Origin of the sequence: Streptomyces sp. VTCC 41912 (assembly GCF_045799175.1) — a bacterium.
GTDB lineage: Bacteria > Actinomycetota > Actinomycetes > Streptomycetales > Streptomycetaceae > Streptomyces > Streptomyces albulus_C.
This window is the reverse complement of record NZ_JBJMAB010000002.1, coordinates 1-57671: the sequence shown is the minus strand read 5'-3', so window position 1 is coordinate 57671 and position 57671 is coordinate 1. Positions and strand designations below refer to the sequence as shown.

Below are 57671 nucleotides of genomic sequence, written 5' to 3'. Positions count from 1 at the left end.
GGCGCTACGCCAGGCCGCGGCGGGCGACCGCCGGCGGCCGGTGGCCGGCGATCGAGGCCACCATGTCCAGCACCTGGCGGGTCTCGGCGACCTCGTGGACGCGGTAGACCTGGGCACCGAGCCAGGCGGAGACCGCGGTGGTCGCCAGGGTGCCCAGCACCCGCTCCTTGACCGGCTTGTCGAGCGTCTCGCCGACGAAGTCCTTGTTGGACAGCGAGACCAGCACCGGCCAGCCGGTCTCCGTCATCTCGCCGAGCCGCCGGGTCGCCTCCAGGCTGTGCCGGGTGTTCTTCCCGAAGTCGTGCCCCGGGTCGATCAGGATGCCGTCCCGGCGCACGCCCAACGCCGCGGCCCGCTCGGCCAGTCCGAGCGTGACCCGCAGGACGTCGGCCATCACGTCGTCGTACGCCACCCGGTGCGGCCGGGTGCGCGGCTCGGCGCCGCCCGCGTGGGTGCACACCAGGCCCACGTCGAACCGCGCGGCGACCTCCGCGAGGCGCGGATCGACGCCGCCCCAGGCGTCGTTGAGCAGGTCCGCACCGGCCTCGCAGACCGCCTCGGCGACCTCGTGCCGCCAGGTGTCCACGCTGATCACCACGTCGGGGTGGCGGCGCCGCACCTCGGCCACGAACCCCACCGTGCGGCGGGCCTCCTCGGCGGCGTCCACCTCCTCGCCCGGACCGGCCTTGACGCCACCGATGTCGATGATCGCGGCCCCGTCGGCGATCGCCTGCTCCACGCGGTGCAGGGCGGGTTCGTCGCGGAACGTCGCGCCCTGGTCGTAGAAGGAGTCCGGCGTCCGGTTGACGATCGCCATGATCACCGGTTCATGCGCTCCGAACTCGCGTTTTCCCAGCCGCAGCATTCCCTTGACTCCCTCTCCGTGGTCCGGGGGCGACCCTAACTGTCAGACCCGCATGGCACGATCGGTGCAGGCACTTGAAGTCCGGGGAGATGGTCGTGTTCTGGTTCATGCTGATCGCGATGGTCGTGGTGGTGGCCGCGGTCACGCTGGTCGTCGTCGGCGGAGGTGACGCCGGCGGAGAGGGCGGCGGGCTGCGCGACGCCGAGCCCGCGGCGCTCCACGACCCGTTGCCCCAGGACCGCCCGCTGGCCCGGGCCGACGTGGAGGCCGTCCGGCTGCCGGTGGCCGTCCGCGGATACCGCATGGACGACGTCGACGACGTGCTGGACCGCCTCGGCGCCGAGCTGGCCGAGCGGGACGCCCGGATCGCCGAGCTGGAGGCGGCCCTGGCCGGTGCCAACGCCTCGGCGATGGGCGGCGCCGGACTGGTGGCGGACCTTCCGCCCGCGTCCGGACCGGCCGGGGAGCCCGGACGCCCGGAGGCGACCGAGCACGAGGACGGCGAGGCGCCGTCGGGAGAAGGGGAGGACCGGGCGTGACCGGAGTGGTGACGGCCCCCGACGGGGTCCCGCGCTGCCCGTGGGGCATGGAGTCGGAGCGGATGGCGGACTACCGCGCCTACCACGACACCGAATGGGGCCGGCCGGTCCACGGCGACGACGCGCTCTTCGAGCGGATGAGCCTGGAGGCGTTCCAGTCCGGGCTGTCCTGGATCACCATCCTGCGCCGCCGCGAGGGCTTCCGCGCCGCGTTCGCGGACTTCCGGATCGCCGAGGTGGCGCGGTTCACCGACGAGGACGCCGGGCGGCTGCTCGCCGACCCGGGCATCATCCGCAACCGCGCCAAGATCACGGCGACGATCGCCAACGCCAAGGTCGCCGCCGCGCTGGCCCCCGGCGAGCTCGACGCCCTGATCTGGTCCTACGCGCCGAGCCGGGCCGGCCGCCCGGTGCCGCGCAGCACCGGCGACGTGCAGCCGGTCACCGAGGAGTCCACCGCCCTCGCCAAGGACCTCAAGAAGCGCGGCTTCCGGTTCGTCGGCCCCACCACCGCGTACGCCATGATGCAGGCGTGCGGCCTGGTCAACGACCACCTCGCGGAGTGCCACGTGCGCGCGGCGGTGGACGCGGCGGCCCGCTGACGTCCTGGTTGTCGCCAGGAGGTGCCGCAGCCGGGCCCGCCGCCCGTCAAAAGCGCCGGGTCCGGCGCCGCCGTCCGCCGGGTCACCGTCCTTCGAAGACCGGCTTCTCCTTGTTGACGAACGCGGCCACGGCGCGGTGGTGGTCGCCCGAGGCCCCGGCCCGGACCTGGAGCTCGTCCTCCTTTTCGAGGGTCTCGACGAGCCCGTGCCCGGCGCCGAAGGCCAGCGACTCCTTGATCGCGGCGTAGGCAGCGGTCGGGCCCTCGGCCAGCCGGCGGGCCACCGCGGCGGCCGCGTCGGCGAGTTCGTCGGCCGGGACGACCTGGTTGGCGATGCCCAGGTCGTGGGCCTCCTGGGCGCCGATCGAGCGCGGGAAGAGCAGCAGGTCGGCGGCCCGGCCGTGGCCGATCAGCCGCGGCAGCGTCCAGGACACCCCGGAGTCCGCGGTCAGTGCGACGCCCGCGAACGAGGTGTTGAAGGAGGCGGTGTCGGCGACCACCCGGTAGTCGGCGGCCAGCGCGAAGCCCGCGCCGGCACCCGCGGCGACCCCGTTGACGCCGGCCACCACCGGCTTGGGCATCCCGGCCAGCGCCGTGACGATGGGGTTGTAGTGCTCCCGCACGGTGTTCATGGTGCGCCCGGCGCCGGTCTCCCGGTCCTCGGCCAGCAGGGCGATGTGTTCCTTGAGGTCCTGCCCGACGCAGAAGGCGCGCCCGGTGGCGGTGAGCAGCACGGCGCGCACGGCGGGGTCGGCGGCGGCCTCCTTCAGGACGTCCCGGAGCGCGACCTTCGCCTGCGTGTTCATCGCGTTCATCGCGTCGGGGCGGTTGAGCGTGATCGTCGCGAGTCCGTCGGTCACGTCGTAGAGCACGGTGTCGGCCATAGTGGAGTCCCCTCCGTCGCGGCTCTGGGCTGCCCGGCAGCGGCAGTCAGCGCTCAGGATGCCGGAGATCATCCGCCGTCGACATGTGACGTACGTCAAACAATGTGGGGGTGCCGGGTGGCGGAGAGTGGCGAAGTATCGCAGCCCGCTCCCCGAATTGGGTGGGTTTGCGGGAGCGCGTTGCCAAAGGGATGCCCCCTGATGTTGGTCATCGGGTCGTTCGATGCGGGATAATGGCCTGGAAGCAATGTGTTCGACGCCGGTGACACGCGCCTATCAAGGCCGCCGGCTGAGATGAGCTGGTTTCAGGAAGGGGAACGAGCATGGCGGCCATGAAGCCGCGGACGGGCGACGGCCCGCTCGAGGTGACCAAGGAGGGGCGGGGCATCGTCATGCGCGTTCCGCTCGAAGGCGGCGGTCGACTCGTCGTCGAGCTGACCCCCGACGAGGCCAAGGCCCTGGGTGAGGCCCTGGAGAAGGTCACCGTCTGACGAGGGCGGAGAATCCGCTGCGGTTTTCGGGGAATTCCACCCCGCTACCTCCAGCCGAATACCCCGGCCCCGGCACGCGGCACGCCACCACACGGCGCGCCGCGTGCCGGGGTCGTTTCGTACCCCTGCGCGCTCGTCCGGGCCGGGCCCGCGGCGGCCGGGTCAGGCGCGCTTGACGGCGCAGAGCAGCCCGTCGCCGACCGGCAGCAGGGCCGGCGCCAGCGAACGGCTCTCCCGGATGGCCCGCAGCAGCTCGCGGAGCCGCAGCACCTCGTCGGGCTGCTCCGCGGAGTCCACCGTCCGGCCGTCCGCGAAGACGCCCTGGAAGCAGACCAGGCCGCCGGGGCGCAGCAGCCGCAACGATTCAGCGAGGTACTCCAGGTACTCCAGGAGGTCGCCGTCGCAGAAGACGAGGTCGTAGCCGCCGTCCGCCAGGCGCGGCAGCACGTCCAGGGCGCGGCCCGGGATGAAGCGGGCGCGGTTGCCGGCGAAGCCCGCGGCGCGGAACGCCTGCTTGGCGAAGGCCTGCCGTTCGGGTTCGAGGTCCACGGTGGTCAGCACGCCGTCCGGGCGCATGCCGTGCAGGAGGTAGATGCCCGACACCCCCGTGCCGGTGCCGATCTCGGCGACGGCCTTGGCGTCCGCGGTGGCGGCGAGCAGCCGCAGCGCCGCGCCGGTGCCGGCGGTCACCGTGCGCACGCCGACCTCGCGGGCGCGGTCGCGGCACCAGAGCAGGGCGGTGTGGGCGGCGTCGTCGATGGTCCCGGCGCCGTACGCCTCGGCGAATGCCAAGCTCGTCTGCCGGTTGCCGGTAATGGCCCTCTCCTGTCCCCGTAGTTGACGCAACCGTGACTGTATCCGCTGCACGCGGGAACCCGCAGATGGGACCGGGCGTTAGAAGGGGGCAGGGGGGAGAGACGGGGGGACGCACCGGTGGATACCGCGCAAGAGGCCGGGCGGGAGCCGCGGCGAGACGAGAAGCCACACCAAATGCTGGTCAAAACTGCTTATCCGGAGCTAACGGGCGAGGTGGATATGGTAGGGGCTCTACTGGACACCACCAGAGCCACCAGGGGAGGTGCGGCTGCGGCGGGTGACCGAGGAGTGCGCAGGCGCTTGCGAAGGTCGTTCGCCGGGCCGAAATCCGTGACCAACACCGCTGACCGTTTCCGCCCTCTCGGCCCCAAGGCCAGGGGAGGGGCTCCCGTCGCCGACGCGCCCACCGCGACCTTCGCCGCAGACGCCGACGTGCAGGCGTGGACTCCGCCCACCTGGGAGGAGATCGTCAGCACGCACAGTGCCCGGGTCTACCGTCTCGCCTACCGCCTCACCGGCAATCAGCACGACGCCGAGGACCTGACGCAGGAGGTGTTCGTCCGCGTCTTCCGCTCGCTGTCGACGTACACCCCCGGCACCTTCGAGGGCTGGCTGCACCGCATCACGACCAACCTCTTCCTGGACATGGTCCGCCGCCGTCAGCGCATCCGCTTCGACGCGCTCGGCGACGACGCCGCCGAGAAGCTGCCCAGCCGGGAGCCGGCGCCGCAGCAGCAGTTCGACGACACCCACTTCGACGCGGACGTGCAGCACGCGCTGGACACCCTCGCGCCGGAGTTCCGGGCCGCCGTGGTGCTCTGCGACATCGAGGGCCTGTCGTACGAGGAGATCGCCGCGACGCTCGGCGTCAAGCTCGGCACGGTCCGCAGCCGGATCCACCGGGGCCGCTCGCACCTGCGCAAGGCGCTCAAGCACCGCTCGCCCGAGGCCCGGGCCGAGGAGCGGCAGGAGCGGCGCAGCCTGGCCGTGGTGCCCAGTAGGGAGGTCGGAATCGCGTGAGCGGCAGTGGCGGTCCGTCCCCCGCCGAGCACCATCTCGGCGACCGCCTCGCGGCCCTGGTCGACGGTGAACTGGGGCACGACGCACGGGAGCGGGTGCTGGCGCACCTCGCGACGTGCGGGAGGTGCAAGGCGGAGGCCGACGCGCAGCGTCGGCTGAAGAACGTGTTCGCGCAGGCGCTGTCCCCCGGGCCCTCCGAGGGACTGCTCGCGCGGCTCCAACAACTGCCCGGCGGCGATTCCGACGGCCCCGGCAGTCGGCTCGGCAGCGGCACCTTCGCTCGCGGTGCGTTCGCCGGCGGCGACGGTGCGTTCGGCTACGTCCCGTCGGAGAACCACCTCGGCGGCGCCATGGCGGCCGTTCCCACCCCGCCGCGGACGCGTGGCTTCCGGGTGCCGGAGTCGGAGCGCGGCGCCCCGCAGCGGCGCCGGTTCGCGTTCGCGGCGGCCGGCGCGGTCTCGTTGGCGGCGTTCGCGCTCGGCGGCGCCCTGCCGCTGGAGGCGGCCGTCGACGCGCCCGGGCCCCGCGCCGAGGGCAGCGGCACCGCCGTCACCCCGCTGGGCGCCAATCCGGCGGCCGGTTCCCTGGAGTTCTCGCGCGGCCAGGGCTTCTGGGCCACGCACGAGCCCCGCCCCGACGTCTGGCCCTCCGCCAGCAACCCGACGGGTGCCCCCGCGCCCAGCCCCATGTCGCTGCTGGGGCCGGACGAGGGCCGGTCGTCCGACGCGGTGCCGGCGTTCAACCCGGCACCCGGCCGGTTCGGCCTCTCGCCGCTGATAGCCGCCACCGGCCCGGCGGCGGAGTTCCGCTTCGCCCCGCTCGCCGCCACCAGCGGCAACGCCCCGGTCCGGCACACCCCGCCCCCGTTGCCGCCGCTGGAGCCCATGCGGCCGCTGCTCGGCTCGGCGGCCCCCACCGGTCAGCCCGTCACCGGCCAGCACTGACCGGGCTCTGCGCGCTCCCGCCCGGAACTGGTTGAATCCCTTCTCGGGCGGCGCGCTCCTGCCCGGGGCGCGTACCGCACGGGCCTGTCGTCGGACAGGCCCCAGGTGGCGGTGGTCCGCGCAGGGCCGCGGGCGAATTGTTGGGGAGAGCATGGACGACGCGAAGGCCGCCGGGCCCAAGCTGAAGTGGTGGCACCGCCCGGAGCAGGCTCCGGGGCCGGGACAGTCCGCCCGGCAGGCCGGGGAGGCGGCACCCGCCGCGTCGCCCGTCGACGGCACCGACCACGCCTCCGAGGCGGAGACGTCGGGCGACTGGATCGTCCGGCCGCCGCAGCCCCCGGCCGGGCCGGCGGAGTCTGCGGCCGCTCCTGCCCCGCCCGCCGGGCCCCCCGGGGCAGCCGCGGTCGATCGACCCGCCGTTGCCGCCGACCCCGTCGACGCCCCCCAAGCGGCCGGTGGCGGACGGGAGTTGGCCGGGACGTCGGCCGAGATACCCGGTGAGGGCACCGCCCCGGAGGCCGCGACAACGACCGCACCGGCGGGGCCCGCCCCCACAGCACCGGGCGCTACCGGGCACCCCACCGAGGACGCGCCTACCGCCCCGGCCCCCGTGGAGCGCCCCGCGGCGACCGTGACGCTCGGCCAGGTGCCCACCGGCGCCCGGGCGGATCAGCAGCCGGGGCCGGACGTCGAGCCCGCGGCCGGCACCACCCCGCCCGACCCGCGGACCGAGCCGGCGGCCGCTCCCCCCGCCGCGCCCCGACAGCAGCCGCTGCACCCCGAGGACCCCTACGGCACGCCTCCCTACGGCGGCCCCGGTCCCTGGGCGCCGGCCCCGCTCGTCCAACGGCCGACGGCCACTCCGGCCCACGGCACCGTGCTTCCGCCCGCGCCGGACACCCCTGCGCCCGGCGCGGCGGCACCGGCCCCCGCCGCCCCGCAGGACGCCCGGCAGCGGCCCGCCGGCCCGCCCGCCCCGGCCGGCCATCGCGCGGCGCCGGACGCCCCGTTGGCGCGCTCCACGGCGTCGGACGCCGGGCCGGCCGGACCGCGGCCGGCCGGCCCCGAGCCCGCCGAGGGCGGCTTCGTCCCGCACCCCGGCGACGGCGGCCCCCGCCCCGCGCCCCCGGGAGCCGTGGCCGCCGGCGCCCCCGTCACGGGCTTCGTCGCACCCCCTCCCGCCGCCCCCGGCGCCTGGCAGCAGTACGACCCCTGGAGCGCGCCCCCGGTGGCCGTCGCGGCCCCGCCCCGGCGCCGCGGCCGGCGTCCCGCGCTGGTCCTCGGCGCGGTGGCGCTGGCGCTGCTCGCGGGCGGCGCCGGCGGCGTCGCCGGCGCCTACATCGAGCGCTACGGCGGCATTGACGACATCAAGTTGCCGCAGGTGGCCGACGGTGTGGGGAGCCGCAGCCCGGAGAGCGTCGCCGGGATCGCCCGGGCGGCGCTGCCCGGCGTGGTGACCCTGCACGTCCGCGGGAACGCCGAGCAGGGCACCGGCACCGGCTTCGTGCTCGACCGGCAGGGCCACATCCTCACCAACAACCACGTCGTCGAACCGGCCGGGACCGGTGGCGAGATATCGGTGACGTTCAGCGGTGGGCAGACCGCCCGGGCCAAGGTCGTCGGCAGGGACGGCGGCTACGACCTCGCCGTGGTCCAGGTCGAGGGCGTCACCGGTCTGCACCCGCTGACCCTCGGCGACTCGGACGCGGCACAGGTCGGCGACCCGGTGGTGGCCATCGGTGCCCCCTACGACCTGGCCAACACCGTCACCTCCGGGATCATCAGCGCCAAGCAGCGGCCGATCACCGCGGGCGGCAAGAAGGGCGACGGCAGCGACGTGTCGTACGTCGACGCGCTCCAGACCGACGCCCCGATCAACCCGGGCAACTCCGGGGGGCCGTTGGTGGACGCCAAGGCCCGGGTGATCGGGATCAACAGCGCGATCAGGGCCGCCGACAGCGGCAGCGGCGGACTGGACGGCGGCAGCAGCAGCCAGGGCGGCAGCATCGGGCTCGGCTTCGCCATACCGATCAATCAGGCCAAGCGGGTGGCCGAGGAGCTGATCAACACCGGTCGGGCCACCCACCCGGTCATCGGCGTCACGCTGGAGATGGAGTACGACGGCGACGGCGCCCGGGTCACCCAGGCCGCCAAGACCGGTGCCGCGCCGGTCACCCCGGGCGGGCCCGGGGCCAAGGCGGGCATCCGCCCGGGCGACGTGATCACCCAGGTGGACGGCGCGGCGGTGCACAGTGGCGAGGAGCTGATCATCAAGGTCCGCAGCCACCGTCCGGGGGACACGCTCACGCTGACGGTCCAGCGGGACGGCGCGGAACGGTCCGTCCGGCTGACACTGGGTTCCTCCAGCCGGAACTGATCGTTTCCACCGTGTTGGCACGGGCGACTCCCGCCCGAGGCCCGGGGCCAGGTACCGTGAGAGGTGGCCTTGGCCCAAAGGCCCCCGAAGGCCGCGGATACCCCAAGGAGCTGCAAGGTGTTCTTCGACATAGGACCCCTAGAGCTGGTTGCGATCGTGGTCCTCGCGGTGCTCATCTTCGGACCGGACAAGCTGCCCAAGGTCATCCAGGACGTCACCGGTTTCATCCGGAAGGTCCGGGCGTTCTCCGACAACGCCAAGGAAGACATCCGCAGCGAGCTCGGCCCGGAGTTCAAGGACTTCGAGTTCGAGGACCTCAAGCCGCGGAACTTCGTCCGCAAGCACGTCCTGGAGAAGGACGAGTACGGCCTGCGTGAGCTCGCCGAGCTCCGGGAGGGCTTCGACCTGAAGAAGGAGATGGCGGAGGTCACCGACGCGGTGCGGGATTCGACCGCGCCGCGCTCCGCGTCCGGTGCGCCGGCCGCCTCCGCCGGCGGCGCCCCCTTGAGCCTGTCCAAGGAGTCCCCGGCCGCTTCCACCGGTCGTCCGGACATGTTCACCAAGAGCACCGACCCGTCCCGACGCGAGCCGCCGCCGTTCGACGCCGACGCGACCTGAGAATCTCGTATGCCCGGCTGTGTTGACCCCACTGGCTATGCTCCCGGTGTCCGGGGTGAGGTCGCCTGAGGGGGGCGGGCCGCCCACGACGCAGGGCAACGAGGAGGCTCCGCGCAGATGGAGACGACGAGTCGGACAGTCACCGATCAGGTGTCAGCCGATACCGGCCGCAAGGTCGACGGCTATCTGCTGGCCGCGTTCCCGTGGTACGGCCTCGATGAGGCGTTCACCGGGCCGCGCTGGTTGATGCGGGTGGGCTCGGCCGCGGACGGCACCGTCGAGCACGGCGCGACCGGCCACGGCGTGGAGCCGACCATAAAGCTGGAGTCCCCGGAGGACGAGCGGTTCGCGGTGGTGGTGACGGTCGCCAGCCGACCCGTGCGGCGCAGCGCGGACGGCACCGGCGTGCTGGAGGCCACCTCGGTCTCGACCGCCGCCTGGCTCGCCGGCTCCGGGCTGCTGTCCCACACCTGGCCGACCCAGATGGACCGGACGCTGCGCCAGGACTGGCTGGACCAGCAGACCATGCTCGCCTGGGAGTTGGCCGACGACCTCGGCGGGGAGGGGTGGAGCGAGCTGATGCTCCCGGTGGACGGGGTGCCGACGCCGTTCTGCTACCGGGAGTCCGAGTACGGCTGGGTGCTCGCCGGGTCCGCCAGCAGGGACGGGGCGGAGGGGCCGGAGGGGGTCCACCTCGGTGCCTACGGGCGCGGGATGAGCGCCTACGGCCTGGGCTTCTCGGTGATCAAGGACCTGGACGCGTACGAGGGCTGAGTGCCGGACTCCGTATGGGGGCGCGTGTGAGATGTCGTGCGCCCCGTCGGGCGGCGCACGCGCCGTGCGCGAAAGGGCGGACCGCTGCGGATCCGCCCTTTCCGGGGGCGTGCGGGCCTGGAGCGGGCCCGTACGCGTCAGAACTTGTTGCGCGGGGTGATCCCCAGCGACATGCCCGCCAGACCGCGCTGACGGCCGCCCAGCTTGCCGGCGATCGCGCGGATCGCGGCGCCTGCGGGGGACTCCGGATCGGTCAGCACCACCGGCTTGCCCTCGTCGCCGCCCTCGCGCAGCCGGACGTCGATCGGGATGGCGCCGAGCACCGGGACCTGCGTACCGGTGGTCTTGGTCAGCCCCTCGGCGACCCGCTCGCCGCCGCCGGTGCCGAAGACGTCGACCATCTCGTCGCAGTGCGGACAGGGCAGCCCGGACATGTTCTCCACCACGCCGACGATCTTCTGGTGGGTCTGCACGGCGATCGAACCGGCCCGCTCGGCGACCTCGGCGGCGGCCTGCTGCGGGGTGGTGACCACCAGGATCTCGGCGTTCGGCACCAGCTGCGCCACCGAAATGGCGATGTCGCCGGTGCCCGGGGGCAGGTCCAGCAGGAGGATGTCCAGGTCGCCCCAGTAGACGTCGGCGAGGAACTGCTGGAGGGCGCGGTGCAGCATCGGGCCGCGCCAGACGACCGGGGCGTTGCCCGGCGTGAACATGCCGATCGAGATGACCTTCACGCCGTTCGCCGACGGGGGCATGATCATGTTCTCGACCTGGGTGGGACGCCCGCTGGCACCGAGCATCCGCGGCACCGAGTGGCCGTAGATGTCCGCGTCGACCACGCCGACCTTGAGGCCGTCGGCGGCCATCGCGGCGGCGAGGTTGACGGTGACCGAGGACTTGCCGACGCCGCCCTTGCCGGAGGCCACCGCGTAGACCCGGGTCAGCGAACCGGGCTTGGCGAAGGGCACCTCCCGCTCGGCGGTGCCGCCGCGCAGCGCCGTCGCCAGCTCCCGCCGCTGCTCGTCGCTCATGACCTCCAGCTCGACCCCGGCGCGGGCGACGCCGGGGACCCGCTCGACGGCCTCGCGGACGCTGCTGATGATCGTCTCCCGCATCGGGCAGCCCGAGACGGTGAGGTACACCACGACCGCTACCGAGCCGTCCGCGGCGATCTCCACCGATTTGACCATCCCCAGTTCGGTGATGGGGCGGTGGATCTCGGGGTCGTTGACCGTCGCGAGCGCTTCGCGGATCGCGTCCTCGCTCGGCGCGGAGCCGTCGGGCTGGGGCGTGTCTGTTGCCATGCCCCCGATAGTACGGCCGCGCGAAGCGCGCCCCAAAGGGGTGGCGGTCGGGTGAGGAGAGGACGGTAGGGCGGGCGAGGGGGCCTCCGGTAGGGCCCTCAGCGGTCGCGTTCGTCCCGTTCGGGGCGCTCGCCGTCGGCCGGCTGGCGCAGTTCCAGCTCCCGCAGCAGCTCCTCCAGTTCGGAGCGGATCCAGTCGCGGGTGGCGACCTCGCCCAGGCCCATCCGCAGCGCCGCGATCTCCCGGGTCAGGTACTCGGTGTCGGCGATGGAGCGCTCGTTCTGCTTGCGGTCCTGCTCGTGGGTGACCCGGTCGCGGTTGTCCTGGCGGTTCTGCGCCAGGAGGATCAGCGGCGCCGCGTAGGACGCCTGGAGGGAGAGGGCCAGGGTCAGGAAGATGAAGGGGTAGTTGTCGAACCGCAGGGCCCCGGGCACGGTGACGTTCCAGCCGATCCACAGGATGATGGTGACCGTCATCCAGACGATGAAGCGGCCGGTCCCCAGGAAGCGGGCGATCTTCTCGGACATCCGCCCGAACGCCTCCGGGTCGTACTCCGGGAAGAGCGTCCAGCGCGGCACCCTCGGCTGGTCCAGCCGCGCCCGCGGCCGCGCCTCCGCCCCCCGGGGCCGTTCGCCCGTGGCGCCCCGGCGCACCGCGGAGGCGCCGTGCGGTCGCCGCTCCTTGGGGGGCTCCCGGTCCTCAGCGGCCATCGGCCGTCTTCCCGCGCGACCGGACGGGGGCGCCGGCGGCCCCGGGGGCGCCCGCGGTGTCGGTGCGGCCGTGCAGCCCGGCCTCCCGCCAGTCGTCCGGCAGCAGGTGGTCCAGCACGTCGTCGACGGTGACCGCGCCCAGCAGCGCCCCGCCCTCGTCCACCACCGGGGCCGCCACCATGTTGTACGCGGCCAGGTAGCCGGTCACCTCGGGCAGCGGGGTGTCCGGCCGCAGGGCCGGCAGGTCGGTGTCCACGATGAAGCTGACGAGGGTGAACGGCGGGTCCCGCAGAAGCCGTTGGAAGTGCACCAGGCCCAGGTACTTGCCGGTCGGCGTCTCGTCCGGCGGCCGACAGACGTACACCTGGGCGGCGAGCGCGGGGGAGAGGTCCGGGTCGCGGACCCGGGCCAGCGCGTCCGCGACCGTGGCGTCCGGGCGCAGCACGATCGGCTCGGTGGTCATTAGGCCGCCCGCGGTGCGCTCCTCGTAGGACATCAGCCGACGGACGTCCGCCGCCTCCTCCGGGCGCATCAGCGTCAGCAGTCGTTCCTTCTCCTCCTCGGGGAGTTCGGAGAGCAGGTCGGCGGCGTCGTCGGGGTCCATCGCCTCCAGCACGTCGGCGGCCCGCTCGTCCTTCAGCTTGCCGATGATCTCGACCTGGTCGTCCTCCGGCAGCTCCTCCATGACGTCGGCCAAGCGGTCGTCGTCGAGGGCCGCTGCGACCTCGGCGCGCCGCTTGGGGGAGAGGTGGTGCAGCACCCCGGCCAGGTCGGCCGGGCGCAACTGCTCGAAGGTGGCGAGCAGGTTCTCCGCGCCCTGCCCGTGCTCCTCCAGGGAGAAGCCGGTCACGGCCGACCACTCGACCGTCAGCACCTCGCCCTTGCGGCGCAGCGCCCCGCCCTTCCCGCGTCGGACGAAGACCTTGTCGATCTCCCAGTCGCGGCGGGCCGGCAGCTGGATGATGCCGATGTCGAGCACGGTGACCTCCTCGCCGGTCTCGACCAGGCGCACCCGCCGGTCCAGCAGTTCGCCGAAGACCAGCGTCTCGGAGGCCCGCTGTTCGAAGCGGCGCATGTTGACCACGCCGGTGGTGACGATCTGGCCGGACTCCACGCCGGTCACCCGGGTCATCGGCACGAAGATCCGGCGCCGGCTGATCACCTCGACGACCAGCCCCAGCAGCCGGGGCGGGCGGTCCCCGATCCGGAGCAGCGCGACCAGGTCCCGCAGCCGCCCGACCTGATCGCCGTTGGGGTCGAACACGGCGATGCCGGAGAGGTGGGAGACGAAGATCCGGGGAGTGACCACCGCCATGTGTAGCGCCGCCCTTCTCCCTTGCGCCCGGATTGCTCCACTTTTGATCGGTGAAATCCCGATGAGTCCGGGTTCAGGCTAACCCGTCAGGGTGGGCCGCGCCCCGACGGGAACGGCCGTATGGTGACCGCCCGGCGCCCGGCGCCCGGCCGACGGCCCACCGGGCCCCGGGTACGCTGCCGTGAGCTGTGGAGGTCACCCGCATCAGGAGGCAGAGCCGACGTGAGCGTCATCCCCCCGGACACCACCCGCCGACCGCCGGCCGAGCCCCGACGCACCGGGCGGGCGGCGCTGGTGGTGGCGGCGTGCGCGGCACTGGCCGCGACGGTGACGGGCTGCGCGGAGGACCCGGACGCCGGTACCAACGGGGTCGGCAAGCTGCCCGCCCAGCAGATCGAGGCCAAGGCGCGGGCCGCCGCCGCCCGGGCCGACACCGTCCGGCTCTCCGGAAAGGTCGTCAGCCAGGGCAGCGCCTACACCCTGGACATGCGGCTGGCCAAGGACGGCGCGCGCGGCGAGCTGACCACCAAGGCAGCCTCCTTCCAACTGCTGCGGGTCGGCGAGGCGCTCTACCTGAAGGCGGACGCGTCCTTCTGGGCCGGGGAGAAGGCCGGCGCCGGCTCGGGCCCCGACTCCAGCGCCGCCAAACTCGGCGACAAGTACGTCAAGGTGCCCGCCGCCGACCCCGTCTACCAGCGCTTCAGCGGCTTCACCGACAAGGAGACCCTGCTCGCCGGACTGCTCGGCCTGCACGGCCAACTGACGGCCGGGAACCGCGGGACGGTCGGCGGGGTCCGCACCGTCCAGGTGGCCGCCGGCGCCGGTTCCGGCGGCACCCTCGACGTCTCCCTGGAGGGCACGCCGTACCCGTTGCGGCTCCAGCGGGCCGGCGGCGCGGGCGAGGTGAAGCTCGCCGACTGGGGCAAGGCGGTGGACCTCAAAGCCCCCGACCAGGACCAGGTCGTCGACTACGGCAAGCAGATCGCGCGCACCGGCAGCGGCTGAGGGCCGCCGGCCCGGCGGGCGTCAGCCCTTGCGGCCCCGGCGCAGCAGCTTGGGCAGCGCGGCCGGGATCGGCCGGCGCGTGGTCGCGGGCGAGGCCAGCGGCGGCGCGGCGTGCGCCTCGTCGGGCATCCGGCCGGGGCGCTGCACCGCGGCGCCGGCCGGGACCAGCCGCAGCACCCGGCACTGGCGGGCCCAGCGCTCGGTGAGGACGTCCGCGTCCGGTGCGTTGAGCCGCTTGCCCTTCAACTCCTCGACGGTGGCCTGCCACGCGTCGCTGCCGGGCGCGAGTTCGCGGACCTCGGCGGGCCAGGCGACCAGCCGACCGCCCTTGTCCTTGCTGCGCACGGTGACCGTCGCGGTGCCGCCGTCGGTGAGCCCCAGCGCGGCCAGCGGCTGCTCGGTGGCGCCGGCGCGCTCCCTCCCGGCGTCCTCCCGGCCGTCCTCCGGGCCCGCGTCGCCGACCAGGCAGACCGCCCCGTCGTGCCAGACGTGCCACAGGGCCCGCGCCGGGCCGGTCGTCCCGCGCACCCAGATCAGGCCGGACTTCTTCGTGGCCTCTTCGATGAGCGCCCGATCCAGCAGGGCCTGCGACACGGTCTCCTCCGTCATGGCCCTCAGCCTAATCGGCCCGGTGGTGGCGGTCCGGGGCCGCCCAGGCGGTGAGACGCCGCCCGGCCGCGCCGGCGACCGACCGGGTCACAGCCAGCCGTTGCGCTTGAACCCGCGGTGGATCCCCAGGCAGATGGTGACCGTGACCAGCATCATCGCCGGGTAGCCGTACTTCCAGTGCAGCTCCGGCATGTACTCGAAGTTCATGCCGTAGATGCCGGCGATCATCGTCGGCACGGCGAAGATCGCCGCCCAGGCGGTGATCTTGCGCATGTCCTCGTTCTGCGCGACGGCGGCCTGCGCGAGGTTGGCCTGGAGGATGGAGTTCAGCAGGTCGTCGAAGGACAGCACCTGCTCGTTGACCCGCGCCAGGTGGTCGGCGACGTCCCGGAAGTACTTCTGGATGTCGGCGTCCACCAGCCGCATCGGGCGCTCGCTCAGCAGCTGCATCGGCCGCAGCAGCGGGGACACCGCGCGCTTGAACTCCAGCACCTCGCGCTTGAGTTGGTAGATCCGTCCGGCGTCGCCGCCCTTGGCCGTGCCCTGGCCGCCGGCCGCCTTGCCGCTGGCGCCCTTGCCGTTGGTGCCGGAGCTGAAGACGTCGATCTCGACCTCGTCGATGTCGTCCTGGACCGCGCCGGCGACCGCCATGTAACCGTCGACGACCTGGTCGGCGATGGCGTGCAGCACCGCGGACGGGCCCTTGGCGAGCCGCTCCTGGTCCTCCTGGAGGCGGTGCCGCAGCGCGCGCAGCGAGCCCTGGCCGCCGTGCCGGACGGTGACGATGAAGTTCGGGCCCGTGAAGCACATCACCTCGCCGGTCTCCACGACCTCGCTGGTCGCGGTCAGCTCGGTGTGCTCGACGTAGTGCACGGTCTTGAAGACGGTGAACAGGGTGTCGTCGTACCGCTCCAGCTTGGGCCGCTGGTGGGCGTGGACGGCGTCCTCCACGGCCAGCGGGTGCAGCCCGAACTCCTGGGCGATGCCGGCGAATTCGGCCTCCGTCGGCTCGTGCAGGCCGATCCAGACGAAGCCGCCCTCGTCCCGGACGCCGGCGATCGCCTCGGCCGGGGCGAGATGGCCCCGCACGCGCTGGCCGTCGCGGTACACGCCGCAGTCGACGACGGCGCTGTTGGCGCAGGCGGCGGACTCCGAGCGGTAGGGGGCGTCGTCGCGGCGCCGGGCGGGGCGGACGGCGGCGCGCAGGTCGCGGATCATCGACATGGCAGGCTCCTTCGGGGCCGGCCGTCAGTGGCGGGCGCGGGCGCAACGCGGCCCGGAACGAGGACGTACGAGGCGTCATCGGCCGTACGTCCGCAAAGCGGGCGGCGCTCGGTGCGGGACTACTGACGGCAATTCGCTGACATCACGGAAGTAAGAGTCGGAGGCGCTCTTCCGCCATCTGCGTCCGGAGCAAAAAGACTTCACGGGTTTCGCCGCGGTGCGGCTGGGTACGGAAGCCCTCGGATCAGAAGATTCGCTGCGCGAACGGGATGACGGGAGAACTGTCGGTACTGCACGGTCGACTTGGATCCACCGCAGCCCCACCTCCTCCGGCCGGTCCCCGCTGGGGGACGACGTCATTCCCTGACCAGACGGCCAGGCTATCAGCCGTCCGAAGCGCTCAGGCTCCCCTTTGCACGTTCCATACGAAACGCCGTGCGAAGCCGCTGCTCACGGGCGTCCGGGGGCGGGCGTTCGGGTGCCGGGGCGGCCCCTATGCTCGGCGCATGTCTGACGTTCTTGAGCTGGTCGAGGCCCGGTTGCGCACGGCACTGGGCGAACCGGACGCGCGTGCCGCCGTCACCTTCCTCGGCACCGACCGCATCGAGGTGCTGCGCTTCGTCGACGGGGACGTGCTCCGCTACGCCACCCTCGGGATGTCCGCCCAGCCCATGGCCGATCCCACCGCGGTCGTCGCCGACCCGCTGCGCGGTCCGCGGGCCGAGCTCGTGCTCTCGGTGCGGGCCGGCCGCGCCGACACCGACAAGGCGCTCCGGCCGCTCGCCGTCCTCGCCGCGGCACCGCAGGTCGAGGGCGTGATCGTGGCCCCCGGGGCGTCGTTGGACGTGGGGGACCCGCTGTGGCCGGGGGCGCCGTTCACCTCGGTGCTGGTGGGCGCGGCCGGCGGCCTCGTCGAGGACCTGGAGTTGGACGAGCCCCGGGACCCGGTGAGGTTTCTGCCACTGCTGCCGATGACGCCGAACGAGGCCGCCTGGAAGCGGGTGCACGGCGCCGAGGCGCTCCAGGCGCGCTGGCTGGAGCGGGGCACCGACCTGCGCGACCCGCTGCGCACGGGAGTGGCGCTGGACTGACGCCGCCGCCCCGTCCGCGCGCGGCGGACGGGGCGTCAGCCCGCCCTTCGGCCTACTGGTTGGCGAAGACCGCGATCCCGTCCTCGGTCGCGTGCCGGGGTTCCAACTCCTCGGCGCGCAGGGTCAGTTCCCGACGGCGGACCGCGACGACGCCGGCGCCGACCGCCGCGGCCAGCGCCGCGACCACGAACGGGACGCGGACGTCGGTCCACTCCGCGATCTTCGGGGCGAGGAAGGGCGCGGCCGCCGCCGCGAACCAGCGGACGAAGTTGTAGCCGGCGCTGGCCACCGGGCGCGGGGCGTCCGAGACGCCGAGGGCCAGCTCGGTGAAGACGGTGTTGTTCAGGCCGATGAAGGCACCCGAGACGACGGTGCAGACGACGGCGGTGGTGTGGTTGCCGTAGCCCAGGACCACCAGGTCGACGGCGAGCAGCACGAGCGAGCCACCGAGCACCCGCAGCGAGCCGAAGCGGCGCTGGAGCCGGGGCGCGAGGAGCACCGAGAAGACCGCGAGCAGCACGCCCCAGGCGAAGAAGACCCCGCCCGACTTGTACGGGGACATGTCGAGCACGAACGGGGTGAACGCCAACACCGTGAAGAACGCGTAGTTGTAGAAGAACGCGGAGACGGCGGCCGAGGCCAGTCCGCCGTGGCCGAGCGCCCGTATCGGGTCCAGCAGCGAGGTCTTCCGGGCCGGCCGGGGCTGTTCCTTCAGGAAGACGGTGATGGCGAGGAAGCCGATGGCCATCAGGACCGCGGTGCCGAAGAACGGGTAGCGCCACTTCATGTCGCCCAGGACCGCGCCCAGGAGCGGGCCGCAGGCCATGCCGAGCCCGAGCGCCGATTCGTAGAGCAGGATCGCCGCCGCGCTGCCGCCGGCCGCCGCGCCCACGATCACCGCCAGCGAGGTGGAGACGAAGAGCGCGTTGCCCAGGCCCCAACCGGCGCGGAAGCCGACCAGTTCGCCGACCGAGGACGAGGTGCCGGACAGCGCCGCGAAGACCACCACCAGGGCCAGCCCGGCGAGCAGCGTCTTGCGCCCGCCGATGCGGCTGGAGACGAAGCCGGTGACGAGCATCGCGACGGCGGTGATCAGGAAGTAGGAGGTGAAGAGCAGGGAGACCTGGCTGTTGGAGGCGTTCAGGCCCTTGGCGATGGACGGGAGGATCGGGTCGACCAGGCCGATGCCCATGAAGGCGACGACCGAGGCGCCGGCGGTGGCCCAGACGGCCATCGGCTGGCGGAGGAGCGAGGGGCCGCCCTCCTGCCGATCGCCGTCGCCCGGAGCGGAGGTGCTCGACGGCGTGCCCGGGGGTTGCGCGAAGGGATCGTCGTGGGTGCCGCCGCCGTGGCTGCTGCTGTGCATGCCGGGGTTCCCCTTCCTGCTGTGCGTGCGCCCGAAAATCGTTGCTGTTTACACAGAATAAGTTAGGTCGACTAAAGGATGCAAGTTACAACTAAGGGTGCGGGGTGTGCGGTGCGGTGGCCGGAACCGGTCAAGTGTGCGGTCCCGTACGTGATTAGGGGCACACCGGTCGGGTGATCGTCCTTGACGGGGCGGCGGCGCTGGAGGACCGTTGGTCCTTATGAGGGGCGAACCCAGTTGCCCGAAGTGCGGAGGCCGGGTGCGGGCGCCCGGTCTCTTTTCCGATACGTGGCAGTGCGACGCGCACGGCGCGGTGCACCCGCTCCAGCCGGTCGTCCCGCCGAGCGTCGAGGCGCTCGGCGTCGTCGTGCACCGGGCCCAGGTGCCCGTGTGGATGCCCTGGCCGCTGCCGGTCGGCTGGTTGTTCACCGGGGTGGCCTGCGCCGGCGACGACCGCAGCGGCGGTCGGGCCACCGCCGTCGCCTGCTCCGGACCCGGCCCGCTCGGCGGCCCCGGTGAGCTCCTGCTGGTAGCCGAGGAGTTGGGCGTCGGGCTCGGCGCCCGCTACGCCGGCATCGACGGCCCCGACCCGGGGCCCCAGTTGAGCGTCGACAAGCCGCCGCACGCCAAGGTGCTGGCGGCCGGCCGACCGACCGCGATGTGGCAGGTGCACGGCGCCCCCGCGGACCGTGCGGTCTTCGCGGGCGAGGCCCGCGGCCTGTGGTTGTGGGCGATCGCCTGGCCCGAGCAGTCGGGGCTGTTGATGTACGACGAGCTGGTGCTGACGGATCTGCGGGAAGCCGGTGCCGAGGTGGATCTGCTGCCCTGCGGGGCCTTGTCGCCGAGGATTCTGAGCTGAGCGGGGCCCGACGGCTGCGGTTCCTCGGATGAGCGGGGGTTCGATCGGGCGGGGGCACGTCCGGGTGCCCGGTATCCTTCCGGTAGTCCGTGGAAGCGCCGTCCAGTCCTTACGGTGCCCCGCGGCCCGGTGCCCGGTCCTCCCGGGCGCACCGTCGTATCCGTCCCGCAGGAGTCTGGAGTCCGTGTCGTGCGTATCGATCTGCACACCCACTCCACGGCTTCCGACGGCACGGACACCCCCGCGGAGCTGGTACGTCATGCCGCGGCCGCCGGTCTGGACGTCGTCGCGCTGACCGACCACGACACCGTGCGCGGGCACGCCGAGGCGCGCGCGGCGCTCCCCGAGGGCCTGACGCTGGTCACCGGCGCGGAGCTGTCCTGCCGGCTCGACGGGGTCAGCTTGCACATGCTCGCCTACCTCTTCGACCCCGACGAGCCGGAGCTCGCCCGCGAGCGGGAACTGGTCCGGGACGACCGGGTGCCGCGCGCCCGAGCCATGGTCGGCAAGCTGCGCGAGCTGGGCGTCCCGATCGCCTGGGAGCAGGTGGCGCGGATCGCCGGTGACGGCGCCGTGGGGCGGCCGCACATCGCCACCGCCCTGGTCGAGCTGGGCGTGGTCGACTCGGTCTCCGACGCCTTCACCTCCGCGTGGCTGGCCAACGACGGCCGGGCCTACGTGGAGAAGCACGAACTCGACCCGTTCGACGCGATCCGCCTGGTCAAGGCGGCCGGCGGGGTCACGGTCTTCGCGCACCCGCTCGCCGTCAAGCGCGGCACCTGCGTCCCGGAGAGCGCGATCGCCGCACTCGCCACCGCCGGTCTGGACGGCATCGAGGTCGACCACATGGACCACGACGTCGCGACCCGCGCCCGGCTGCGCGGGCTCGCCGCCGACGTCGGACTGCTGACCACCGGCTCCAGTGACTACCACGGCAGCCGCAAGACCTGTCGCCTCGGCGACTGCACCACCGATCCCGAGATCTACGGGGAGATCGTGCGCCGGGCCACCGGCGCCTTCCCCGTCCCCGGCGCGGGCGGCTGAGCCCCGCGGGCGTCGGCCGTCCGGCCCGGCGTCGTCCCGTAGGCCCCCGGTTGGGGTGCCTGCGCACCTCTCCTGCCTCGTTCCCACGGGCCCTGCCCCGGCCGTGCCGCGTTCCGGTCCCGTGCGCCTCCTTCCGTTCGTCCGTACCACCGCAAGGCCAGCACCGTGTTCGACGTCGCCGTCTTCAGTACCCTTTTCGTCACGCTTTTCGTGATCATGGACCCCCCGGGCATCACCCCGATATTCCTCGCCCTCACCTCCGGCCGCGCGGCCAAGGTGCAGCGCCGGATGGCCTGGCAGGCCGCCACCGTGGCGTTCTGCGTGATCGCGCTGTTCGGGCTCTTCGGCAAGCAGATCCTCGGGCGGCTGCACATCTCCACGCCCGCCCTGATGATCGCCGGCGGGCTGCTGCTCCTGCTGGTGGCGCTGGACCTGCTGACCGGCAAGTCCGAGGAGCCGACCCAGACCAAGGACGTCAACGTGGCGCTGGTGCCGCTGGGGATGCCGCTGCTGGCCGGGCCCGGGGCGATCGTCTCGGTGATCCTCGCGGTGCAGCACGCCGACGACGCCGCGTCCCAGGTCGCGGTCTGGACGGCGATCGCCGCCATCCACGTGGTGCTCTACCTGGTGATGCGGTTCTCGCTGGTGATCATCCGGGTGATCAAGGACGGCGGGGTGGTGCTGGTGACCCGGCTGGCCGGGATGATGCTCTCCGCGCTCGCCGTGCAGCAGATCATCAACGGCGTGACGCAGGTGGTCCAGGGGGCCTGAGCGGCTCCGGACGCGACGACGCCCCCGTGCGGAAGTTCCGTACGGGGGCGTTCGCGTCTTCGGTGCGTCGCCGCCGGGCCGATCGCCGGAGGGTCGTCACGCCGTCAGGGCGTGGTCCGGGCGAGGTCGGCGGCGTCGGCGGTCAGCGGACGGCAGTGGCGTCGGCGGGGCGGATGTAGATGCGCTGCCCTATGGCGGCGGCCTGCTGCACGATCTGGTTGACGGAGGCGGCGTCCACGACGGTGCTGTCCACGGCGGCGCCGTCGGCATCGTCCAGGCGCATGATCTCGAAGCGCATGCGGCTTCTCCCTTCGTCTGATCCTCCTGCGGAGAACTCTTTGACAGGACTTGCCTGGCTTCGTTGCCGGGCGTTCCGTATGGGTACAACGAGCCTACAGCTGAAATGATTCCCTACGCTAACGAAAATTTTTCATGGTCTAAGGAATGCGTGTGCGGGAACGCGAGTGGTTGTGCCCCACGAGCGCGCGCCGGGACAATGGATCCCGCAATGAACGACCCCCAGCCCACGGGCACCACCGACCTCGCCGCGCTCGCCGCCGGCATCGAGCGCACCAACGAGCTGCTCAGCCGGGTCCTCGCCGAGGTCGCCACCACCCCGTCCACCCACGCGGTCTTCGCCGACGCCGGCTACGTCTACGCCGCCACCGGGCGACTGGTCGCCGGCACCGAGGACCGCAGGACGTTCGAGCTGGACTCCGAGGGGCTCATCGAGGCGTTCATCGACAAGGCCCGGACGATCTTCCCGGACAGCCGGCTGCTGCGGGTCTACTGGTACGACGGCGCCCGCCGCCGGATCCACACCCAGGAACAGCAGCGGATCGCCGAACTCCCGGACGTCAAGGTCCGGCTCGGCAACCTCAACGCCCACAACCAGCAGAAGGGCGTCGACTCGCTGATCCGCACCGACCTGGAGTCGCTGGCCCGGCACCGGGCGATCACCGACGCGGTCCTGATCGGCGGCGACGAGGACCTGGTCTCCGCGGTGGAGGCGGCCCAGGGCTACGGCGCCCGGGTCCACCTGTGGGGCATCGAGGCCCCCGGCGGCCGCAACCAGGCCGAGCCGCTGCTGTGGGAGGTGGACAGCGCGCGCACCTTCGACCTGGACTTCTGCAAGCCGTACGTCACCCGGCGGGCGGCCGGCGAATTCCCCGAGGCGAGTGCCGGCGAGGGGCCGGTGCCGACCCGCGAGGAGGTCCGGTTCGTCGGGGCGCGGATCGCCGGCCAGTGGCTGTCGGAGCGCGGACCGGCCTGGGTGGCCGATCTGCTCCCCGGCCACCCGTACCTGCCCGGCGCCGTCGACCAGGAGCTGCTCACCGCCGCGGAGGCGCTGCTGAAGCACTCCCTGCGCGGCCACTCCGACCTGCGGCGGGTGCTGCGCGACGGCTTCTGGGACCATGTGCAGGGGCGCTTCTAGGGCCGCCGGCCCGGCCCCGGGGGATCAGCCGACGTCGCTCCAGAAGCCGGCCAGCGCTCCGGCGGTCTTCTCCGGGCGCTCGGCGTTGGGGGAGTGCTCCGCGCCCTCGACGACCGTGCGCCGGGCGGAGAGCCGACGGGCCATCGCGTCCATCTGCGGCACCGGCCAGGCGTAGTCGACGGTCCCCGAGACGACGTGCACCGGCAGCCCGGTGCGGGCCAGTTCGGCGACCCGGTCGGGCTCCGCCAGCATCTGCCGGCCGGTCGCGATCAACTGCTCGGGCACGGTGTTCAGCCAGCGCCGTCGCAGGAACGCGGTCAGCTCCGGCGCCAGCGCCTCGTGCGCGGCCTCCGGCGGGTTGAGCGCCTGCATCGCCGCCCAGACCTGCTCCATGCCCATCGTGCCGAGCGCGTCGATCAGCATCCGCACCCGGGTCCGCTGGACCGGTTCGATGGCCGCCGGCCCGGAGCTGAGCACGGTCAGCGAACGGAACGGCGCCGGGTCGTGGAGCACCGCGGCCCGGGTGACCAGCCCGCCGAGGGAGTGCCCCAAGAGGTGCAGCGGCCCGTCCCCGGGCGCGTGCAGGGCCCGCGCCTGAGCCTGCACGTCGAGCGCCAACTCCCGCTGCTCATAAGCCTGTTCGTGGCGCGGGCCGGGTGTCTCGTGCTGTCCGCGGCCGTCCACCGCGACCGCCCGGAACCCGGCGGCGGCCAGCGGCGCCAGCAGCGCGATGAAGTCCTCCTTGCTGCCGGTGAAGCCGGGGACGAGGAGGGCGGTGCCGATCGGTGCGCCGTCGGGCCGGGCGTCGTGCACGGCGAACGCACCGCGCTCGGTGTCGAGCCGGTGTGCGCGGGCGCACGGCGGCAGCGTGAGGGTGGGCGGCCTGCTCATGGGGTGAGGTTATCGGGACGGCCGGGGAAAATCCGATCGGGACGCCGGCGACGCCCGAGGTGCGCGGCCCCCGGAACGCCGACGACCCGGCGCCCGCACGGAGCGGGGCCGGGTCGTCGGGTGCCGTCGGGCCGGTCGGCTCAGCCTTCGACCGCAGCGGCGTCCGCGGTCTTCTTGGGGGCGGCCCGCTTGCGGGTGCGCTTGGGCTTGACCTCCGCGCCGTCCACCACGGCCACGACCTCGGGGGCGGCCTCGGCGGCCTTCGCGGCGGCGGTCTTCCGCGTCCGCTTGGGCTTGGCCGGCGCCTCCCCGTCGGTGGCCTCGGCGGGCTCCGCGGCGGTGTTCTTGGCGGCGGCCGCCTTGGTCGCGGCCGTCTTGCGGGTGCGCTTGGGCTTGGCCGGGGCGGCGTCGACGCCCTCCGCCGTCGCCACGGCGGCTACGGCCTCGACCGCGGGCTCCGCGGCGGCGGCCTTGCGGGTCCGGGTCCGCTTGGGCTTGGGCTTGGCCGGCGCCTCGACGTCCGCGACCACCGGGGTCGTCGCGCCGCCGTCCACCGCGTCCACGGCGACCGGCGCGGCGTCGGCGTCCGCGGTCTTCTTGGCGGCGGCGGTCTTCCGCGTCCGCTTGGGCTTCGCCGGGGCGGCGTCCGCGCCCTCGACCGTCGCCAGGACGGCCTCGGCCTCGGCCACCGGCTCGGCGACCGTCTCGGTCACGACCGGTGCGGCCACCGGCTCGACCGCGGCGGTCTTGGCGGCGCTGCGGGTGCGGCGCCGGCGCGGCTTGGCGGCCGGCTCCTGGCCCGCCTCGGCGTCCGGGCCGGCCGCGGGGGCCGGCACCGTGGCGGCCTCGGCGATCGCGCCGGCCGTGGCCTCGCGGTGCTCGGAGACCGCGGCCTCGCTGGCGGCGGTGGCCACCGCGCCCCGGGTGCGGCGCCGACGACGGGGCGTGCGCGGGGCCGCGGCGGCCTCGGTGCCCTCGGCGGTGCGCACCGCGGCGTCGGCGGCGTTGCCGGTCTCCGGCGCGCTCGCGGCGGCCGACTCCTCCAGAGGGGCCCCACCGCGCGTCCGGCGCCGCTGGCGCGGCGTCCGGGTGCGCCGGGGCTCTTCCTGGATCTCCTTCTCGACCCGGCCGCCGGACCGCCGGCCGCGCCCGCGGCCCCCGGTCTCGCCGAGGTCCTCGACCTCTTCGGCGGCCAGCCCGGCCCGGGTGCGCTCGGCGCGCGGCAGCACGCCCTTGGTGCCCGCGGGGATGTTCAGCTGCTCGTAGAGGTGCGGCGAGGTGGAGTAGGTCTCCTCCGGCTCGTCGAACGACAGCTCCAGGGCCTTGTTGATCAGCTTCCAGCGCGGGATGTCGTCCCAGTCGACGAGGGTGACCGCGGTGCCCTTGGCGCCCGCCCGGCCGGTGCGGCCGATGCGGTGCAGGTAGGTCTTCTCGTCCTCGGGCGACTGGTAGTTGATGACGTGCGTGACGCCCTCGACGTCGATGCCGCGGGCGGCGACGTCGGTGCAGACCAGCACGTCGACCTTGCCGTTGCGGAACGCGCGCAGCGCCTGCTCGCGGGCGCCCTGGCCGAGGTCGCCGTGGACCGCGCCGGAGGCGAAGCCGCGGCGGGCCAGCTGGTCGGCGATGTCGGCGGCGGTCCGCTTGGTGCGGCAGAACACCATCGCCAGCCCGCGACCCTCCGCCTGGAGCATCCGGGCGACCATCTCCGGCTTGTCCAGCGAGTGCGCGCGGTAGACGTGCTGGGTGATGTTGGCGACCGTCGCGCCCTGGTCGTCCGGGGCGGTGGCGCGGATGTGCGTCGGCTGCGACATGTAGCGGCGGGCCAGCGAGATGACCTGGCCCGGCATGGTCGCCGAGAACAGCATGGTCTGCCGCTTGGCCGGCAGCAGCTGAAGGATCTTCTCGACGTCGGGCAGGAAGCCCAGGTCGAGCATCTCGTCGGCCTCGTCCAGGACGAGGGTGCGCACCTGCGAGAGGTTCAGCTTCTTCTGGCCCGCCAGGTCCAGCAGCCGGCCGGGCGTGCCGACGACCACGTCGACGCCCTTCTTCAGCGCCTCGACCTGCGGTTCGTAGGCCCGGCCGCCGTAGATCGCGAGGACCCGGACGTTGCGCACCTTGCCGGCGGTGAGCAGGTCGTTGGTGACCTGCTGGCACAGTTCGCGGGTGGGCACGACCACGAGGGCCTGCGGCGCCTCGGTCAGCTGCTCGGGCGTGGCCCGGCCGGCCTCGACGTCGGCGGGGACGGTGACCCGCTCCAACAGCGGCAGGCCGAAGCCGAGCGTCTTGCCGGTGCCGGTCTTGGCCTGGCCGATGACGTCGTTGCCGGAGAGGGCGACGGGGAGCGTCAGCTCCTGGATGGGAAAGGGGGAAACGATGCCGACGGCTTCCAGGGCCTCGGCAGTCTCGGGGAAAATCCCGAGATCTCGGAACGTCGTAGACAGAGTCTTGCCTCTTCTGTGAGACGCGGCGGGAGGCGGCGGAGGGGGTCGTACCGCGCCGTCGTACGGGTTCGTACGACGCCGGCCTGCTGGGCCGGATGGCGCGGGACCACTGCCGTCGCTCAGGCACTCCTGCCGCGAGCGGTGTCCCTCCTGCTGTGCGCACGTCGCGTCGCGCCGCGGGGAGGGCGGTCGGGTGGAGCCGATCGGGCCACCGACCGGGCATCCGCTTTCGTGGAACGACCCACCGACTACTCGGCGGGTCCTTTAGCACTGTACCCCGGATGTCGCCCCTGAATCCGAAGGCGTGTATGACTGAGGAATTCATCACGGCGCGCGGCACCCGTCCCGACGACCCCGCGCACGGGTGGTCGAGCCGTGGCTGACCAGGGCCTTCCGCGGCCCCTCGGGCGGGCTATTGTGCCGGTCATGGAGACGCCTGACAACGCCGCTGCTGACGCCCAGGAACACACCGGAATCGCCGCCCAGGACTGGGACCGGGCATCCGCCGACCCGCACTACCGGGCCGCCGTGATCGATCTGCTCGGTGCACTCGCGTACGGCGAGCTGTCCGCCTTCGAGCGCCTGGCGGAGGACGCCAAGCTCGCCCCCACGATGGACGACAAGGCCGAACTGGCCAAAATGGCCTCGGCGGAATTCCACCACTTCGAGCGGCTCCGGGACCGGCTCGCCGAGATCGAGGCGGAGCCGAACGAGGCGATGGAGCCGTTCGCCGCGGCGCTCGACGAGTTCCACCGCCAGACCGCTCCGTCGGACTGGCTGGAGGGCCTGGTCAAGGCGTACGTCGGCGACTCGATCGCCAGTGACTTCTACCGCGAGGTCGCGGTGCGGCTGGACTCCGACACCCGCGACCTGGTGCTCGCGGTGCTGGACGACACCGGGCACGCCACCTTCGCCGTGGAGAAGGTCCGGGCGGCCATCGAGGCCGAACCGCGGGTCGGCGGGCGGCTGGCGCTGTGGGCCCGCCGCCTGATGGGCGAGGCGCTCTCGCAGGCCCAGCGGGTGGTCGCCGACCGCGACGCGCTCTCCACCATGTTGGTCGGCGGGTTGGCCGACGGCTTCGACCTGGCCGAGGTCGGCCGGATGTTCTCGCGGATCACCGAGGCGCACACCAAGCGGATGGCGGCGCTGGGCCTCGCGGCCTGACGCGGTCGGCAACGGCGTACCGGCCGCGTCGCGCCGCGGCAGGTCAGCAGGCCGTCCGGTGGCCCTTCAGCGGGGCGGCCGGGCGGCGGGGCCGGCGGCGCGGCGGGCGCACCAGGACCGACAGCAGCGCGGCGCCCACGGCGCACGCGGCGACCATCACCTGCACCGGGTGGCCGGGCCCCAGGATCGACCGGGTCAGCAGCGCGCCGAGCAGCGCCGCGACCGGGCCGGTGGCCAGCGTCAGGACGCGGTCGGGGAACCGTTCCGGCAGCCATCGGCGCGCGGACAGGGCGATGGCGAATCCGACGATCACGGCGCCGAGCGCTTCCCAGATCATGCTGTTCCCTCCCGCGTGACGAGGCCGATCGGTCGAACAAATCGGTCGTAGGCGGTCGTACCCAGGGGCCGCCGGCAACAACCCTCCGGCGCGGGCCCGCTTGTCCGGTCAGCGTGCGCCTGCGTCCGGCCATCGGGCAAGGGATTTCGGGCGTGGATTTCCGTGCCGCGGCGGCCGCCGGCGGTGGCCCCTGGAACGCCGCAGGGCGGCGGCCCGGAGAACGCTCTCCGGGCCGCCGCCCTGCGGTGTCGGTGACGGCGCCCGCGCGCCGGCGTCGGTGTGGCTCAGGGCGCGCCGAAGCCCACCTTGCGGGCGGTCGGCTCACCGAGCTCCACGTAGGCCACCCGGCTCGCCGCGACGAGGACCTTGCGACCGTGATCGTCCACCAGGCTCAGCAGCTCCGCCTTGCCGGTCAGCGCGTCGCTCACCGCGCGCTCGACCTCCTCCGCGGGCTGCCCGCTCTCCAGAACGATCTCGCGCGGCGCGTGCTGCACGCCGATCTTGACCTCCACGGCTACTGTCCCTCCGATGGTCTGGGGGTCCCCCGACGTCAGCCGGGGGAGGGTGCGCGGCCAGCCGCGCGGTACGCAGCCCACATTAGCCCGGTGCGGGGACGGACAGGACGTCACCGAACACGCCAGCAGCGAACACGGTCAGTGGGTGTCGGTGCCGTGCAGCGGGAATCCGGCGATGCCCTTCCAGGCGAGCGAGGTCAGCAGCTGCACCGCGGTGTCCCGCGGCACCTGGCTCTTCGAGGACAGCCAGTACCGCGCCACCACCTGGGAGACCCCGCCCAGGCCCACGGCCAGCAGCATCGACTCGTCCCGCGACAGCCCGGTGTCCTCGGCGATCACCGCGCTGATCGCCTCGGCGCACTCCAAGGACACCTTGTCCACCCGCTCGCGGACGGCCGGCTCGTTGGTCAGGTCCGACTCGAAGACCAGTCGGAAGGCGCCGCCCGGGTCCTCCACGTACGCGAAGTAGGCGTCCATGGTGGCCGCCACCCGCTGCTTGTTGTCGTTGGTGGACTCCAGGGCCGTGCGCACCGAGTGCAGCAGTGCCTCGCAGTGCTGGTCGAGCAGGGCCAGGTACAGCTCCAGCTTGCCGGGGAAGTGCTGGTAGAGCACCGGCTTGCTGACGCCGGCCCGCTCGGCGATGTCGTCCATCGCGGCCGCGTGGTACCCCTGCGCGACGAACACTTCCTGGGCCGCGCCCAGGAGCTGGTTGCGCCGGGCTCGGCGTGGCAGGCGCGTGCCCCGCGGGCGCGCCGCCTCGGTCTGCTCGATGGCGCTCACGCTGCCTCCCAGAAATCGTTCCGTTCGCGGTCCGTACAAGGTGGTGCACCGCGGCCGTCATCGTACTTTTGGGTAACGGGGCTGTGTGCGGTCCGTGGGGAGAAATTCTGCCCGGCACCGGTCTTCGAAGGCGACATAACGTCCCAGGTCATCGGTATTCGTCTTCGTTGAGTTCGACGACCCGGGCCTGTTCGGCGCGGTCCGCCTCGTTCGCGGAGAAGTCGCCGCCGGTCACCGTGTCGTCGCGGTGCGGGGCGAGGTCGGCGTGCTGCTCGGCGGCGTCGGCCTCCGGTGCCTCCACGTCGATCTGGGTGAGGTTGGGGCCGTTCGCCGCTTCCTCGAAGGTGTCGGGGTCCGTCGGGTCGACGTGCATGGTGGCTCCCTAGTCCAGTGCGTACGGGGGCCCGGTCCGCCTGTGGTGGCCGCCCTAGCTACGAGCCTAGGAGAGCGGTTGCGGGTGCGCGATGCGGTGTGTGACCGCGAACACACAATCGGGGGCGTGATCGTCTCGTAACATCGACCCCATGTCTTCGACCGAGTCGCCGGACACCGCGACAGCCGCCGCCCTCCCGGTGCCGCCGGCCGGCCCCGGCGCCCCGGGCGCCGCGGACGAGGCGGTCGAGTGGACGACGCTGGCGTCGCCGCCACGGCTGACGCTGGCCGTCCGGACCCCGGGCGTCCCGGCCGGCGCCGCCGACCGGACGCGCGAACCGGCCCTCTACGTCCACGGCCTGGGCGGCTCGTCGCGGAACTGGTCGGCCCTGATGCCGCTGCTCGCCGACCGGCTGGCCGGCGAGGCGATCGACCTCCCCGGCTTCGGCGAGTCGCCGCCGCCGGAGGACGGCAACTACTCGGTCTCCGCGCAGGCTCGTGCGGTCGTCCGCCACCTCGACGCGGTCGGGCGCGGGCCGGTCCACCTCATCGGCAACTCCCTGGGCGGCGCGGCGGTGACCCGGGTCGCCGCGACGCGTCCCGACCTGGTCCGCACCCTCACCCTGATCTCACCCGCGCTGCCCGAACTCCGGCCGCAGCGCACGGCGGTGCCCACCGCGCTGCTCGCGATCCCCGGCGTGGCCCGGCTGTTCGGCCGGCTCACCCGCGACTGGACGGCCGAGCAGCGCACCCGCGAGGTGCTGGCGCTCTGCTACGGCGATCCGGCCCGGGTCACCCCCGAGGGCTTCGAATCCGCCGTGGAGGAGTACGCCCGACGGCTCGAACTCCCTTACTTCTGGGAGGCGATGGAGCGTTCGGCGCGCGGTGTGGTCAACGCCTACACGCTCGGCGGCCAGCACGGACTGTGGCGTCAGGCCGAACGCGTCCTGGCACCCACCCTCCTCGTTTACGGTGGACGCGACCGCCTGGTCTCCATCCGGATGGCGCGGCGGGCGGCCGCGGCGTTCCGCGGTTCGCGGTTGCTGACCCTTCCGGAGGCGGGACACGTGGCGATGATGGAGTACCCCGAGGCGGTGGCACGGGCCGTCCGCGACCTGGTCGACTCCGCAACGGCCCGGTCCGAGGCCCCCGGTGCCGCGCGGCCCGCGGCGGACGGGAGCTGACGGGCCCCGTGGGACGACACAGCCGTCAGGGCGGGCCGCAGCGCCCGTCCGGTGACGCGGCCGAGAGCACCGGCAGTACGCCCCCCGCCCCCGCCCCCGGCACGGGGCGCCGACGCCGGACGGCCGGCCCGCCGGAGGGCGGCGGCGCGGTGCGCGGCGGCCATCCCGAACAGCGCGAGCCGGGCGGCGGCTGGGGCACGGACCCGGAGCCGACCGCCGCCGGCGCGTACGGCCACGCGCCGGGTGCCCAGGCCGCGCCGAGGATTCCGCGACCGCGGGCCGCCGAGCCCGGCGGGGCCCGGTCCGCGCCGCCCCCCTACGCCACGCCCGCCGCCGGCACGCCCGTCTTCGGCGCTCCGGTGGCGTCGCCGGGCGGCGGGCCGGGACCGCGGCGGGAGTACCTGGAGGCGTTCGGCGACCCGGCCCGGCCCCGCGCGCGCGGCCACGAGCCCGCCGACCTGCCGGCCGGCGCCCCGGCCGAGCAGGCCGCGGCGTTTCTGGACGGGTTCTCCGGCGGTGCGCCCGACGCGGCCTTCGCGGTGCCGGCGGGAGGCCGGGGCGGCGGCGATCCGGTGCTGGTCGACACCGCGGGCGAGGACGGCGCCGGGGGCCGAGACGCCCCGCGCGCGGCCCGCAAGGGCACCAAGGCGCGCACGTTCACCGGTGCGGCGGCCGCGGCGGTGACCACCGCACTCGCCGTCGTCATCGCGGGTCAGGTCGCCGACCAGCACCGCGACGACGGTGGGGCGCAGGCCCGCAGCGGGGACGACCGGAGCGACACCGGCACCGACGAGGCGTCGCGTTCCGAGGTGCGGGCCGGCCAGGACGCCAAGCCCGCCGACTACGCCACCCAGATGGCCCAAGTCTTCCCGCTCGACCCGCAGTTGACCGCCAGTGGCCAGTTCCGGGCGGTCGGCGGCGACGCCAAGGCGCCCGGCCACGGCAAGGTGCTGCGCTACCGGGTGGACGTCGAGGAGGGACTGCCGCTGGACGGCCGGCTGTTCGCCGATGCCGTGCACAAGACCCTGAACGACGACCGGAGTTGGGCGCACGGCGGGCGGCGCACCTTCCAGCGCGTCGGGTCCGGCGACGCGGACTTCGTGATCTCGCTGGCGAGCCCGGGGACCACCGCGAAGTGGTGCGCCAAGTCCGGCCTGGACACCACCGAGGACAACGTCTCCTGCGACTCGGCGGCCACCGAACGCGTGATGATCAACGCCTACCGGTGGGCGCAGGGCGCCAAGACCTACGGCCCCGACAAGATGCTGGCCTACCGGCAGATGCTGATCAACCACGAGGTCGGGCACCGGCTCGGACACAACCACGAGGCGTGTACGCGGCAGGGCGCGCTCGCGCCGGTGATGATGCAGCAGACCAAGTTCCTCACCACGGACGGGGCGACCTGCCGGCCCAACTCCTGGCCGTACCCGACCGGTCGGTGAGCCGGTCGGGCGGCGGGACGGGGGCGTCGGCCGCTCGGTATTGAGACGACTTGTCTCGCCCCGCGAGACGCCTTGCAAGGAACCGAACCGGCGTTCCATGATCTGCGCATGCCGCACCGCCACGCCACCGACCGCGCCGCCCTCCAGCGGGCGCTGCTCGGCGTGTCCGTGCAGAGCGTGGCCGACATCGACTGTCGCTGAGGCCCGCCCGGTCCCGTCGAGGCGCTGAGCCCTCCCGGACCGGGGTGATCCCCCCGCGTCGCCACGCGTCGTCCGTCGTGAACTCCTCCGTTGACGCGTCCGCAGGGGGCGGCCCCGCGCGCCCGCGCGCCCTCCTGCCGTCCCGTGCGGGTGCCTCCTGTTGTGAAAGGCACCTCCGCCATGGCCGAGCCGGTCCCCTCCAGCCACCCCTCCCGCCACCCCTCCCGCACCGCGACCAGGGCGGCCGCCGCCGTGGTCGCCGCCGTCCTCGCCGGGGGCGCGGCCGCCTGCGGCCCCAAGGACGCCGGCGCCGGCGGCACCGACGCCGCGCCCGCCGAGGGCGGCACGCTGACCGTCCTCAACTCCGAACCGCAGACCAACTTCGACCCGGCCCGGCTCTACACCTCCGGCGGCGGCAAGGTCCCCACCCTGGTCTTCCGCACTCTGACCACCCGCAACCGGGCCGACGGCGCGGCCGGCACCAAGGTCGTCCCGGACCTCGCCACCGACACCGGACGCCCCAGCAAGGGCGCCACGGTGTGGACCTACACCCTCAAGGACGGGCTGAAGTTCGAGGACGGCACGCCGATCACCAGCGCCGACGTCAAATACGGCATCGAGCGCTCCTTCGCCCCCGAACTCTCCGGCGGCGCACCCTACTTGCGGGACTGGCTGGTCGGCGGCGGCACCTACGAGGGCCCGTACAAGGACACCGGCAAGGGCGGGTTGAGATCCATCGAGACCCCGGACGACAAGACCCTCGTCTTCCACCTGCGCAAACCGGAAGGGGAATTCCCGCTGCTGGCCACGCAGACCCAGTTCGCGCCGGTGCCGCGCGCCAAGGACACCGGCACGAAGTACGAGCAGCACCCGGTCTCCTCCGGGCCCTACAAGGTCGTCTCGAACACCGGGGACGGCGAGCGCCTCGTCCTGGAGCGCAACCCGCACTGGTCGCGGCGGACCGACGACCAGCGGCACGCCTATCCCGACACCATCGACGTGAAGTCCGGGCTCGACCCCGCGGTCATCAACCAGCGGCTGTCCACCGGATCCGGCGCCGACGCCGCCGCGGTCACCACCGACACCAACCTCGGCCCCGCGGAACTCGCCCAGATCGCGGCCGACCCGGAGCTGAAGAAGCGGGTTGGCACCGGCCACTTCGGCTACACCAACTACCTCGCCTTCAACCCGAAGGTGAAGCCCTTCGACGATCCGAAGGTGCGAGCGGCCCTCGCCTACGCCGTCAACCGGCAGAGCGTGGTCAACGCGGCCGGCGGCTCCTCGCTCGCCGAACCCGCCACCACCTTCCTGCCGAACCAGAAGTCCTTCGGCTACGCCCCGGACGACCCGTTCCCGGCCGGACCGACCGGAAACCCGCAGAAGGCCCGGGAACTGCTCGAAGAGGCCGGCTACGCCCACGGATTGACGATCACCCTCACGCACTCCACCACCAAGAACTTCGCGACCAGCCCGGACGTCGCCACCGCCGTCCAGGAATCCCTCAAGAAGGCCGGCATCACCGTGAAACTGGCCGGACTGGAGGGCAACGCCTACAACGACAAGGTCCACAGCGTCACGGACGAGCCGGGCCTGTTCCTCAGCGGGTGGGGCGCCGACTGGCCGTCCGGCGGGCCGTTCCTCGCGCCGATCTTCGACGGGCGGCAGATCGTCAAGGACGCCTACAACTTCAACCACGCCCAGCTCGACGACCCGGCGGTCAACCACGAGATCGACGAGATCAACAAGCTGACCGACCTGACCGCCGCGGCCAAGCGGTGGGGCGCCCTGGACCGCACCCTCGGCCGCCGGGCACTGTCCGTACCGCTCTTCCACCCGGTCTACAAGCGGCTCTACGGCAAGGACGTCAAGAACGTCGTGATCAGCGACTGGGACGGCGTCCTCGACATCTCGCAGGTGTCGGTCAAGTGACGAACCGACGAGAAAGCGGCGCATGGGGGCGGTTGCGGGCGCGGCCGGGGGCCGTGGTGGCCGCGGCCGTCCTCGCGGCGCTCGCCCTGCTGGCCCTCGCCGCCCCGCTGCTGGCGGCCCTGGAGGGCCAGGACCCCACCACGTACCACGACGACCTGATCGACTCGGCCCGCGGCGGGGTGCCGCTCGGCCCGTACGGCGGGGTCAGCGGCGCCCACTGGCTGGGCGTCGAACCGGGCACCGGCCGGGACCTCTTCGCCCGGCTGCTGTACGGCGCCCGGATCTCCCTGCTGGTCGCCCTGGGCGCCACCGTCCTCCAGGTGGGCATCGGGGTGGGCGTCGGGCTGGCCGCCGGGCTCGGCGGCCGGTTCGCCGACGCCGTGCTCTCCCGCCTCACCGACGTCCTGGTGGCGCTGCCGCTGCTGGTCTGCGGGGTGGCCCTGACCTCCGTCGTGCCGGCCGACTTCCCCCGACCGCTGTTGCTGGTCGTCGTCATCGGTCTGCTCAACTGGGGCGGCACCTCCCGCGTCGTGCGCGCCCAGACGCTGTCGCTGAAGAAGCTGGACCACGTGGCCGCGGCCCGGCTCGGCGGGTCCGGGCCCTGGCGGGTGGCCCGCCGGGAACTGCTGCCCGCGCTCGCCGCCCCGGTGATCACCTACGCGGCGCTCCTGGTCCCGACGAACATCGTGGTCGAGGCGTCGCTGTCCTTCCTGGGCATCGGCGTCAAACCGCCCACCTCCTCATGGGGGCAGATGCTCTCCACGGCCACCACGTGGTTCCGCGCCGATCCGCTGTACGTGCTGCTGCCCGCCGCCTTCCTGTTCGTCACGGTCCTGGCCCTGACCGTCCTCGGGGACGCGGTACGCGCCGCGCTCGACCCGCGGGAGCGGTCCCGGCTGAGGGTCGGCACACCGGGCGGGCGGCGGCTCCGCCGGGAGAGGAGCGCCGCCGCATGACCGGCTACGTCCTGCGCAAACTGGGCGGCGCGCTGCTCGTCCTGTTCCTGCTCTCCGTCGTCGTCTACCTGCTCTTCTACGTCGCCCCCGGCGACCCCGCCCGGCTCGCCTGCGGTCCCCGCTGCGACGCCGGCCAGATCCGCCAGGTGCGCGACCAACTCGGCCTCGACGAAAGCCTGGTGGCGCAGTACCTGCACTTCCTCCAGGCCATCGGCACCGGCCGCGACTTCTCCACCGGCACCGGCGTCCTGCACTGCCCGGCGCCCTGCTTCGGCCTCTCGTACCAGAACGGCCAGCCGGTCACCACGCTGCTCGGCGACCGGCTGCCGGTCACCGCCTCCCTCGCGTGCGGCGCGATGGTGCTGTGGCTGCTGCTCGGCGTCGGCACCGGGCTGCTCTCCGCGCTGCGCCGCGGCGGGCCGGCCGAGCGGGTGCTGACGGTGCTCACCCTGACCGGCACCGCCATCCCGGTCTTCATCACCGGGCTGCTGCTCCTGATGCTGTTCTGCGCCTCCCTGCAGTGGTTGCCGTTCCCGTCCTACGTCCCGCTCACCGAGGACCCCGAGCAGTGGGCCTGGAACCTGCTGCTGCCCTGGACGGCGCTGGCCCTGCTGGAATCCGCCAAGTACGCCCGGCTGACCCGCTCGGCCACCCTGGAGACGCTGGCCGAGGACCACATCCGCACCTTCCGCGCCTACGGGCTGCGGGAACGGGCGGTGGTCGGCCGGCACGCGCTGCGCGGCGCGCTGCCGCCGGTGATCGCCCTCAACGCCATCGACCTCGGCACGATGTTCGGCGGCGCGACGCTCACCGAGACCCTCTTCGGCCTGCCGGGCCTGGGCCAGCTCCTGGTCCACTCGGTCCGCACCGTGGACCTGCCGGTGGTGGTCGGGACGGTGCTGGGCGTCGGCGCCGCCGTGGTCGTGGCCAGCGCCGTCGCCGACGTCCTGTACGCGCTCGCCGACCGAAGGGTGACCCTCACATGACCGCGCAACCCACCGACCCGCTGGTCGAGGTCACCGACCTGACCGTCGACTTCCCGACCGCGGCCGGCGACGTCCGGGCCGTCGACGGGGTCTCCTTCCGCCTCGCGCCCGGCCGCGCGCTGGGCCTCGTCGGCGAGTCCGGCTCCGGGAAGTCCACCGTCGCCGCGGCCCTGCTGGACCTGCACCGCGGCACCGGCGCACGGGTGACCGGCACGGTCCGGGTCGCCGGACGGGACGTGCTCGCCGCCCCCGAGGCCGCGTTGCGCCGGCTGCGCGGCGGCACCGCCGCGATGGTCTTCCAGGACCCGCTCTCCTCCTTGGACCCGTACTACGCCGTCGGCGACCAGATCGCCGAGGTCCACCGGGTGCACCGGCCGGGCACCTCCCGGCGGGCCGCCCGGGCCCGGGCCGTCGAGGTGCTCGACCGGGTCGGCATCGCGGACCCGGCCCGCCGCGCCCGGGCCCGGCCGCACGAGTTCAGCGGTGGGATGCGGCAGCGCGCGCTGCTGGCGATGGCCCTGGCCTGCGAGCCGCGGCTGCTGATCGCCGACGAGCCGACCACCGCCCTGGACGTCACCGTGCAGGCGCAGATCCTCGACCTGCTGCACGAACTGCGCGCGGAGAGCGGGCTGGGCCTGGTCCTGGTCACCCACGACCTCGGGGTGGCGGCCGGCAGCGTGGACGAGGTGCTGGTGCTGCGCGGCGGGCGGGAGGCGGAACGCGGCCCGGTCGCGGAGGTCCTCGGCTCCCCGCGCGCCGCGTACACCAAGGAACTGCTGGCGGCGGTGCCCCGGGTGGACGCCGCACGGGTCCCGCCGCCGGGCGGGGCGGCCGGCGCGGCCCCCGCCCCGGGCGAACCGCTGCTCGAAGCCGTGGGCCTGCGAAGGGAGTTCGGCCGGGGCCGGGAGCGCGCTACCGCGGTCGACGACGTCTCGCTGACCGTTGCCGCCGGCGAAGTGCTGGGCCTGGTAGGCGAGTCCGGCAGCGGCAAGACCACACTGGGCCGGATGCTGGTCCGCCTGCTGGAGCCCACCGCGGGCAGCCTGCGCTTCCGCGGGCGGGAGATCGGCCGCCTCGGCGAACGCCAACTGCGGCCACTGCGGGCCGAGGTGCAGATGGTCTTCCAGGACCCCTCGTCCTCGCTCAACCCGCGCCGCACCATCGGTGAGTCGGTGGCCGACCCGCTGCGCGCCGCGGGGGAGAGCGACGACCGGCGGGCCGTGCGGCGCGCCCGCGAACTCCTGGACCGGGTCGGCCTCGACCCGGACTGGTACCACCGCTATCCGCACGAGTTCAGCGGCGGCCAGCGGCAGCGCGTCGGGATCGCCCGGGCCCTGGCCCCCGCGCCCCGGCTGCTGGTCTGCGACGAGCCGGTCTCCGCGCTGGACGTCACCACCCAGGCGCAGATCACGGCCCTCCTCGCCGAACTGCGCCGGGAGTTGGGCCTCGCGCTGGTCTTCATCGCCCACGACCTGGCGGTGGTCCGGGCGGTCAGCGACCGGGTGGCGGTGCTGCGGGCCGGCCGGATCGTCGAGGAGGGGCCGGTCGACCGGGTGTACGACAGTCCGCAACACCCCTACACACAGGGGCTGCTGGCGGCCGTCCCGGTGCTGGATCCGCAGGTCGCGGCGGGGAAGCGGGCGCTGCGGGCGGCGGCCTGACGGCCGTACCGCCCCGCCCAACGACCCCATAGCGCGGCGAAACGGCCCGAGGGGTGGAAAGTCACGCGTGTTCACCCCTTCCGGTGGCGCGATGGACAACCGTCCATCGCGCCACCGGCCCCTTTGCGTAGCTTCTTCCTGCAGGTGGCGGGGGACGTGCCGCGCCAGGACGCCGATATGGGAGGACGGGGGTGCCGTCGTGCGCATTGGACTGCTCACCGAGGGTGGCTATCCCTACGCGTCCGGTGAGGCGCACGGGTGGTGCGAGCGGCTCGTGCGCGGGCTGCCCGGCCACGACTTCGCGCTCCACGCGCTGACCACGGACGCCCGGCAGGACGCCCGGGGCCCCGGGGAACTGCCGGCCAACGTACGGCTGGCCGGGTCGGCGCCGCTGTGGGGCGACGTCCCGGTGGCGCGGCGCCGGACCGCACCGGAGCACCCCGGGGGCCGATCCGCCGGCCGCCGCGCCCGGCGCCGGTTCGTCGAGCACTTCGGCGACCTCGTGGCGGCCTGCGCGGCGTCGGCGGCGGGGGAGCGGGCCACCGGCGCGGAATCCGGCGCGGACGGCCAGGCGGACCGTTTCGCCAGCGGCCTCTACGGGCTCGCCGACCTGGCCCGCGCCGGCGCCGCACTGCCCGCCCTGCTCCGCTCCGAGGAGGCCGTGCGGGTCCTGGAGGCCGTCTGCCACGGCCCCGGCGCGGCGCCCGTCCTCCAAGGGGCCCAGGTCACCGACCTGTTGGCGGCCACCGCGGAACTGGAGCCGGCGCTCCGCCCGCTCGCGCTGGACTGGTACGGCGACGCCGGGCTCGCCGGGGTCGACCTCTGCCACGCCACCTCGGCCGGCGCCGCCGCCCTCCCGGGGCTGCTGGCCAAACGCTTCTTCGGGACTCCGCTCCTGGTCACCGAGCACGCCGTGCGCCTGCGCGAGCACTACCTCACGGACCCGACCGCACCGCGGACCGCGCCCGTGCGGGTGCTGCTCGCCGCCTTCCGGCGCGCCCTGGCCGCCGAGACCTACGCCCGGGCCGCGCTGATCACCGCCGGCGGCACCCGGGCCCGCCGCTGGCAGGAGCGGTGCGGCGCGGACCCGGCCCGGCTGCGCACGGTCTACCCGGGCAGGGACGCCGGCCCCTTCGCGGCGGTGCCGGACGCCGCGCCGGACGACTCCGCGACCCTGGTGTGGACCGGCGCCATCGCCCCGGACAAGGACCTGGTCGGACTGCTGCACGCGTTCGCCGCACTCCGCAGGGAGGTGCCGGCCGCCACCCTGCGGATCATCGGCGGCCTGGGTGCCGACCCGGAGGCCGCCGGCTACCGCGCCCAGTGCCGGGCGTTGGCCGCCCAACTCTTCCCCGACGAGGCCGTCGACGCCCGTTCGGCCGGGGAGAACCCGGTCAGCTTCGAGGAGTTCGGCGGTCCCGCCGCACCCACCCCGGCGGACGCCTACGACTCGGCGACGGTGGTGGTGCTCTCCAGCGCCGTCGAGGGGTTCCCGCGCTCCCTGGTGGAGGCGATGTTCTGCGGCCGCGCCACGGTCTCCACCGACACCGGCGCGGTCTGCGAGGTGATCGGGGGCACCGGCCTGGTGGTCCCGCCGCGCAACCCCCGCGCGCTGGCCGAGGCATGCCGGGCGCTGCTCGCCGACCCGGAACGGCGCGCCCGCCTGGGCGCCGCGGCCCGCGCCCGGGCACTCGAACTCTTCACCGTCGAGCAGAACGTCGCGGCATTTCGTGGCATCTACCTGGAACTGATCGCGCAGGCCCCCGGCGGCCCCGCGGGATGCGGCGCCACGGCCGGGGGCGGCGTTCCGCGGCCCTTCGCCCGGCCCGCGGAGTCGCGGATGCCCGAGGGGCCGTCGCCGGCCGGTGCCGCCCGCACGCCGAGTTGGGCACGGGCGGGCGGACGGACCCGGCGCACGCGGTACGGGGCGGCCGGCGAACCGGCCGCCGGGCAGGTGTGGTGAGGGTGAGGGAGGCGGCAATGGTGACGGACGTACGGGACGTGCGCGGCGCGGTGGGCGCGGCACGGGTGACGGGCCGGGCGGACGCGGCGCACGCGGTGTGTCGGGGCGGCGCCCCGGGGGCCGGGTGGGCGTCGTCGGACCGGGGCGGCCCCCTCGCCGGCCCCTGTCGCCGGGACCGGAGGAGAGGAGACGGCACATGACCGCGTCCGAGAGCGGCACCGCGGCGCCCCCCGCCCGGCCGACCCCGCGGCACGGCCCCGCCGACCCGGTCCGCCTGCTGATGCACCGTCACCGCACCTTGTGCGAACGCGCCGTCGACCCTCTGGAGATCGCCGCCGGCCTGGAGGCGCACGGAGTCACCGACCGCGCCGCCGCCCGCTTCCGGCACCGCGACGTGTTCTCGCTGGCCGAAGAGCTCTACGCCCGCATCCCGCGCGCCGACGAACCGGTGCGACGGCCGGCGCCCGGGCCGACGGCCGAGAGCGAACCGGACCCGGACCCGGAACCGGACCCGCTCCTGGTCGCCCCCGCGCCCCGTTCCCGGTTCGCCCGCGGCGCCGTCCAACTGCTGCCCGGCGCGCTCGCCCTCGCCACCGTCGCCGCCCACGCCGCCGTGCGGCACCCGACCCGGCACCTCGTCGCGGCGGTCGACGCCGCCGGGCTGCTGCTGACCGCCCTCGCCCTGCGGCTGGCGCTGCGCCACGGGCCACTGCGGCTGCGCCACCGCCCCGGGTCCCGGGCCGTGGTGCTGTGGGCCGGCTGGACGGTGGGCTACGCGGTCTACGGGGACTGGTTGCTGGCGCAGCTGCTCTCCGGCGGACCCGACGTGCCCGGCCCGCACCCGCGGGCGGCCGTCGCCACCGCCGTGGCGCTGGCCTGCGCGGTCGTCCCGGCCGCCGGGTGCGCCCACTGGTTCGCGGTCCGCGGCCGCCGCGGACTGGCCAGCAGCCGCGCCCTGGCCGAACTCGCCTCCCGGGTACGGCCGTTGCTGGTCGGCGCCACGGGGTTCTTCCTGGGCGCCGCGCTGGCGCTGGCGGTCGGCGCGCACCTGCTGCTCGCCGGTGCGGGCCGCCCCGGCGGCAGGTCGGCCGTCCTCGCGGCCGGCGCGCTGGCGCTGCTGCTCTTCCTCGCCCGGCTGCTCGCGGTGCACGGCTTCCCGACGGCCGCCGCGGCCGGCCTGGGCAGCGCCGCCGCCCTGGAAGCGGCGGCCCTGTGCCTGGTCCTGGCCGCCCGGTTGCCCGGGCTGGCGCCGCTCGGCACTCCGGTGGAGACCCTGGTCGCCGCCGCCGGACCGGCCGCGGTCCCCGCCGCCGCGTGCACCCTCGCGGCCCTGGGCCTGCTCGCCCGCGGGCTGCGGGCGCTCACCGGCGCCTGCGCGCACCCGCCCGCCGCCGCACCCGAACGCCGCGGCGGCACCCCGCTCACCGACCGGCCGGAGGCCCACCGGTGACGAGGTGCCCCACCGGCCCGCACGGGGCTGCGTACTCGGCGTACTCGGCGTACTCCGCGTACTCCGCGTACTCCGCGTCCACGTTCCGCACGGCGCGGCGCCCCGATGCCGCCGCGTCGCCCGCCCCGGCCCCCGCGCCGCGGACCCCACCCCCCACCGGGCCGCCGCCCCCGGGGGCGGGCACCGCCTCCGCGGTCGGCGTCGGCGCCCTTCACCCGCTTCCCTCGATCCGCATGAGGAGTCGTCACATGAACGTCCACCCGACCACACGGCACGCGCGCAGGGAGGCCGCACGATGAGGGTGCTGCTCATCGGCGCCAACGGCTACCTCGGCCGCTACGTCGCCGACCGCCTGCTCGCCGACCCCGCCGTCCAGCTCACCGCCCTCGGCCGGGGGGACGACGCCGACGTCCGCTTCGACCTCGCCACCGGCAGCCCGGGGGCGCTCACCCGCTTCCTCGACGCGGTCCACCCCGGCGTGGTCGTCAACTGCGCCGGCACCACCCGCGGCGGCGCCCGGGAGCTGACCCGGCACAACACCGTCGCGGTGGCCACCATCTGCGAGTCACTGCGCCGCAGCGGCTGCGGCGCCCGCCTGGTGCACCTGGGCTGCGCCTCCGAGTACGGGCCCTCACAGCCCGGCTCGTCCACCGCCGAGGACGCCGTGCCGCGCCCCGGCGGCCCCTACGGCGTCAGCAAGCTGGCCGCCACCGAGCTGGTACTGGGCTCCGGTTTGGACGCCGTGGTGCTGCGGGTGTTCTCGCCGGTCGGCCCGGGCACCCCGGCCGGCTCGCCGTTGGGCCGGCTCGCCGAGGCGATGCGGCGCGCGATGCAGTCTGGGGACAACGAGCTCAAGCTGGGCGGGCTGGGGGTGCAGCGGGACTTCGTCGACGTCCGGGACGTGGCCCGGGCGGTGCACGCCGCCTCGCTCTCCGCCGCGCAGGGCGTGGTCAACATCGGGACCGGGCGGGCGGTGCGGCTGCGGGAGGCCGCCGCGGTGCTCGCCCGGGTCGCCGGGTTCGGCGGCTCGCTGCACGAACTCGACTCCCCACCGGCCCGGCTGGTGATCCCGGCCCCGGCCTCCGAAGGGCACGCGGTCGGCACGCCCCCCACCGCCTACCCGTATCCGGACGGCTGCGGCACCTGGCAGCAGGCCGACGTGCGCACCGCCCGCGACCGGCTCGGCTGGCGCCCGCGGATCGTCCTGGAGGAGTCCCTCGCCGACATCTGGATGGAGGCGGCCTGCCGCATCTGAGCCGCCGGCCGGGCGCCGCACCGCCACACACCGATCCGCGAGACGGGCGTCCGGCCAGTGAGACGGCTGGCGGCGGGTACGGGGGTGGAGCACCCGCCCCCGTACGGCGCCGGCCAGGGGCGCCGGCCCTCCGGCGCGCGCAGTCCAGCGAGGTGGTGGCGGCCGTGGGCGACCCCGGGGAGTCGCTGCCCGGCTACTGGGACGCATTCGTCTCGCACACCGGACCGGGTGTCTCGGAATGAAGAAGGGCGTGGCAGTGTTACGGGGAGAACCGTCTCCACCGTTCCTGGTTCCGACCGGGGCGGGGGAACCCCATCGAGACCGACCAACGGAGTCCCCGTGTCGCTGCCACCCCTGGTCGAGCCCGCTTCGGAGCTCACCGTCGACGAGGTCCGCAGGTACTCCCGCCACCTGATCATCCCCGATGTCGGGATGGACGGGCAGAAGCGGCTGAAGAACGCCAAGGTGCTGTGCGTCGGCGCCGGCGGCCTGGGTTCGCCCGCGCTGATGTACCTGGCCGCGGCCGGCGTCGGCACCCTGGGCATCGTGGAGTTCGACGAGGTCGACGAGTCGAACCTGCAGCGCCAGATCATCCACAGCCAGGCGGACATCGGCCGTTCCAAGGCGGCCTCCGCCAAGGACACGGTCCTCGGCATCAACCCGTACGTCACGGTCAACCTCCACGAAGAGCGCCTCGACTCCACCAACGTCATGGAGCTCTTCGCGCAGTACGACCTCATCGTCGACGGCACGGACAACTTCGCCACCCGCTACCTCGTCAACGACGCCTGCGTGCTGCTGAACAAGCCGTACGTCTGGGGTTCCATCTACCGCTTCGACGGCCAGGCGTCGGTGTTCTGGAGCGAGCACGGTCCGTGCTACCGCTGCCTGTACCCGGAGCCCCCGCCGCCCGGCATGGTGCCCTCCTGCGCCGAGGGCGGCGTGCTCGGCGTGCTCTGCGCCTCCATCGGGTCGATCCAGGTCAACGAGGCCATCAAGCTGCTCGCCGGCATCGGCGACCCGCTGGTCGGCCGCCTCATGATCTACGACGCGCTGGAGATGACGTACCGCCAGGTCAAGGTCCGCAAGGACCCCAACTGCGCGGTCTGCGGCGAGAACCCGACCGTCACCGAACTGATCGACTACGAGGCGTTCTGCGGTGTGGTCTCCGAGGAGGCCCAGCAGGCGGCGGCCGGTTCGACGATCACTCCGCAGCAGCTCAAGGAGTGGATCGACAGCGACGAGAAGATCGACATCATCGACGTCCGGGAGCCCAACGAGTTCGAGATCGTCTCGATCCCGGGCGCCCGCCTGATCCCGAAGAACGAGTTCCTGATGGGCACCGCCCTCCAGGACCTCCCGCAGGACAAGAAGATCGTCCTGCACTGCAAGACCGGCGTCCGCTCCGCCGAGGTCCTGGCGGTCCTGAAGTCCGCCGGCTTCGCCGACGCGGTGCACGTCGGTGGCGGCGTCATCGGCTGGGTCAACACCGTCGAGCCGGAGAAGCCCGTCTACTGAGCGGCTCCGCGAGCGGGGCGCCGCGCCCCCCCCGTGACGCGTGACGGCGCCGGTCCGTGCGATACGGACCGGCGCCGTCGTGTCGTTGCGGCCGGCCGGCCCGCCGGTGACGGCGGCCGGCCGGGCCCTAGATCTCGCCCTTGCGGCTCAGGAAGCTGAAGGCCATCCAGCCCGGCAGCACCGGCAGCCAGAAGACCATCAGCCGGAACAGCAGCACCGCCGGGAGCGCCGTCTCGGCCGGCAGCCCGCCGATGGTCAGCGCACCCATCAGCGCGGCCTCCACGGCGCCCACCCCGCCCGGCGTCGGCGCCGCCGACCCCAGTGCGTTGCCCGCCAGGAAGGCCACCGCGATGCCCGCGTAGCTGATCTGGTCGCCGCCGCCGAACGCCCGGATCGAGGCGTCCAGGCACATCACGTTCGCCACCGTCAGCAGCAGCATCCCGCCGATGCCGGTGACCAGCTTCCGCGGCCGCTGGAGGATGTCCAGCATCCGCGGCACCACCCCGGCGAACAGCGACCGCAGCCGGGTCACCACGAACTTCCGCAGCACCGGCACCGCCGTGACGACCAGGATCAGCACGGCCACCGTCAGCAGACCGGCGATGACCGTCCGGGACGGCGAGATCTGCGGGGCGTGCTCGGTGCCCGTCAGGTAGCCGAACGCCAGCAGCAGCACGATGTGGCTGCCGAGCCCGAAGAGCTGGGACGCGCCGACGCTCGCCACCGCCAGCCCCGGACGCACCCCGGCCCGTTGCAGGAACCGGGTGTTCAGCGCCACGCCGCCGATCGCGGTGGGCGCCACCAGCTTCACGAAGTCGCCCGCGACCTGCGCGAGCAGCGTCCGCAGGAACGAGACCTTCTCGGTGACGAAGCCCAGCAGGCTCATCGCCGCCGCGACGTACGTCAGCGCGGAGAAGAACGCCGCCACCAGCACCCACACCCACCGGGCCTGGTTGATCACGTCGCCGAGGTTGAAGTTGGTGAGCTGCGACAGCAGCACGTACGCGGCGAACGCGCCGGCGATCCAGCTGATCAGGATGCGCGGGCTGAGCCGTTCCAGCTTCGCCGGCTCGATCACCGCGCTCGGCCGGATCAGCAGCACCTGCCGGCGGATCTGCGCGAGCAGGTCCTCCTCCAGGGCCTCCTCCGACGCCTCCTCCAGGGCCCGCTTCTCGGCGCTCTTCTCGGCGTTGCGCACCGCCCGCAGCGCCTTGCGGTCCTGGGGGCCGTTGGCCTCCCGGGCCTCCCGCGCCTCCTTGGCGGCCTGCGACGCGGCGAGCACCGCCTCGCGCTCCCGCTGGGCCCGGTCCCGCGCCAGCTGGCGCAGGGTGGCCCGGGTGGTGCGGCTGAGCGCGATCGGCTGGAGCAGCGGCAGGCTGTCGGCCACCGCGTCCGGCCCGAGCACCTCGACGGCCGCGGCGACCGCCCGCTCCGCGCCGACCCGCAGTCCGCAGGTGGCCAGCAGCTGCGCGATGTCCATCCGCAGGACCACGTCGCCGGCGGCGATCTCGCCGCCCCGCAGGTCGGTCAGCACGATGTTGCCGGAACGGTCCACCAGCAGCGCCTCGCCGACCAGCCGCCGGTGCGCGATCCGCCGCGACTGCAGCGCGGCCACCTGGCGCCAGGCGCTGTGCATCAGCGCGTCGGTGATCTCCTCGTCGGCCAGCGCGTCGAAGGTGCGGCCGCCGATGTGCTCGTAGACCAGCATCACGGCGTCCGGGCCCAGCTCGGAGGTGGCGATCAGCTTGGGCGCGTTGGCCCCGGCGGCGATCGCCGCGTACGACAGCAGCGCCTCCTGCTCCAGGGCCTGGCGCAGCGACTGCAGGCTGCGGCGCTGGTTGATCCCGCGCAGCGACAGCCGGCGCCACACCCGGTAGAAGAAGCCCTGCGCCTGCTGCTCGCGGTCGACGACGGTGACGTCGATCGGCGGCCCGTCCTCCAGGGTGACGAGGTAGCGGCGGCCCCGGTCGGTGTGCTCCGGGCTGCCGGCGTCCTCCGCGCGCATCGCGCTGACCGGCCGGAAGCCGACCCGGCGCAGGCCCGCGAGGAGGTTCTGGCCGGTGGGGCGGACGTTGGGCGAGCCGACCGCGTAGAGGGTGCCGAAGGCGACGGTCCAGCCGATCAGCACGGTTACCACGATCGCGAACGGGGTGGTGTACCGCCCGATCAGCACCGCGAAGGCGTCCAGCAACAGGACGCACCACATCGCCACCCGCCAACGGGGGCGCCGGGACATCCCCACCGCCGTCATGTACGCGATCACCGGCGCCAGGTAGCTGTGCACCGGCGCGGAGAGCGACCCGTTGGCCAGCGGCTGGGTGAGCGCGCTGCGGATCGAGGCGGGGGCGGCCTCGGCGACCCAGAGGTCGGTGGCGAGCGACACCCCGTGCGCCAGGACGGCGGCCAGCACGCCGTCCGCGATCCGCAGCCCGTCCCGCTTGATCAGCCGCTCCACGGCGAACGCCACCGGCACGATCAGCACCAGGACGCTGGACGCCAGTCCGGCGAGGTTGATCAGCAGCGGCGGGGCCGCCCCGGCACCCTGCCCGATGTCGTTCTTCAGGCCCTGGGTGGTGCCGTGTGCGAAGGTCGCCAGCGCCAGCACCAGTGCGATCCCGGCGATGCCGAGCAGCAGCCGCAGCAGGTCGGCGGGGCGGTGCACACGTGCCGGCAGCAGCGGTTCGTCCACCGCCAGGCGGTCGACGTGGAACTCGCCGGTGCCCTGGAGCCCGTCCTCACAGCGGTGCGGGCCCGTGCGGGGTGCGTCGTCGGCGGTCTTGTGGTGCTCCAGCCCTTCGTCCGGCGGCTGGTCGCCGTGCTCGCCCTCCTTCGTCTGCCGGACGGGCTCGTGCCGCTCGGGTGGCTCGGGCGCCGTGGGCCGGTCCGGCCTCGCGGACGCCTCGGGTCGTTCGGCCTTCTCGATCGTGCTCGCCTTTTCGGTAGCGGGAGCCGTGGTCGGCTTCCGTCGCTGCTTCCCCTTCCCCGCCGCCCGCGGCCCGTGCGGCTGCGCGGTCCCCGCGGTCGGTTCCGGGGCGGTGCCGGTGACCAGCACGTCAGGGGCGCCCGCCTCCCGCGGAGGCGCCGCACCCTGCTGCTCGGCCGTCTCTTCTTGATCTCGTATCACCAGTCACCGTCCGGAAGATGGTGGCACGGCCGTCCGGTCCGGGGAGGCATCAGGGTGCATTTGGGGGCCACGGGAAGTGAAACCTCAGCCACTACAGCCATCACAGCCATTGCGGCCGTGACCGCCGTGACAGCCACCGCACCGCCGCCTCCGCCCTGCTCCGCGCCGCCCCGGCCGGTGCGGATCGGGCGTCCAAGCCCATTGTCGGTGCTGTGCGGCAGGATGGACCGAATGAAGGGGACCGGAGACACGCACAGCGCCGGCGCCGCCGGTGACCGGGCCGCGCCGGACGACGCACCGGGCACCGCGGTCGAGCTGCCCGACTACGCGGAGCGGGTCCTCGGCGTCGCCGAGCTGATCCCACCCGGCAGGGTCATGACGTACGGCGACGTCGCCGAGTGGCTCAAGGACGAGGAGCACCCCCGGGGGCCGGCGCCGGGCGGCCCCCGGCAGGTGGGGCGGGTGATGGCCCTCTACGGCGGCGCGGTGCCGTGGTGGCGGGTGGTGCGCGCGGACGGCGTGCTGCTGCCCGGGAGCGAACTGCGCGCCCTGGCCCACTACCGGGACGAGGGCACGCCCCTGAAGGGCGCCCCGGCCGCGTCCGAGGGCCACATACCGCGGATCGACATGCGGCGGGCCCGGTGGGACGGCGGCGACGGGGCGTAGCGCACCGGCGCTCCCGCCGTCGGCCGGCAGGGCGGCGGCGGGAGCCCTGCCGGCAGACCCGGCCGCGCGGCTCCCCGGGGCCGGCGGCCGGACCCGCGGTCGGCCCGGTCGGCTCCCCGACCCGGTACGGTCGAGGACTGCCGTCCCGGCCGCGGTCCACCGCGACCGTCCCGACGGCCGGGACGCCCGGCGATACCGTCCGGCACCGTCCGCACCACGACCAGCACCTCCCTCCCAGGACCGGCGATCCACGTGAGTTCCTCCCTTCCGGCCGTCGGGCCGGCGCAGCCCCGCGCGGCGGCGCGGCGCGGCGCCCCCGGCGCGTACCGCCTGGTGCGCACCCCGCCGGAGCGGACCGCGCCCCCCGACCTGGACGACGCCCAGCGCGCGGTGGTGGCGCACCGCGACGGCCCGCTGCTGGTCCTCGCCGGCCCGGGGACGGGCAAGACCACGACCCTGGTGGAATCCGTGGTGCGCCGCATCCGGGAGGGCGGCGACCCCGAGCGGATCCTCGTCCTCACCTTCAGCCGGAAGGCCGCGGTGGCCCTCCGCGACCGGCTGGCGGCGCGCCTGGCCGACGCGGAGGGGCTCCCCGAGGGACCCGGTGGGCGCCGGACGGGCGTCCCCCAGGCCACCACCTTCCACTCCTTCTGTTACGCCCTGGTCCGCGCCCATCAGGACGCGGACCTCTTCGCCGACCCGTTGCGGCTGCTGTCCGGCCCCGAGCAGGACCTGGTCGTCCGCGAGCTCCTGGAGGGGCAGGCGGAGCTGGCCGGCGCCGGCCGCGCCCGGGCGGGCTGGCCGGACGAGCTGCGGGCCTGCCTGACCACCCGCGGCTTCGCCGACGAGGTCCGCGCGGTGCTGGCCCGCAGCCGGGAGCTGGGCCTGGACCCGGACGCGCTGGGCGACTTCGCCCGCCGCACCGGCCGCCCCGACTGGCAGGCCGCGGCCGCCTTCCTCGCCGAGTACCTCGACGTCCTGGACGCCCAGGGGGTGCTGGACTACGCCGAGTTGGTGCACCGGGCGGTGCTGCTGGCGGAGGGCCCGGAGGCCGCCGCCCGACTGGCCGGTGCCTACGACGCGGTCTACGTCGACGAGTACCAGGACACCGACGTCGCCCAGGTGCGGCTGCTGCGGGCGCTCGCCGGCCACCAGGGCGCGCCGGCCGCGGCCGGCTCCCCGGGGCGCACGCTGCTCGCCTTCGGCGACCCCGACCAGTCGATCTACGCGTTCCGGGGCGCCGACGTCAACGGCATCCTCGACTTCCCGGAGACCTTCCGGCGGGCCGACGGGGAACCAGCCCCGGTGGCCGTCCTGCGCACCTCCCGCCGCTCCGGCGCCGCCCTGTTGGCCGCCACCCGGCTGATCACCCGCCGGATGCCGCTCACCCGCCTGCCGTCCGCCGCCGTCCGCGCCCACCGCGAGCCGACGCCCGTACGGGACGGCGGCCGGGTCGCGGCGTACACGTACCCGACGCCCGGCGCCGAGTTGGACAACATCGCGGACCTGCTCCGCCGGGCCCACCTGGAGGAGGGGGTGCCCTGGCGCGAGATGGCCGTGCTGGTGCGCGCCGGGGGGCGCTCGATCCCGACCCTGCGCCGGGCGCTCACCGCCGCCGGGGTCCCGCTCGACATCGACGGCGACGACCTGCCGCTGCGCCACGAACCGGCGGTCGGCCCGCTCCTGACCGCGCTGCGGGTGGCCGCGGGGGCGCCGGCCGAGCGATCCACCGGCGGGGCCGCGCGCGGCGACACCGCCGCCGACGTCGAGGCGGCAGACGCCGTGACGGCCGTGGCCGCCGAGCACGCCGAGCAGGCCGGGCACGCCCACGATGCCGAGGACACCTCCGTGGACGCCGCCGAGGCGTCCGACGCCGTCGTGGCGGGCGCGGCGGAGACGACCGACGCCCCGGACCGCGCCACCGCCCCGCGGATCGACGCCGAGACCGCCATAGACCTGCTCACCTCCCCCCTGGGCGGCATGGACGCCGCCGACCTGCGGCGGCTGGGCCGGGCGCTGCGCGAGGAGGAGCGGGCGGCCGGCCGGCCGCTGCCGCCGCCCTCCGACGAGCTGATCGCCCGCGCGCTGGCCGAGCCCGAGCGGCTGGTGGCGCACGATCCCGGATACGCCCGCGGGGCCCAGCGGCTCGGCCTGCTGCTGCGCAAGGCCCGCGAACTCCTCGCCGGCGGCGGGACGGCCGAGCAGGCGCTGTGGGAGCTGTGGGACGGCACTCCCTGGCCGGGGCGGCTGGAGCGGGCCGCCCGGCGCGGCGGCGCCGCCGGCCGCAACGCCGACCGCGACCTGGACGCGGTGGTCGCGCTCTTCGAGACCGCGGCCCGCGCCGAGGAGCGCACCGGCGGCCGCGGCGCCCGCAACTTCCTGGAGGAACTGGACGCCCAGGACATCGCCGCCGACACCCTCACCCGCCGGACGGTCCGCCCCGACGCGGTCCGGCTGATGACCGCGCACCGCGCGAAGGGCCTGGAATGGCGCCTCGTGGTGGTCGCCGGGGTCCAGGAGGGGCTCTGGCCCGATCTGCGCCGGCGCGGTTCGCTCCTGGAGGCGGACCGGATCGGTCGGGACGGCCTGGCCGAACCGCTCAACCCGGGCGCCCTGCTCGCCGAGGAGCGCCGGCTGTTCTACGTGGCGGCGACCCGGGCCCGGGAACGCCTGGTGGTCACCGCCGTGAAGGCGGCCGCCGAGGACGGTGACCAGCCGTCCCGGTTCCTCACCGAACTGGGCGTCACCCCCCAGGACGTCACCGGGCGGCCCCGCCGCCCCTTGACGGTGGCCGCGCTCGTCGCGGAGCTGCGCGCCACCACCGTCGACCCGGAGGCCGGTCCGGCGCTGCGCGACGCCGCCGCCGAGCGGCTGGCCAAGCTGGCCGCGCTGCGCGACGACGACGGGTACCCCCTGGTGCCGGCCGCGCACCCGGACAGCTGGTGGGGTCTGCACGAGCCGACCGACAACGCCGTCCCGCTGCGCGACCGCGACCGACCGGTGGTGCTCTCCGGCAGCGCCCTCGACCAACTGGCGAACACCTGCGCCCTCCAGTGGTTCCTGGGACGCGAGGTGAAGGCCGACGCCCCCGCCACCGCCGCCCAGGGCTTCGGCAACGTCGTCCACGTCCTCGCCGACGAGGTCGCCTCCGGCCGCACCCCGGCCGACCTGTCCGTCCTGATGGCACGGCTGGACTCGGTGTGGGACGCGCTCGCCTTCGACGCCCCGTGGAAGTCCCGCCAGGAGAAGGACAGCGCCCGCGCCGCCCTGGAGCGCTTCCTGCGCTGGCACGTCATGGAGCGCGAGACCCTCGGCCGGCGCACCGTCGCCACCGAGCACGGCTTCGACGTCACCCTCGCCGCCGGCGCCTACGAGGTCCGCATCCGCGGCAGCATGGACCACGTGTCGACGGACGCCCAGGGCCGCGCCTACGTCGTCGACTTCAAGACCGGCAAGCAGAAGCCGACCGGGCCCGAGGTCCTCCGCCACCCGCAGCTCGCCGTCTACCAGCTCGCGGTCCGCGAGGGCGCCCTCGACGACGCCGTCGACGGGGACCGGCCGGAGCCGGGCGGCGCCGAACTGGTCCACCTGCGGTTGGGCGCGCCCCGCAAGGAGGGCGGCGACGCGCTGCCGGCCGTCCAGGCGCAGCCCCCGCTGGACGGCGAATGGGTCGGCGACCTGCTGGCCACCGCCGCCGGCCGCGTCCTGGAGGAGCGCTTCACGCCCACCACCGGTGCGCACTGCACGCACTGTGCGTTCCGGGCCTCGTGCAGCGCGCTGCCGGAGGGCCGGCAGATCGTGGAGTGAGCCGGCCGCCGGCCCTCACCGCGCGCCCCGACGGGTTGCGTGCACCGTGCTGACCTGCCCGGACGCCGGTCATGACGGGAATGTCAGTGCCGGCCGTTACGGTGTTCGATGTGTCAGCCCGCATCACCGACCCCGAGCAGCTCAAGGAGCTGTTGGGCATCCCGTTCACCCCGGAGCAGACGGCGTGCATCACGGCCCCGCCCGCCCCGCAGGTCATCGTGGCCGGCGCCGGTTCGGGCAAGACCACGGTGATGGCGGCCCGGGTGGTGTGGCTGGTCGGCACCGGCCAGGTCGCCCCCGAGCAGGTCCTCGGGCTGACGTTCACGAACAAGGCGGCCGGGGAGCTTGCCGAGCGGGTCCGCGCGGCCCTGCTGGCGGCCGGCGTCACCGACCCCGACGCGCCCGTCCCGGCCGGCGGCGGCGCGCAGCCGCCCGCCGAGGCGCCCCCCGGGGAGCCGCGGATCTCCACGTACCACGCCTTCGCCGGCCAGCTCCTGAAGGACCACGGCCTGCGCATCGGCCTGGAGCCCAGCGCCCGCCTGCTCGCCGACGCCACCCGCTTCCAACTCGCCGCCCGCACCCTGCGCGCCGCCCCCGGCCCGTACCCGTCGCTCACCACCTCGCTGCCCACCCTGGTGGAGGACCTCCTCGCGCTCGACGGCGAGTTGGCCGAGCACCTGGTGGACCCGGACGCCCTGCACGCCCACGACACCGCCCTGCTCGCGGTCCTGGACGGCGCCAAGCTCAGCAACGCCGAGCTGCGCAAGGTCCCCGAGGCCGTCCGAGGCCGGCTGGAGCTGCTCGACCTGGTCGCCGCCTACCGCCGCGAGAAGCGCCGCCGCGACCTGCTGGACTTCGGCGACCAGATCGCCCTCGCGGCCACCCTGGCCACCACCCGTCCCGAGGTCGGCGCCCTGCTGCGCGACGAGTTCCGGGTCGTCCTGCTCGACGAGTACCAGGACACCTCCGTCGCCCAGCGGCTGCTGCTCTCCGGCCTCTTCGGCGCCGGCGGCGACGGTGGCGGCGCCACCGAACCCGGCACCGGGGCCGGCACCGGGCCCGCCACCGGGCACGCAGTCACCGCCGTCGGCGACCCCTGCCAGGCCATCTACGGCTGGCGGGGCGCCTCCGTCGCCAACCTCGACGACTTCCCCACCCACTTCCCGTTCGCCGACGGCACCCCGGCCCGCCGCTTCGCCCTCAGCGAGAACCGCCGCAGCGGCGGCCGCCTCCTGGACCTCGCCAATCGCCTGGCCGCCCCGCTGCGCGCGATGCACGCCGGCGTGGAGGCGCTCCGCCCGGCCCCCGGCGCCGAGCGGGACGGCGTGGTCCGCTGTGCCCTGTTGCCGACCCACCGCGAGGAGCTCGGCTGGCTCGCCGACTCCCTCGCCCACCTGGTCCGCACCGGCACCCCGCCCGGCGGGATCGCGGTGCTGTGCCGGACCGCGGCCGACTTCGCCGGCATCCAGGGCGAGTTGGTCGCGCGGGACGTTCCGGTGGAGGTCGTCGGCCTCTCCGGGCTGCTGCACCTGCCCGAGATCGCCGACCTGGTCGCGACCTGCGAGGTCCTCCAGGACCCGACGGCCAACGCCGCCCTGGTCCGGCTGCTGATCGGCCCCCGCTGGCGGATCGGCGCCCGCGACCTGGCGCTGCTCGGCCGCCGGGCCCGCGCCCTGGCCCACACCTCCGCGCCCGGTGGTTCGCCCGACGACGACCCCCAGCGGCGCCTCGCCGCGGCCGTCGAGGGCGTCGACCCGGCCGAGACGATCTCGCTCGCCGACGCGCTGGACACCTTCTTGGAGTCCGGCGGTGCCGACGACGGCCTGCCGTTCTCCCCGGAGGCCAGGGTCCGCTTCGCCCGCCTGGCCGCCGAACTCCGCGACCTGCGGCGCTCGCTCGCCGACCCGTTGATGGACGTGCTCCACCGGATCCTCGCCGTCACCGGCCTGGAGGTGGAGCTGTCCGCCTCGCCGCACGCCCTCGCCGCCCGTCGCCGGGAGACCCTGGGCACCTTCTTGGACATCGCCGCCGGGTTCGCCGCCAAGGAGGGCGGCGCCGCCCTCGACGGCGAGGCGACCCTGCTCGCCTTCCTCGGCTTCCTGCGCACCGCCGTCCAGTTCGAGAAGGGCCTGGACAGCTCGCTCCCGGGTGGCGAGGACACCGTCAAGGTGCTCACCGCCCACAAGTCCAAGGGCCTGGAGTGGGACGTGGTCGCGGTGCCCGGCCTGGTGGCCAAGCAGTTCCCCAGCGAGCAGGCCCGGGAGTCCTGGATCAGCCGCGCCAAGGTCCTGCCGCACGCCCTGCGCGGCGACGCCGTGACGCTGCCCGACGTCGCGGAGTGGACCGCCCGCGGCGTCAAAGACTTCAAGGAGGCGATGAAGCAGCACCAGGAGACCGAGGAGCTCCGCCTGGGCTACGTCACCTTCACCCGCCCGCGCTCCCTGCTGCTCGGCTCGGGCCACTGGTGGGGCCCCAGTCAGAAGCGGTCCCGCGGCCCGTCCGCCTTCCTTACGGCGCTCCGAGAGCACTGCGAGGCCGGCCACGGCGAGATCGAGGTCTGGGCCGACCCGCCCGAGGAGGGTGCCGAGAACCCGGCGCTCGCCGAGGCCGCCGCCGACCAGCCCTGGCCGCTGCCGCTGGACCCCGCGGCCCTGGCCCGCCGCCGCCGGGCCGCTGACACGGTCCGCGACCACCTCGCCGCCCAGGCCGCCCCGGCCCCCGCCCCCGCGCCTCCCGCGTACGACCCGGAATGGCCGCCCCCACCGGACGACGAGGAGTGGGCGGCCGCCCTTGAGGACGCGTCGTACCCGCCGTACGAGGACGCTCCCTACGACGACGCCCCCTACGAGGACGCCATGGCGGGGCCCCACGACGAGGACCCCTACGCCTACGACCAGGACCCGTACGAGGGCGCCCCCGACGACGCGTACGCCGCCGCCTCCGCGGAATCCGCCGCCTCCCAAGAGTTCGGGGAATCCGGGGGAGCGGCCGGTGCGCCGGCCCCCGCCCCGCGCCCCCGCCTGATCGCCCAGCGTTCCGCCGAGCCCGATCCGGCCGCCCTCGCGTCCGGCCCCGGGCCGGGCGCGCCCGCCCCCGGCGGCCCGGAGGCCCCCACGGGTGAGCGGTCCGCGTCGCTGGTGCCCGAGGAGCGCCGCACGGTGGCGTCCTGGGACCGCGATCTGGGCGCGCTCGCCGCCGAGCTGCGCAGTTCCCGGGCCCGGGTCCGCGACGTCCCGCTGCCGGCCTCCCTGACCGCCACCGAACTGCTCCACGTCGCCGCCGACCCGGACGGCTTCGCCCGCGAGCTGGCCCGTCCGATGCCGCGCCGCCCGCAGCCCGCGGCCCGCCGCGGCACCCGTTTCCACGCCTGGGTGCAGTCCCGGTTCGAGGAGTTGCCGCTGCCGCTGCTCGGCCCGGAGGAGCTGCCCGGCGCCGAGCCCGGCGAGGCCGCGGAGATCGCCGACGAACAGGACCTGGCGGCCTTGAAGGAGGCGTTCGCCCGGACCCCGTACGCCCACCGCACCCCGTTCCGGGTGGAGGTCCCGTTCCGCATGACGCTCGCCGGGCGGGTCGTCCGCGGCCGGATCGACGCGGTCTACAAGGAGCACGGCCCCGACGGCGACCGCTTCGAGATCATCGACTGGAAGACCGGCCGGCAGCTCCCCGCGGGCGGGGGCGGCGCGGACCCGCTCCAGTTGGCCGTCTACCGCCTGGCCTGGGCCGAGCGGTACGGCCTGGACCCCGCCGCGGTGGACGCCGCGTTCCTCTTCGTCCGCACCGGGGAAGTGGTCCGGCCCGCCCGCCTGCCGGGCCGCGCCGGGCTGGAACGGATCCTGCTGGGCGAGACCCCCGGCCGGTATCCCCCGGAAGGCCGATAGGCTCGGGCGTATGAGCACCACCCCGGACAACGCCGTCCGCGCGTACCTCGCCGACCACCGCGACGCCTTCCTCGCCGACCTCGTGCAGTGGCTGCGCATCCCCTCCGTCTCCGCCGACCCGGGCCGCACCGAGGACGTGCGCCGCAGCGCCGACTGGCTCGCCGCCAAGCTCGCGGAGACCGGCTTCCCGGTGGCCGAGGTGTGGGACACCGAGGGCCTGCCCGCGGTGTTCGCCGAGTGGCCCTCCGGGGACCCGACCGCGCCGACGGTGCTCGTCTACGGCCACCACGACGTCCAGCCCGCCGCCCGGGAGGACGGCTGGCACACCGACCCCTTCGAGCCGGTGACCGTCGGCGGCCGCCTCTACGCGCGCGGCGCCGCCGACGACAAGGGCCAGGTCTTCTTCCACACCCTGGGCGTCCGCGCCCACCTCGCCGCGACCGGCCGGACGGCCCCCGCCGTCAACCTCAAGCTGCTCATCGAGGGTGAGGAGGAGTCCGGCTCTCCGAACCTCCCGGCCCTGGTCACCGCCCGCGCCGACCGCCTGGCCTGCGACGCGGTGATCGTCTCCGACACCGGCATGTGGGCCGAGGACACCCCCACCGTCTGCACCGGCATGCGCGGTCTGACGGACTGTCAGATCGATCTGTACGGCCCCGACCAGGACATCCACTCCGGTTCGTTCGGCGGTGCGGTGCCCAACCCGGCCACCGAGGCGGCCCGGCTCGCCGCCGCACTGCACGACGCCGACCGGCGGGTCGCCATCCCCGGCTTCTACGACGGCGTGATCGAACTCACCGACCGCGAGCGGGAGCTCTTCGCCGAGCTGCCCTTCGACGAGGACCGCTGGCTGGCGACCGCGCATTCGCACGCCACCCTCGGCGAGCGCGGCACCACCACGCTGGAGCGCATCTGGGCCCGTCCCGCCGCCGAGGTCAACGGCATCGGAGGCGGCTACCAGGGCCCGGGCAGCAAGACCATCGTGCCGGCCGCCGCCCAGCTGAAGCTCTCCTTCCGCCTAGTCGCCGGCCAGGACGCCGAGGCCGTCCAGCAGGCGGTCCGGGACTGGGTCGCCGACCGGCTCCCGGCCGGCATCCGGCACGAGATCACCTTCTGGGGCGCCACCCGCCCCTGCCTCACCCCGCTCGACCACCCGGCGTTGCAGTCCGTGACCCGCGCCATGGGCCGGGCCTTCGAGACGGAGATCCGCTACACCCGCGAGGGCGGTTCGGGTCCGGCGGCCGACCTCCAGGACGTCCTCGGCGTCCCGGTCCTCTTCCTGGGCATCTCGGTGCCCTCCGACGGCTGGCACGCCCCGAACGAGAAGGTCGAACTCGACCTGTTGATGAAGGGCGTGGAGGCCACCGCCTACCTCTGGGGCGACCTGGCGGACGCCTGGCGTCCGTCCTGACCCGCGCCCACCGCCGTACCGCTCCGCGCCCGCACGCAGCAATCACCCACGCCATAGGGGGAGTTGGAAACAGCAGTGACCACCTGGACCGACCGCACGGCCGACCGGCCGATCACCTTCAGCGCGCCGAGCGGAATTGACCGCTCAGCCCACCACCGGCTCGACGAGGCATGGCTGGCGGCGGCCTGGAGCCACCCGACGACGCGCGTCTTCGTCGTGTCCGGGGGCCAGGCGCTGATCGACGACACCCCTGACGGCCGCACCGAACTGATCATGACGCCCTCCTTCGAGGCGCCGCTGACCGAGGCCCACCGCTACTACCTCGGCACCGACGAGGACGGCGTCAGCTACTTCGCCCTCCAGAAGGACGCGCTGCCCGGCCGCCTGGACCAGTCCGCCCGCGCCGCCGGACTCCGCGAGGCCGGCCTGCTGCTCTCCCCCCGGGACGCCGGCCTCCTCGTCCACGCCGTCGCCCTGGAGAACTGGCAGCGGATGCACCGCTTCTGCTCCCGCTGCGGCGAGCGGACCGTGATCGCGGCCGCCGGCCACATCCGCCGCTGCCCGGCCTGCGGCGCCGAGCACTACCCGCGCACCGACCCGGCCGTGATCATGCTCGTCACCGACGACCAGGACCGCGCCCTGCTCGGCCGCCAGGTCCACTGGCCCGAGGGGCGCTTCTCCACCCTGGCGGGCTTCGTCGAGCCGGGCGAGTCCATCGAGCAGTCGGTCGCCCGGGAGGTCTTCGAGGAGGCCGGGGTCGTCGTCGGGGAGGTCGAGTACGTCGCCAGCCAGCCCTGGCCCTTCCCCTCCAGCCTGATGCTGGGCTTCATGGCCCGCGCCACCTCCGCCGAGATCCAGGTGGACGGCGAGGAGATCGAGGAGGCCCGGTGGTTCTCCCGGGACGACCTCGGCGCCGCCTTCGCCTCCGGCGAGGTCATGCCGCCCTACGGCATCTCCATCGCGGCACGGCTGATCGAGCGCTGGTACGGGCAGCCGCTGCCCAAGCCGTGACCCGTGCGGCCCGGGGTGCGGTGATCACCGCACCCCCGGCCGGCGGACGGCACGGGGCCGTCGG

Annotated in this window: 48 protein-coding genes; 31 read left to right on the top strand and 17 right to left on the bottom strand. The window is 74.6% G+C overall.

The genetic code is table 11. The annotated features are described in order from the left end of the window. Positions 1-4 precede the first annotated feature (4 nt). Positions 5-865: a dihydropteroate synthase gene (gene folP / locus ACJ6WD_RS03590; protein ID WP_233656892.1), complete on the bottom strand. Its 861-nt coding sequence runs from the start codon at positions 863-865 to the stop codon at positions 5-7. A gap of 95 nt (positions 866-960) precedes the next feature. Here folP and ACJ6WD_RS03585 point away from each other — a divergent pair, with 95 nt between their 5' ends. Then, positions 961-1404, top strand: coding sequence for a DivIVA domain-containing protein (locus ACJ6WD_RS03585; protein ID WP_037633537.1), 444 nt, complete (start codon positions 961-963; stop codon positions 1402-1404). 47 nt (positions 1405-1451) lie between these two features. Further along, on the top strand, positions 1452-2006 hold the full coding sequence (locus ACJ6WD_RS03580; RefSeq protein WP_407615210.1) for a DNA-3-methyladenine glycosylase I: 555 nt from the start codon (positions 1452-1454) through the stop codon (positions 2004-2006). A gap of 82 nt (positions 2007-2088) precedes the next feature. Here ACJ6WD_RS03580 and ACJ6WD_RS03575 read toward each other — a convergent pair whose 3' ends face one another. Then, positions 2089-2889, bottom strand: a complete 801-nt coding sequence (locus tag ACJ6WD_RS03575) for an enoyl-CoA hydratase-related protein (protein ID WP_407615129.1) — start codon at positions 2887-2889, stop codon at positions 2089-2091. Positions 2890-3212: 323 nt separating this feature from the next. Between ACJ6WD_RS03575 and ACJ6WD_RS03570 the strand changes: the two genes are divergently transcribed. Beyond that, the gene (locus tag ACJ6WD_RS03570) at positions 3213-3380 is read left to right on the top strand and encodes a DUF3117 domain-containing protein (protein WP_003985072.1); all 168 of its coding nucleotides are present in this window, start codon (positions 3213-3215) and stop codon (positions 3378-3380) included. Between the two features lie 162 nt (positions 3381-3542). Here the strand turns inward: ACJ6WD_RS03570 and ACJ6WD_RS03565 are convergent, their stop codons facing one another. Next, entirely contained in the window at positions 3543-4226 is a 684-nt protein-coding gene (locus ACJ6WD_RS03565; RefSeq protein ID WP_407615209.1) for an O-methyltransferase, read from the bottom strand. A 300-nt stretch (positions 4227-4526) separates the two neighbouring features. Between ACJ6WD_RS03565 and sigE the strand changes: the two genes are divergently transcribed. From sigE to ACJ6WD_RS03540, 5 genes are all read left to right on the top strand, one after another. Beyond that, positions 4527-5216 (top strand): RNA polymerase sigma factor SigE, encoded by a 690-nt coding sequence (gene sigE, locus ACJ6WD_RS03560; RefSeq protein WP_016573343.1) that lies wholly within the window; start codon positions 4527-4529, stop codon positions 5214-5216. Next, the gene (locus tag ACJ6WD_RS03555; RefSeq protein ID WP_233656890.1) at positions 5213-6160 is read left to right on the top strand and encodes an anti-sigma factor; all 948 of its coding nucleotides are present in this window, start codon (positions 5213-5215) and stop codon (positions 6158-6160) included. The genes sigE and ACJ6WD_RS03555 overlap by 4 nt, the downstream gene beginning before the upstream one ends. Positions 6161-6311: 151 nt before the next feature. After that, positions 6312-8537 carry a trypsin-like peptidase domain-containing protein gene (locus tag ACJ6WD_RS03550; protein ID WP_407615128.1) on the top strand — a complete coding sequence of 742 codons (2226 nt, stop codon included), beginning with the start codon at positions 6312-6314 and terminating at the stop codon, positions 8535-8537. Between the two features lie 117 nt (positions 8538-8654). After that, positions 8655-9155 (top strand): sec-independent translocase, encoded by a 501-nt coding sequence (locus tag ACJ6WD_RS03545; protein ID WP_016574163.1) that lies wholly within the window; start codon positions 8655-8657, stop codon positions 9153-9155. A 117-nt stretch (positions 9156-9272) separates the two neighbouring features. Further along, on the top strand, positions 9273-9929 hold the full coding sequence (locus ACJ6WD_RS03540; RefSeq protein WP_016574162.1) for a hypothetical protein: 657 nt from the start codon (positions 9273-9275) through the stop codon (positions 9927-9929). 137 nt (positions 9930-10066) lie between these two features. Here ACJ6WD_RS03540 and ACJ6WD_RS03535 read toward each other — a convergent pair whose 3' ends face one another. The 3 genes from ACJ6WD_RS03535 to ACJ6WD_RS03525 form a co-directional block, all read right to left on the bottom strand. Further along, complete coding sequence (locus ACJ6WD_RS03535) at positions 10067-11233, bottom strand: Mrp/NBP35 family ATP-binding protein (RefSeq protein ID WP_407615127.1); 1167 nt, start codon at positions 11231-11233, stop codon at positions 10067-10069. Positions 11234-11331: 98 nt separating this feature from the next. Next, positions 11332-11943: a DUF1003 domain-containing protein gene (locus tag ACJ6WD_RS03530; RefSeq protein WP_233656887.1), complete on the bottom strand. Its 612-nt coding sequence runs from the start codon at positions 11941-11943 to the stop codon at positions 11332-11334. After that, on the bottom strand, positions 11933-13258 hold the full coding sequence (locus tag ACJ6WD_RS03525; protein ID WP_376446939.1) for a magnesium transporter MgtE N-terminal domain-containing protein: 1326 nt from the start codon (positions 13256-13258) through the stop codon (positions 11933-11935). Before ACJ6WD_RS03525 ends, ACJ6WD_RS03530 begins: the two co-directional genes overlap by 11 nt. A 222-nt stretch (positions 13259-13480) precedes the next feature. Between ACJ6WD_RS03525 and ACJ6WD_RS03520 the strand changes: the two genes are divergently transcribed. Further along, positions 13481-14263: a hypothetical protein gene (locus ACJ6WD_RS03520; RefSeq protein ID WP_233656885.1), complete on the top strand. Its 783-nt coding sequence runs from the start codon at positions 13481-13483 to the stop codon at positions 14261-14263. 21 nt (positions 14264-14284) lie between these two features. Here the strand turns inward: ACJ6WD_RS03520 and ACJ6WD_RS03515 are convergent, their stop codons facing one another. Next, on the bottom strand, positions 14285-14872 hold the full coding sequence (locus ACJ6WD_RS03515; RefSeq protein WP_407615126.1) for a hypothetical protein: 588 nt from the start codon (positions 14870-14872) through the stop codon (positions 14285-14287). An 87-nt stretch (positions 14873-14959) separates the two neighbouring features. Next, positions 14960-16096, bottom strand: coding sequence for a magnesium and cobalt transport protein CorA (locus ACJ6WD_RS03510; protein WP_233656883.1), 1137 nt, complete (start codon positions 16094-16096; stop codon positions 14960-14962). Between the two features lie 506 nt (positions 16097-16602). Here ACJ6WD_RS03510 and ACJ6WD_RS03505 point away from each other — a divergent pair. Next, positions 16603-17187, top strand: coding sequence for a suppressor of fused domain protein (locus ACJ6WD_RS03505; protein WP_016574155.1), 585 nt, complete (start codon positions 16603-16605; stop codon positions 17185-17187). Between the two features lie 52 nt (positions 17188-17239). Here the strand turns inward: ACJ6WD_RS03505 and ACJ6WD_RS03500 are convergent, their stop codons facing one another. Continuing rightward, positions 17240-18421 carry an MFS transporter gene (locus ACJ6WD_RS03500; RefSeq protein WP_407615208.1) on the bottom strand — a complete coding sequence of 394 codons (1182 nt, stop codon included), beginning with the start codon at positions 18419-18421 and terminating at the stop codon, positions 17240-17242. Between the two features lie 352 nt (positions 18422-18773). Here ACJ6WD_RS03500 and ACJ6WD_RS03495 point away from each other — a divergent pair, with 352 nt between their 5' ends. The 3 genes from ACJ6WD_RS03495 to ACJ6WD_RS03485 all read left to right on the top strand — a co-directional run bounded on the left by ACJ6WD_RS03495 (position 18774) and on the right by ACJ6WD_RS03485 (position 21227). Then, positions 18774-19412: a DUF6758 family protein gene (locus ACJ6WD_RS03495; protein ID WP_233656881.1), complete on the top strand. Its 639-nt coding sequence runs from the start codon at positions 18774-18776 to the stop codon at positions 19410-19412. Between the two features lie 189 nt (positions 19413-19601). After that, entirely contained in the window at positions 19602-20456 is an 855-nt protein-coding gene (locus ACJ6WD_RS03490) for a PHP domain-containing protein (RefSeq protein WP_233656880.1), read from the top strand. A gap of 165 nt (positions 20457-20621) precedes the next feature. Further along, positions 20622-21227 carry a MarC family protein gene (locus ACJ6WD_RS03485; RefSeq protein ID WP_016574151.1) on the top strand — a complete coding sequence of 202 codons (606 nt, stop codon included), beginning with the start codon at positions 20622-20624 and terminating at the stop codon, positions 21225-21227. Between the two features lie 142 nt (positions 21228-21369). Here the strand turns inward: ACJ6WD_RS03485 and ACJ6WD_RS03480 are convergent, their stop codons facing one another. Then, the gene (locus tag ACJ6WD_RS03480) at positions 21370-21525 is read right to left on the bottom strand and encodes a hypothetical protein (protein ID WP_016574150.1); all 156 of its coding nucleotides are present in this window, start codon (positions 21523-21525) and stop codon (positions 21370-21372) included. Between the two features lie 210 nt (positions 21526-21735). Between ACJ6WD_RS03480 and ACJ6WD_RS03475 the strand changes: the two genes are divergently transcribed. Next, positions 21736-22662, top strand: coding sequence for an NYN domain-containing protein (locus ACJ6WD_RS03475; RefSeq protein WP_233656879.1), 927 nt, complete (start codon positions 21736-21738; stop codon positions 22660-22662). Positions 22663-22686: 24 nt separating this feature from the next. On the opposite strand, the gene ACJ6WD_RS03470 is transcribed toward ACJ6WD_RS03475, so the two are convergent. Further along, positions 22687-23553 carry an alpha/beta hydrolase gene (locus ACJ6WD_RS03470; protein ID WP_331248710.1) on the bottom strand — a complete coding sequence of 289 codons (867 nt, stop codon included), beginning with the start codon at positions 23551-23553 and terminating at the stop codon, positions 22687-22689. A gap of 140 nt (positions 23554-23693) precedes the next feature. After that, entirely contained in the window at positions 23694-26120 is a 2427-nt protein-coding gene (locus ACJ6WD_RS03465; RefSeq protein ID WP_407615207.1) for a DEAD/DEAH box helicase, read from the bottom strand. A gap of 303 nt (positions 26121-26423) precedes the next feature. Between ACJ6WD_RS03465 and ACJ6WD_RS03460 the strand changes: the two genes are divergently transcribed. Further along, positions 26424-27161 carry a ferritin-like fold-containing protein gene (locus ACJ6WD_RS03460; protein ID WP_016575979.1) on the top strand — a complete coding sequence of 246 codons (738 nt, stop codon included), beginning with the start codon at positions 26424-26426 and terminating at the stop codon, positions 27159-27161. A 43-nt stretch (positions 27162-27204) separates the two neighbouring features. Here the strand turns inward: ACJ6WD_RS03460 and ACJ6WD_RS03455 are convergent, their stop codons facing one another. The 4 genes from ACJ6WD_RS03455 to ACJ6WD_RS03440 all read right to left on the bottom strand — a co-directional run bounded on the left by ACJ6WD_RS03455 (position 27205) and on the right by ACJ6WD_RS03440 (position 29166). Next, positions 27205-27498: a hypothetical protein gene (locus ACJ6WD_RS03455; RefSeq protein WP_233656877.1), complete on the bottom strand. Its 294-nt coding sequence runs from the start codon at positions 27496-27498 to the stop codon at positions 27205-27207. 284 nt (positions 27499-27782) lie between these two features. Beyond that, entirely contained in the window at positions 27783-28010 is a 228-nt protein-coding gene (locus ACJ6WD_RS03450; protein WP_016575981.1) for a DUF3107 domain-containing protein, read from the bottom strand. A 141-nt stretch (positions 28011-28151) separates the two neighbouring features. Next, a complete protein-coding gene (locus tag ACJ6WD_RS03445; RefSeq protein WP_016575982.1) occupies positions 28152-28793 on the bottom strand; it encodes a TetR/AcrR family transcriptional regulator in 642 nt (213 codons plus the stop codon). 148 nt (positions 28794-28941) lie between these two features. Continuing rightward, positions 28942-29166, bottom strand: coding sequence for a hypothetical protein (locus ACJ6WD_RS03440; RefSeq protein ID WP_016575983.1), 225 nt, complete (start codon positions 29164-29166; stop codon positions 28942-28944). A gap of 151 nt (positions 29167-29317) precedes the next feature. On the opposite strand from ACJ6WD_RS03440, the gene ACJ6WD_RS03435 reads away from it, so the two are divergent. The 11 genes from ACJ6WD_RS03435 to moeZ all read left to right on the top strand — a co-directional run bounded on the left by ACJ6WD_RS03435 (position 29318) and on the right by moeZ (position 43710). Further along, positions 29318-30349: an alpha/beta fold hydrolase gene (locus ACJ6WD_RS03435; protein WP_407615125.1), complete on the top strand. Its 1032-nt coding sequence runs from the start codon at positions 29318-29320 to the stop codon at positions 30347-30349. An 8-nt stretch (positions 30350-30357) separates the two neighbouring features. Continuing rightward, complete coding sequence (locus ACJ6WD_RS03430) at positions 30358-31791, top strand: DUF3152 domain-containing protein (RefSeq protein WP_407615124.1); 1434 nt, start codon at positions 30358-30360, stop codon at positions 31789-31791. A 108-nt stretch (positions 31792-31899) separates the two neighbouring features. Then, a complete protein-coding gene (locus tag ACJ6WD_RS03425; RefSeq protein ID WP_020930902.1) occupies positions 31900-31992 on the top strand; it encodes an Ms4533A family Cys-rich leader peptide in 93 nt (30 codons plus the stop codon). A 180-nt stretch (positions 31993-32172) separates the two neighbouring features. Further along, complete coding sequence (locus tag ACJ6WD_RS03420) at positions 32173-33921, top strand: ABC transporter substrate-binding protein (RefSeq protein ID WP_407615123.1); 1749 nt, start codon at positions 32173-32175, stop codon at positions 33919-33921. Next, the gene (locus ACJ6WD_RS03415) at positions 33918-34877 is read left to right on the top strand and encodes an ABC transporter permease (RefSeq protein WP_407615122.1); all 960 of its coding nucleotides are present in this window, start codon (positions 33918-33920) and stop codon (positions 34875-34877) included. The genes ACJ6WD_RS03420 and ACJ6WD_RS03415 overlap by 4 nt, the downstream gene beginning before the upstream one ends. Next, positions 34874-35863 carry an ABC transporter permease gene (locus tag ACJ6WD_RS03410; RefSeq protein WP_376447438.1) on the top strand — a complete coding sequence of 330 codons (990 nt, stop codon included), beginning with the start codon at positions 34874-34876 and terminating at the stop codon, positions 35861-35863. Before ACJ6WD_RS03415 ends, ACJ6WD_RS03410 begins: the two co-directional genes overlap by 4 nt. Next, positions 35860-37524 carry a dipeptide ABC transporter ATP-binding protein gene (locus tag ACJ6WD_RS03405; RefSeq protein ID WP_407615121.1) on the top strand — a complete coding sequence of 555 codons (1665 nt, stop codon included), beginning with the start codon at positions 35860-35862 and terminating at the stop codon, positions 37522-37524. The genes ACJ6WD_RS03410 and ACJ6WD_RS03405 overlap by 4 nt, the downstream gene beginning before the upstream one ends. A gap of 199 nt (positions 37525-37723) precedes the next feature. Next, on the top strand, positions 37724-39487 hold the full coding sequence (locus tag ACJ6WD_RS03400; RefSeq protein ID WP_376447700.1) for a DUF3492 domain-containing protein: 1764 nt from the start codon (positions 37724-37726) through the stop codon (positions 39485-39487). A 196-nt stretch (positions 39488-39683) separates the two neighbouring features. Next, positions 39684-40937 carry a hypothetical protein gene (locus ACJ6WD_RS03395; protein ID WP_407615120.1) on the top strand — a complete coding sequence of 418 codons (1254 nt, stop codon included), beginning with the start codon at positions 39684-39686 and terminating at the stop codon, positions 40935-40937. A gap of 295 nt (positions 40938-41232) precedes the next feature. Further along, positions 41233-42192, top strand: a complete 960-nt coding sequence (locus tag ACJ6WD_RS03390; protein ID WP_016571662.1) for an NAD(P)-dependent oxidoreductase — start codon at positions 41233-41235, stop codon at positions 42190-42192. Positions 42193-42531: 339 nt separating this feature from the next. Beyond that, positions 42532-43710: an adenylyltransferase/sulfurtransferase MoeZ gene (gene moeZ, locus ACJ6WD_RS03385; RefSeq protein ID WP_233656869.1), complete on the top strand. Its 1179-nt coding sequence runs from the start codon at positions 42532-42534 to the stop codon at positions 43708-43710. 127 nt (positions 43711-43837) lie between these two features. On the opposite strand, the gene ACJ6WD_RS03380 is transcribed toward moeZ, so the two are convergent. Further along, positions 43838-46834, bottom strand: a complete 2997-nt coding sequence (locus ACJ6WD_RS03380) for a lysylphosphatidylglycerol synthase domain-containing protein (protein ID WP_374206768.1) — start codon at positions 46832-46834, stop codon at positions 43838-43840. Between the two features lie 231 nt (positions 46835-47065). On the opposite strand from ACJ6WD_RS03380, the gene ACJ6WD_RS03375 reads away from it, so the two are divergent. The 5 genes from ACJ6WD_RS03375 (at position 47066) to nudC (ending at position 57607) form a co-directional block, all read left to right on the top strand. Beyond that, positions 47066-47500 carry an MGMT family protein gene (locus tag ACJ6WD_RS03375; protein ID WP_331248702.1) on the top strand — a complete coding sequence of 145 codons (435 nt, stop codon included), beginning with the start codon at positions 47066-47068 and terminating at the stop codon, positions 47498-47500. A 252-nt stretch (positions 47501-47752) separates the two neighbouring features. Continuing rightward, positions 47753-51307, top strand: coding sequence for an ATP-dependent helicase (locus tag ACJ6WD_RS03370; RefSeq protein ID WP_407615119.1), 3555 nt, complete (start codon positions 47753-47755; stop codon positions 51305-51307). Positions 51308-51417: 110 nt separating this feature from the next. Then, a complete protein-coding gene (locus ACJ6WD_RS03365; protein WP_407615118.1) occupies positions 51418-55185 on the top strand; it encodes a UvrD-helicase domain-containing protein in 3768 nt (1255 codons plus the stop codon). A gap of 10 nt (positions 55186-55195) precedes the next feature. Further along, positions 55196-56596, top strand: a complete 1401-nt coding sequence (locus ACJ6WD_RS03360) for a dipeptidase (RefSeq protein WP_407615117.1) — start codon at positions 55196-55198, stop codon at positions 56594-56596. A gap of 75 nt (positions 56597-56671) precedes the next feature. Further along, positions 56672-57607 (top strand): NAD(+) diphosphatase, encoded by a 936-nt coding sequence (gene nudC, locus ACJ6WD_RS03355; protein ID WP_233656864.1) that lies wholly within the window; start codon positions 56672-56674, stop codon positions 57605-57607. The last annotated feature ends 64 nt before the right edge of the window (positions 57608-57671 follow it).

Excerpts from the sequence above, each read along its gene's own strand:
- folP (WP_233656892.1), bottom strand. The coding sequence starts at position 865 with ATGCTGCGGCTGGGAAAACGCGAGTTCGGAGCGCATGAACCGGTGATC.
- ACJ6WD_RS03580 (WP_407615210.1), top strand. The coding sequence starts at position 1,452 with ATGGAGTCGGAGCGGATGGCGGACTACCGCGCCTACCACGACACCGAA.
- ACJ6WD_RS03575 (WP_407615129.1), bottom strand. The coding sequence starts at position 2,889 with ATGGCCGACACCGTGCTCTACGACGTGACCGACGGACTCGCGACGATC.
- ACJ6WD_RS03570 (WP_003985072.1), top strand. The coding sequence starts at position 3,213 with ATGGCGGCCATGAAGCCGCGGACGGGCGACGGCCCGCTCGAGGTGACC.
- ACJ6WD_RS03550 (WP_407615128.1), top strand. The coding sequence starts at position 6,312 with ATGGACGACGCGAAGGCCGCCGGGCCCAAGCTGAAGTGGTGGCACCGC.
- ACJ6WD_RS03540 (WP_016574162.1), top strand. The coding sequence starts at position 9,273 with ATGGAGACGACGAGTCGGACAGTCACCGATCAGGTGTCAGCCGATACC.
- ACJ6WD_RS03535 (WP_407615127.1), bottom strand. The coding sequence starts at position 11,233 with ATGGCAACAGACACGCCCCAGCCCGACGGCTCCGCGCCGAGCGAGGAC.
- ACJ6WD_RS03530 (WP_233656887.1), bottom strand. The coding sequence starts at position 11,943 with ATGGCCGCTGAGGACCGGGAGCCCCCCAAGGAGCGGCGACCGCACGGC.
- ACJ6WD_RS03525 (WP_376446939.1), bottom strand. The coding sequence starts at position 13,258 with ATGGCGGTGGTCACTCCCCGGATCTTCGTCTCCCACCTCTCCGGCATC.
- ACJ6WD_RS03515 (WP_407615126.1), bottom strand. The coding sequence starts at position 14,872 with ATGACGGAGGAGACCGTGTCGCAGGCCCTGCTGGATCGGGCGCTCATC.
- ACJ6WD_RS03510 (WP_233656883.1), bottom strand. The coding sequence starts at position 16,096 with ATGTCGATGATCCGCGACCTGCGCGCCGCCGTCCGCCCCGCCCGGCGC.
- ACJ6WD_RS03505 (WP_016574155.1), top strand. The coding sequence starts at position 16,603 with ATGTCTGACGTTCTTGAGCTGGTCGAGGCCCGGTTGCGCACGGCACTG.
- ACJ6WD_RS03500 (WP_407615208.1), bottom strand. The coding sequence starts at position 18,421 with ATGGCCGTCTGGGCCACCGCCGGCGCCTCGGTCGTCGCCTTCATGGGC.
- ACJ6WD_RS03495 (WP_233656881.1), top strand. The coding sequence starts at position 18,774 with ATGAGGGGCGAACCCAGTTGCCCGAAGTGCGGAGGCCGGGTGCGGGCG.
- ACJ6WD_RS03480 (WP_016574150.1), bottom strand. The coding sequence starts at position 21,525 with ATGCGCTTCGAGATCATGCGCCTGGACGATGCCGACGGCGCCGCCGTG.
- ACJ6WD_RS03475 (WP_233656879.1), top strand. The coding sequence starts at position 21,736 with ATGAACGACCCCCAGCCCACGGGCACCACCGACCTCGCCGCGCTCGCC.
- ACJ6WD_RS03470 (WP_331248710.1), bottom strand. The coding sequence starts at position 23,553 with ATGAGCAGGCCGCCCACCCTCACGCTGCCGCCGTGCGCCCGCGCACAC.
- ACJ6WD_RS03460 (WP_016575979.1), top strand. The coding sequence starts at position 26,424 with ATGGAGACGCCTGACAACGCCGCTGCTGACGCCCAGGAACACACCGGA.
- ACJ6WD_RS03455 (WP_233656877.1), bottom strand. The coding sequence starts at position 27,498 with ATGATCTGGGAAGCGCTCGGCGCCGTGATCGTCGGATTCGCCATCGCC.
- ACJ6WD_RS03440 (WP_016575983.1), bottom strand. The coding sequence starts at position 29,166 with ATGCACGTCGACCCGACGGACCCCGACACCTTCGAGGAAGCGGCGAAC.
- ACJ6WD_RS03435 (WP_407615125.1), top strand. The coding sequence starts at position 29,318 with ATGTCTTCGACCGAGTCGCCGGACACCGCGACAGCCGCCGCCCTCCCG.
- ACJ6WD_RS03425 (WP_020930902.1), top strand. The coding sequence starts at position 31,900 with ATGCCGCACCGCCACGCCACCGACCGCGCCGCCCTCCAGCGGGCGCTG.
- ACJ6WD_RS03420 (WP_407615123.1), top strand. The coding sequence starts at position 32,173 with ATGGCCGAGCCGGTCCCCTCCAGCCACCCCTCCCGCCACCCCTCCCGC.
- ACJ6WD_RS03410 (WP_376447438.1), top strand. The coding sequence starts at position 34,874 with ATGACCGGCTACGTCCTGCGCAAACTGGGCGGCGCGCTGCTCGTCCTG.
- ACJ6WD_RS03405 (WP_407615121.1), top strand. The coding sequence starts at position 35,860 with ATGACCGCGCAACCCACCGACCCGCTGGTCGAGGTCACCGACCTGACC.
- ACJ6WD_RS03395 (WP_407615120.1), top strand. The coding sequence starts at position 39,684 with ATGACCGCGTCCGAGAGCGGCACCGCGGCGCCCCCCGCCCGGCCGACC.
- ACJ6WD_RS03390 (WP_016571662.1), top strand. The coding sequence starts at position 41,233 with ATGAGGGTGCTGCTCATCGGCGCCAACGGCTACCTCGGCCGCTACGTC.
- ACJ6WD_RS03375 (WP_331248702.1), top strand. The coding sequence starts at position 47,066 with ATGAAGGGGACCGGAGACACGCACAGCGCCGGCGCCGCCGGTGACCGG.
- ACJ6WD_RS03360 (WP_407615117.1), top strand. The coding sequence starts at position 55,196 with ATGAGCACCACCCCGGACAACGCCGTCCGCGCGTACCTCGCCGACCAC.